This is a genomic window from Parasphingorhabdus sp. NYA22, assembly GCF_976973735.1.
Genome location: NZ_OZ333478.1, coordinates 1 through 57,671, shown reverse-complemented (window position 1 = coordinate 57,671; position 57,671 = coordinate 1). Strand labels below are relative to the sequence as shown.

At 55.5% G+C, this 57,671-nt stretch carries 53 protein-coding genes, 1 pseudogene and 1 other annotated feature (1 of these 55 running past the window's edge); of the genes and pseudogenes, 24 read left to right on the top strand and 30 right to left on the bottom strand.

The genetic code is table 11. The annotated features are described in order from the left end of the window. Positions 1-1,337, top strand: the 3' portion of a protein-coding gene (tnpC, locus tag ACWFTY_RS17260; RefSeq protein ID WP_447524186.1) for an IS66 family transposase. Its footprint begins 205 nt before the window's first position; 1,337 of the gene's 1,542 nt are visible here — the last part of the coding sequence; the start codon falls outside the window, past its left edge; its stop codon occupies positions 1,335-1,337. 189 nt (positions 1,338-1,526) lie between these two features. On the opposite strand, the gene ACWFTY_RS17255 is transcribed toward tnpC, so the two are convergent. Together ACWFTY_RS17255 and ACWFTY_RS17250 are read right to left on the bottom strand one after the other, a co-directional pair. Further along, complete coding sequence (locus ACWFTY_RS17255; RefSeq protein WP_447527003.1) at positions 1,527-2,705, bottom strand: patatin-like phospholipase family protein; 1,179 nt, start codon at positions 2,703-2,705, stop codon at positions 1,527-1,529. A gap of 4 nt (positions 2,706-2,709) precedes the next feature. Continuing rightward, complete coding sequence (locus ACWFTY_RS17250; RefSeq protein ID WP_198046012.1) at positions 2,710-3,318, bottom strand: TetR/AcrR family transcriptional regulator; 609 nt, start codon at positions 3,316-3,318, stop codon at positions 2,710-2,712. A gap of 294 nt (positions 3,319-3,612) precedes the next feature. Between ACWFTY_RS17250 and ACWFTY_RS17245 the strand changes: the two genes are divergently transcribed. The 5 genes and pseudogenes from ACWFTY_RS17245 to ACWFTY_RS17225 form a co-directional block, all read left to right on the top strand. After that, positions 3,613-5,070, top strand: a complete 1,458-nt coding sequence (locus ACWFTY_RS17245) for an efflux transporter outer membrane subunit (RefSeq protein WP_066842334.1) — start codon at positions 3,613-3,615, stop codon at positions 5,068-5,070. Next, entirely contained in the window at positions 5,067-6,173 is a 1,107-nt protein-coding gene (locus ACWFTY_RS17240; RefSeq protein WP_192796942.1) for an efflux RND transporter periplasmic adaptor subunit, read from the top strand. Before ACWFTY_RS17245 ends, ACWFTY_RS17240 begins: the two co-directional genes overlap by 4 nt. Further along, complete coding sequence (locus tag ACWFTY_RS17235; RefSeq protein ID WP_447527002.1) at positions 6,170-9,298, top strand: efflux RND transporter permease subunit; 3,129 nt, start codon at positions 6,170-6,172, stop codon at positions 9,296-9,298. Before ACWFTY_RS17240 ends, ACWFTY_RS17235 begins: the two co-directional genes overlap by 4 nt. Before the next feature lie 31 nt (positions 9,299-9,329). Beyond that, positions 9,330-9,839, top strand: a complete 510-nt coding sequence (locus tag ACWFTY_RS17230; protein ID WP_447527001.1) for a LysR family transcriptional regulator — start codon at positions 9,330-9,332, stop codon at positions 9,837-9,839. Beyond that, positions 9,767-10,219, top strand: a pseudogene (locus ACWFTY_RS17225) (IS66 family transposase); the annotation flags it as partial. The gene ACWFTY_RS17230 and the pseudogene ACWFTY_RS17225, both read left to right, overlap by 73 nt. 21 nt (positions 10,220-10,240) lie before the next feature. Here ACWFTY_RS17225 and ACWFTY_RS17220 read toward each other — a convergent pair. After that, a complete protein-coding gene (locus tag ACWFTY_RS17220) occupies positions 10,241-10,390 on the bottom strand; it encodes a hypothetical protein (RefSeq protein WP_447527000.1) in 150 nt (49 codons plus the stop codon). Between the two features lie 21 nt (positions 10,391-10,411). Here ACWFTY_RS17220 and ACWFTY_RS17215 point away from each other — a divergent pair, with 21 nt between their 5' ends. The 6 genes from ACWFTY_RS17215 to ACWFTY_RS17190 all read left to right on the top strand — a co-directional run bounded on the left by ACWFTY_RS17215 (position 10,412) and on the right by ACWFTY_RS17190 (position 17,929). Further along, the gene (locus tag ACWFTY_RS17215) at positions 10,412-10,657 is read left to right on the top strand and encodes a hypothetical protein (protein ID WP_447526999.1); all 246 of its coding nucleotides are present in this window, start codon (positions 10,412-10,414) and stop codon (positions 10,655-10,657) included. 3 nt (positions 10,658-10,660) lie between these two features. After that, a complete protein-coding gene (locus tag ACWFTY_RS17210; RefSeq protein WP_447526998.1) occupies positions 10,661-11,119 on the top strand; it encodes a DUF7665 family protein in 459 nt (152 codons plus the stop codon). Continuing rightward, the gene (locus ACWFTY_RS17205) at positions 11,103-11,582 is read left to right on the top strand and encodes a hypothetical protein (protein WP_447526997.1); all 480 of its coding nucleotides are present in this window, start codon (positions 11,103-11,105) and stop codon (positions 11,580-11,582) included. Before ACWFTY_RS17210 ends, ACWFTY_RS17205 begins: the two co-directional genes overlap by 17 nt. Positions 11,583-11,594: 12 nt before the next feature. Further along, complete coding sequence (locus tag ACWFTY_RS17200) at positions 11,595-12,956, top strand: hypothetical protein (protein WP_447526996.1); 1,362 nt, start codon at positions 11,595-11,597, stop codon at positions 12,954-12,956. Between the two features lie 184 nt (positions 12,957-13,140). After that, on the top strand, positions 13,141-14,457 hold the full coding sequence (locus ACWFTY_RS17195) for a metallophosphoesterase family protein (RefSeq protein ID WP_447526995.1): 1,317 nt from the start codon (positions 13,141-13,143) through the stop codon (positions 14,455-14,457). Next, positions 14,444-17,929, top strand: a complete 3,486-nt coding sequence (locus ACWFTY_RS17190; RefSeq protein WP_447526994.1) for an AAA family ATPase — start codon at positions 14,444-14,446, stop codon at positions 17,927-17,929. Before ACWFTY_RS17195 ends, ACWFTY_RS17190 begins: the two co-directional genes overlap by 14 nt. Positions 17,930-18,092: 163 nt before the next feature. Here the strand turns inward: ACWFTY_RS17190 and ACWFTY_RS17185 are convergent. Then, positions 18,093-19,321 (bottom strand): IS3 family transposase gene (locus ACWFTY_RS17185; protein ID WP_422343068.1). Its coding sequence is split into 2 segments (ribosomal slippage): positions 18,093-19,033 and positions 19,033-19,321, totalling 1,230 coding nucleotides; the frame shifts between segments, so codons are not numbered across the junction. Next, positions 18,924-19,040, bottom strand: a sequence feature (AL1L pseudoknot). Its footprint overlaps the gene before it by 117 nt. A gap of 231 nt (positions 19,322-19,552) precedes the next feature. Continuing rightward, the gene (locus tag ACWFTY_RS17180) at positions 19,553-19,777 is read right to left on the bottom strand and encodes a hypothetical protein (RefSeq protein WP_447526993.1); all 225 of its coding nucleotides are present in this window, start codon (positions 19,775-19,777) and stop codon (positions 19,553-19,555) included. Positions 19,778-20,218: 441 nt separating this feature from the next. Here ACWFTY_RS17180 and ACWFTY_RS17175 point away from each other — a divergent pair, with 441 nt between their 5' ends. Together ACWFTY_RS17175 and ACWFTY_RS17170 are read left to right on the top strand one after the other, a co-directional pair. Next, positions 20,219-20,497, top strand: coding sequence for a helix-turn-helix transcriptional regulator (locus ACWFTY_RS17175; protein ID WP_447526992.1), 279 nt, complete (start codon positions 20,219-20,221; stop codon positions 20,495-20,497). Positions 20,498-20,503: 6 nt separating this feature from the next. Beyond that, on the top strand, positions 20,504-21,745 hold the full coding sequence (locus tag ACWFTY_RS17170; protein ID WP_447526991.1) for a type II toxin-antitoxin system HipA family toxin: 1,242 nt from the start codon (positions 20,504-20,506) through the stop codon (positions 21,743-21,745). Between the two features lie 649 nt (positions 21,746-22,394). On the opposite strand, the gene ACWFTY_RS17165 is transcribed toward ACWFTY_RS17170, so the two are convergent. The 5 genes from ACWFTY_RS17165 to ACWFTY_RS17145 all read right to left on the bottom strand — a co-directional run bounded on the left by ACWFTY_RS17165 (position 22,395) and on the right by ACWFTY_RS17145 (position 29,296). Next, positions 22,395-22,877 (bottom strand): thermonuclease family protein, encoded by a 483-nt coding sequence (locus ACWFTY_RS17165; protein ID WP_447527014.1) that lies wholly within the window; start codon positions 22,875-22,877, stop codon positions 22,395-22,397. Positions 22,878-22,945: 68 nt separating this feature from the next. Further along, positions 22,946-23,155, bottom strand: a complete 210-nt coding sequence (locus ACWFTY_RS17160) for a hypothetical protein (RefSeq protein WP_335660520.1) — start codon at positions 23,153-23,155, stop codon at positions 22,946-22,948. A 66-nt stretch (positions 23,156-23,221) separates the two neighbouring features. Further along, positions 23,222-26,587, bottom strand: coding sequence for a MobF family relaxase (mobF, locus tag ACWFTY_RS17155; protein ID WP_447526990.1), 3,366 nt, complete (start codon positions 26,585-26,587; stop codon positions 23,222-23,224). Next, positions 26,587-28,455, bottom strand: a complete 1,869-nt coding sequence (locus tag ACWFTY_RS17150) for a type IV secretion system DNA-binding domain-containing protein (RefSeq protein ID WP_442955454.1) — start codon at positions 28,453-28,455, stop codon at positions 26,587-26,589. Before ACWFTY_RS17150 ends, mobF begins: the two co-directional genes overlap by 1 nt. A 538-nt stretch (positions 28,456-28,993) precedes the next feature. Further along, the gene (locus ACWFTY_RS17145) at positions 28,994-29,296 is read right to left on the bottom strand and encodes a CopG family transcriptional regulator (RefSeq protein ID WP_335660517.1); all 303 of its coding nucleotides are present in this window, start codon (positions 29,294-29,296) and stop codon (positions 28,994-28,996) included. 430 nt (positions 29,297-29,726) lie between these two features. Between ACWFTY_RS17145 and ACWFTY_RS17140 the strand changes: the two genes are divergently transcribed. Beyond that, the gene (locus ACWFTY_RS17140) at positions 29,727-30,041 is read left to right on the top strand and encodes a hypothetical protein (RefSeq protein ID WP_447526989.1); all 315 of its coding nucleotides are present in this window, start codon (positions 29,727-29,729) and stop codon (positions 30,039-30,041) included. Here ACWFTY_RS17140 and ACWFTY_RS17135 read toward each other — a convergent pair. Next, positions 30,013-30,993, bottom strand: coding sequence for a DUF2493 domain-containing protein (locus ACWFTY_RS17135; RefSeq protein WP_335660515.1), 981 nt, complete (start codon positions 30,991-30,993; stop codon positions 30,013-30,015). The genes ACWFTY_RS17140 and ACWFTY_RS17135 overlap by 29 nt on opposite strands. Before the next feature lie 70 nt (positions 30,994-31,063). Continuing rightward, positions 31,064-31,606 (bottom strand): DUF736 domain-containing protein, encoded by a 543-nt coding sequence (locus tag ACWFTY_RS17130; RefSeq protein WP_447526988.1) that lies wholly within the window; start codon positions 31,604-31,606, stop codon positions 31,064-31,066. 829 nt (positions 31,607-32,435) lie between these two features. Between ACWFTY_RS17130 and ACWFTY_RS17125 the strand changes: the two genes are divergently transcribed. Beyond that, complete coding sequence (locus ACWFTY_RS17125; RefSeq protein ID WP_447526987.1) at positions 32,436-32,621, top strand: hypothetical protein; 186 nt, start codon at positions 32,436-32,438, stop codon at positions 32,619-32,621. Positions 32,622-32,771: 150 nt separating this feature from the next. Here ACWFTY_RS17125 and ACWFTY_RS17120 read toward each other — a convergent pair whose 3' ends face one another. From ACWFTY_RS17120 to ACWFTY_RS17080, 9 genes are all read right to left on the bottom strand, one after another. Next, a complete protein-coding gene (locus ACWFTY_RS17120; protein WP_335660513.1) occupies positions 32,772-33,320 on the bottom strand; it encodes a manganese efflux pump MntP in 549 nt (182 codons plus the stop codon). Between the two features lie 19 nt (positions 33,321-33,339). Further along, on the bottom strand, positions 33,340-34,305 hold the full coding sequence (gene dmeF, locus ACWFTY_RS17115; RefSeq protein WP_335660512.1) for a CDF family Co(II)/Ni(II) efflux transporter DmeF: 966 nt from the start codon (positions 34,303-34,305) through the stop codon (positions 33,340-33,342). Beyond that, complete coding sequence (locus tag ACWFTY_RS17110) at positions 34,302-34,577, bottom strand: metal/formaldehyde-sensitive transcriptional repressor (protein WP_447526986.1); 276 nt, start codon at positions 34,575-34,577, stop codon at positions 34,302-34,304. Before ACWFTY_RS17110 ends, dmeF begins: the two co-directional genes overlap by 4 nt. 157 nt (positions 34,578-34,734) lie before the next feature. Continuing rightward, entirely contained in the window at positions 34,735-35,367 is a 633-nt protein-coding gene (locus ACWFTY_RS17105) for a hypothetical protein (RefSeq protein ID WP_447526985.1), read from the bottom strand. Further along, complete coding sequence (locus ACWFTY_RS17100) at positions 35,333-35,989, bottom strand: HupE/UreJ family protein (RefSeq protein WP_447527013.1); 657 nt, start codon at positions 35,987-35,989, stop codon at positions 35,333-35,335. The genes ACWFTY_RS17105 and ACWFTY_RS17100 overlap by 35 nt, the downstream gene beginning before the upstream one ends. A gap of 53 nt (positions 35,990-36,042) precedes the next feature. Then, positions 36,043-39,195: an efflux RND transporter permease subunit gene (locus ACWFTY_RS17095; RefSeq protein ID WP_447526984.1), complete on the bottom strand. Its 3,153-nt coding sequence runs from the start codon at positions 39,193-39,195 to the stop codon at positions 36,043-36,045. A gap of 14 nt (positions 39,196-39,209) precedes the next feature. Then, positions 39,210-40,448: an efflux RND transporter periplasmic adaptor subunit gene (locus tag ACWFTY_RS17090; protein ID WP_447526983.1), complete on the bottom strand. Its 1,239-nt coding sequence runs from the start codon at positions 40,446-40,448 to the stop codon at positions 39,210-39,212. Then, a complete protein-coding gene (locus ACWFTY_RS17085; protein ID WP_447526982.1) occupies positions 40,445-41,695 on the bottom strand; it encodes a TolC family protein in 1,251 nt (416 codons plus the stop codon). The genes ACWFTY_RS17090 and ACWFTY_RS17085 overlap by 4 nt, the downstream gene beginning before the upstream one ends. 65 nt (positions 41,696-41,760) lie before the next feature. Continuing rightward, positions 41,761-42,129, bottom strand: coding sequence for a hypothetical protein (locus ACWFTY_RS17080; RefSeq protein WP_447526981.1), 369 nt, complete (start codon positions 42,127-42,129; stop codon positions 41,761-41,763). A gap of 102 nt (positions 42,130-42,231) precedes the next feature. Here ACWFTY_RS17080 and ACWFTY_RS17075 point away from each other — a divergent pair, with 102 nt between their 5' ends. The 7 genes from ACWFTY_RS17075 to ACWFTY_RS17045 all read left to right on the top strand — a co-directional run bounded on the left by ACWFTY_RS17075 (position 42,232) and on the right by ACWFTY_RS17045 (position 48,171). Further along, entirely contained in the window at positions 42,232-43,572 is a 1,341-nt protein-coding gene (locus ACWFTY_RS17075; protein WP_447526980.1) for an MFS transporter, read from the top strand. Positions 43,573-43,834: 262 nt separating this feature from the next. Further along, entirely contained in the window at positions 43,835-44,167 is a 333-nt protein-coding gene (locus tag ACWFTY_RS17070) for an ArsR/SmtB family transcription factor (RefSeq protein WP_447526979.1), read from the top strand. A 9-nt stretch (positions 44,168-44,176) separates the two neighbouring features. Continuing rightward, the gene (arsB, locus tag ACWFTY_RS17065) at positions 44,177-45,244 is read left to right on the top strand and encodes an ACR3 family arsenite efflux transporter (protein ID WP_447526978.1); all 1,068 of its coding nucleotides are present in this window, start codon (positions 44,177-44,179) and stop codon (positions 45,242-45,244) included. Next, positions 45,241-45,663 carry an arsenate reductase family protein gene (locus tag ACWFTY_RS17060; protein ID WP_447526977.1) on the top strand — a complete coding sequence of 141 codons (423 nt, stop codon included), beginning with the start codon at positions 45,241-45,243 and terminating at the stop codon, positions 45,661-45,663. Before arsB ends, ACWFTY_RS17060 begins: the two co-directional genes overlap by 4 nt. A 272-nt stretch (positions 45,664-45,935) precedes the next feature. Beyond that, positions 45,936-46,322: a YkvA family protein gene (locus ACWFTY_RS17055; RefSeq protein ID WP_447526976.1), complete on the top strand. Its 387-nt coding sequence runs from the start codon at positions 45,936-45,938 to the stop codon at positions 46,320-46,322. 197 nt (positions 46,323-46,519) lie between these two features. Continuing rightward, positions 46,520-47,758 carry a hypothetical protein gene (locus tag ACWFTY_RS17050; protein ID WP_447526975.1) on the top strand — a complete coding sequence of 413 codons (1,239 nt, stop codon included), beginning with the start codon at positions 46,520-46,522 and terminating at the stop codon, positions 47,756-47,758. Positions 47,759-47,895: 137 nt separating this feature from the next. Further along, on the top strand, positions 47,896-48,171 hold the full coding sequence (locus ACWFTY_RS17045; protein WP_447526974.1) for an HU family DNA-binding protein: 276 nt from the start codon (positions 47,896-47,898) through the stop codon (positions 48,169-48,171). A 118-nt stretch (positions 48,172-48,289) separates the two neighbouring features. Here the strand turns inward: ACWFTY_RS17045 and ACWFTY_RS17040 are convergent, their stop codons facing one another. The 4 genes from ACWFTY_RS17040 to ACWFTY_RS17025 all read right to left on the bottom strand — a co-directional run bounded on the left by ACWFTY_RS17040 (position 48,290) and on the right by ACWFTY_RS17025 (position 52,511). Then, positions 48,290-49,642 carry an MBL fold metallo-hydrolase gene (locus ACWFTY_RS17040; RefSeq protein WP_447526973.1) on the bottom strand — a complete coding sequence of 451 codons (1,353 nt, stop codon included), beginning with the start codon at positions 49,640-49,642 and terminating at the stop codon, positions 48,290-48,292. A 114-nt stretch (positions 49,643-49,756) separates the two neighbouring features. Continuing rightward, the gene (locus ACWFTY_RS17035) at positions 49,757-50,074 is read right to left on the bottom strand and encodes a single-stranded DNA-binding protein (RefSeq protein WP_447526972.1); all 318 of its coding nucleotides are present in this window, start codon (positions 50,072-50,074) and stop codon (positions 49,757-49,759) included. Positions 50,075-50,664: 590 nt separating this feature from the next. Then, positions 50,665-51,924: a hypothetical protein gene (locus tag ACWFTY_RS17030; protein WP_447526971.1), complete on the bottom strand. Its 1,260-nt coding sequence runs from the start codon at positions 51,922-51,924 to the stop codon at positions 50,665-50,667. 8 nt (positions 51,925-51,932) lie between these two features. Further along, positions 51,933-52,511 (bottom strand): DUF6927 domain-containing protein, encoded by a 579-nt coding sequence (locus ACWFTY_RS17025; RefSeq protein ID WP_447526970.1) that lies wholly within the window; start codon positions 52,509-52,511, stop codon positions 51,933-51,935. 102 nt (positions 52,512-52,613) lie between these two features. Here ACWFTY_RS17025 and ACWFTY_RS17020 point away from each other — a divergent pair, with 102 nt between their 5' ends. Beyond that, a complete protein-coding gene (locus ACWFTY_RS17020; RefSeq protein WP_447526969.1) occupies positions 52,614-53,099 on the top strand; it encodes a hypothetical protein in 486 nt (161 codons plus the stop codon). On the opposite strand, the gene ACWFTY_RS17015 is transcribed toward ACWFTY_RS17020, so the two are convergent. The 5 genes from ACWFTY_RS17015 to ACWFTY_RS16995 all read right to left on the bottom strand — a co-directional run bounded on the left by ACWFTY_RS17015 (position 53,056) and on the right by ACWFTY_RS16995 (position 57,671). Beyond that, positions 53,056-53,559, bottom strand: a complete 504-nt coding sequence (locus ACWFTY_RS17015; RefSeq protein WP_447526968.1) for a hypothetical protein — start codon at positions 53,557-53,559, stop codon at positions 53,056-53,058. The genes ACWFTY_RS17020 and ACWFTY_RS17015 overlap by 44 nt on opposite strands. A gap of 311 nt (positions 53,560-53,870) precedes the next feature. After that, a complete protein-coding gene (locus tag ACWFTY_RS17010) occupies positions 53,871-54,068 on the bottom strand; it encodes a hypothetical protein (protein WP_162493139.1) in 198 nt (65 codons plus the stop codon). Then, positions 54,058-54,540, bottom strand: a complete 483-nt coding sequence (locus ACWFTY_RS17005; protein ID WP_447526967.1) for a hypothetical protein — start codon at positions 54,538-54,540, stop codon at positions 54,058-54,060. The genes ACWFTY_RS17010 and ACWFTY_RS17005 overlap by 11 nt, the downstream gene beginning before the upstream one ends. Positions 54,541-54,589: 49 nt before the next feature. Continuing rightward, a complete protein-coding gene (locus tag ACWFTY_RS17000) occupies positions 54,590-55,531 on the bottom strand; it encodes an ArdC family protein (protein ID WP_066746194.1) in 942 nt (313 codons plus the stop codon). 94 nt (positions 55,532-55,625) lie between these two features. Continuing rightward, complete coding sequence (locus ACWFTY_RS16995; RefSeq protein ID WP_447526966.1) at positions 55,626-57,671, bottom strand: ParB/RepB/Spo0J family partition protein; 2,046 nt, start codon at positions 57,669-57,671, stop codon at positions 55,626-55,628.

Below are 57,671 nucleotides of genomic sequence, written 5' to 3'. Positions count from 1 at the left end.
GTGAAGCTGCGATTTCCGATGCCCGGGCGCCTGAGCCGATCGTAAAAGCCGGACGGCCATCGCCCGTTCGCGCTTTGCCTGATCATCTGCCACGCGATGAACGCCGCATTGAACCGGAGACAGGTGCCTGTAATTGTCCTGATTGCGGCGGCACCCTTCGCCCGCTTAGCGAAGACAGCGACGAGATACTTGATGTACTGCCGGTGCAATGGCGCGTTATCCGTACCATCCGTCCCAAATATAGCTGCCGTTCCTGCGAGAAGATTGTGCAGGCCCATGCGCCTGCCAAAGCCATTGCCCGGGGTAAAGCCAGCTTCGCCACCCTTGCCCATGTCGTCGTGAACAAGTTCGATCATCATCTACCGCTCTACCGTCAGTCCGAGATGATGGCGGCGCAAGGTGTGGACATCGACCGTTCGACGCTGGCCAGTTGGGCTGGCCAAGCCGCCAGTCTGCTCGATCCTATCGTTAGCCGTATCCGCGAAGAAGGCTTAAAGGCCGCAAAGATCCATACCGACGATACGCCGGTCCCGATGCTGGTACCCGGCAAGGGTAAAACGGCACAAGCGAGGCTGTGGACCCATGTTGTCGATGACCGCGCATCCGGCTCTACCGGTCCGGCATTGGTCTGGTACAAGTTTACCCTTGATCGCAGCGGTATCCATCCGCAGACCGAGCTTAAGACATTTACAGGTTTGCTGCAGGCCGATGGCTATGCTGGTTACGATAAGCTCTATCAGGATGGCCGGATACGCGAGGTCGCCTGCTGGGCGCACTTCCGGCGCAAGATATTCGAGAACCATCAAGCAAGTCCGACGCCGCTCACCACCGACCTGCTGGAACGGATTGCAGGACTATACCGGATCGAGGACGATGTTCGCGGTCAGCCACCCGATATCCGCCGTCAGCAGCGCCAAGAACATAGCAAACCGCAAATCGAGACGCTGCACAGCGTGATCGACGATGCCTTGCGCCGTCTGTCGCCCAAATCAAGCATGGCCAAGGCGCTAACCTATGGCCGCAAACGCTGGGATGCGCTCACGCGCTATCTCGGTGAAGGCATAGCCGAGATGGATAATAACATTGCAGAACGCTCCATCCGTTCCATAGCGATAGGCAGAAAAAATTGGCTATTTACCGGATCCAAGGCCGGAGGAACACGCGCTGCCGCTATCTACTCGGTTATCGAAACCTGCAAACTCAATGGCGTAGAACCCCAAGCCTATATTACCGATGTTATTGAAAAAATCGCATCCGATTGGCCCGCTTCCCGTTGGGACGAACTCATGCCATGGAACTGGACAGACAATAACAAACGGAACCGTCAAGCCGCATAATACGCGGCCCCCAGCTCTCGCTTACCATGAAGGTGACCTGTTTCGCGCAGTTCAATGCAACTACCAGCAGGCCCGAGAGAACAAAAATTAGCATTCAGATGCAGCGTCCGCTGGCATTGACAGATGCTTTTTGCTGGCCTTCGCAACCCGACGGCCAACGCCGTAGGAGGCCGGCAGGCCCCTACATCATCACTGACGTCCCTGCTCTTCGCCATGGGCGAACAGGGCCTGCATGAATGCGGAATCGAACTGCTCGTCTGGGAAGGCGTCATCATCGAAATCGTCACCGATCTGGTAGACCGCAAGCGTTACGCCATGATGGACGGCGAATTCGCGATAGGACCGTAGGATGTTCCTATCGGCATGGGCGATCATGGTTTCGATCGAGCGGCGCAGGATCGAAAAAGCCGTTGGCTCGACGCCTTCGACCTGCGGCGCAAGGCGGCCATTATACAGAATGGTGAAGGAGCCGTTAGTCACATCCGCTCGCTCACGGAGCTCGGCCTGTCCCCACAGGATGCTGGGCGGTATCGCGAGGAAGCTTCCTGCGGTGCCGCCGTCAACATGCATTTCGCGGAAGGGCTGCCCGTCCGCCTCGACATCGATCATTACGGGCGGCATCAGCGCAGGGACGCTCGAGGAGGCTAGAAGGAGACTCTCGATAAGATGCTCGCGGTTGGGCATCGGCGAGACGGCGATAGAACCCAGATCCCAGATCGTGCCGCGCTGCGTGTCAAGATTGGTCGTAGTTACCAGAAGGCGGCGACCCTTCCGGTGTTCCTCTGCGATCCGCTCGACAAGTTCGGGCGAAACCTCGCGCTCGATCATTTCGAGCAAGGGACGGCTGGTTGCAAAAGCTGGTCCACCGAGCAGCCCGGAGATCGCACGCTGACGGTAGATGTCGTCCGCGTCGATTGTCGTGTAGAGGCGGCGCAAAGCGTCGTCCTCGCTTGGACCTAGAAAAGCAAAAGGCGCGATAAGCGCGCCGGTGCTGACCCCGATGACGAGATCGAAGTCGGGCCGGTCGCCGCGTTTGCTCCAGCCCGTAAGGAAGCCTGCCGAGAAGGCTCCTTTGTCCGACCCGCTGGAGATGGCCAGCAGGTCGATCGGTTCGTCGTCACCCGAGGCTCGCCTCTCCGCCATCCAGCGATCATGCCATGGCCGGATAATCTCGATTGATGCCTCTGTATCGAACCGCGTGCCGGTGAAATCAACGAGTTGTCCACCCATCCGCGCCGCCGAGGAAACGTCTTCGCGCTCGGGCAGAGTTGCGCAGGCACCGAGCGCGGCAGAAAGGACGATCAAAAGCATCGCTCTCGGCGATGTCCGTCTTGGTATCCGCGAGGCGATACCAGGCCTGCGTCGCATGCTCCTATTTGCCATATCGCGCCATGAAGGTCTGATACGCGGCCGCAGCAATCCGGTGACATTCGTCGATCGACGCCTTCTCGCGCGAGCCGTACAAGCGCGGATCGAAAATCCCGACCTTGCAAAGTTCACCCAATTGCTGGGCGGCAAGTTCATGATCGTCGCACGCTAGCTCGCCCCGCCCGGCCCATAGCGCGATCATGCTCGCTACTTCGCGGTTGCCGCGTTGGGGGCCGTTATACATGAAGGTCGAAGTAGCGAGCGGAAAGCGGTCGAAGCCGCCGATGCAGATGCGGCACAGACGCAGCACGTCGTCGTCACGCCCGAACATGCGTGCGAGGCGCGTGGTGATGACCTTGAGACCTTCGGTCGCGGTCATGTCACGCAATTCCGGTGGTACGATCTCGCTGCGCACCCGGGTCAAGGAATGCTCGACCACCGCAACGTAAAGTGCGTTCTTGTCGCGAAAGTGATTGTAGAGCGTCGGCTTGGCGACTTTCGCCTCGCGCGCCACTGCATCCATGCTGGTACCCTCGAACCCCTCGCGTACGAACACGCGCTGAGCCCCGGCGAGAATAGCCGCCCGCTTCTTCGTCTGCGTGATCTTGTTCATCTGCTCCACTTCGTTCCGATCTGAAAGTGGCCATAGGCGATTCGGTTTCAGAAAGCCAACCCGAAGGTTCATGATGAACTTTTGGGTAGCTTTTCTGCTTGGCGTTCGGAATCGATATACCTATTGATCTCTCGCTAAGTTATTCGACATATTTCGTATCTTCTCAGCGCCTTAACGCGACTTTCGCGCAGGAGCGGCTGCTGAAATCCTTCAGGAACAAGCGACTGACTTAGCAAATTCGTTCTAGATTGTACTAGACGGTTCAGAGCGAATCGCCTAGCAGGCCAGCCCATTATGATCAGACTCACAATGCGACCAGGCCACCATCGCCGATGGATAGCCGCCGTTTTTTCGGCGGGTCTGGCAGGCTGCGCCACGGTCGGTCCTGATTACGAGCGGCCTCCTATCGAGGCGACAGCGACCGACTGGATCGATCGGGAAAGCGTACCGGTCGCCGAAGCGGAATTCATCGCCTGGTGGCGCAATCTGGGCGATCCGGTGCTCACTCGGCTGGTCGAAGCTTCGCTGCAGGACAATCTGACGATCCGACAGGCACTCCTTCGGGTCGAGGAAGCGCGGGCGCGACGCGCGCAAATCAGGGCTTCCGCGCTTCCATCGGTCGGAGCCGATGCCTCCGTCACCGCGCTGCAGCAAAGCCTCAACGCCAATCCGGGTTTTGCACAGATCCCCGGCTTTCAGCGAGAACTTGAAATCTACGATGTCGGGGGGTCGCTCGCCTGGCAGATCGACCTATGGGGCCAAACGCGCCGCGCTCTGGAAGCGGGCGATGCGCGCATCGAAGGCGCGATTGCAGCCGCCAACGGTGCACGGCTCGCCGTGGCCATCGAGACGGCTTCGACCTATCTTGCCCTGATCGGATACCAATCCGAGCGCGGCGCGCTTCTCGCCAGCATCGCGGCGCAGCGCGAACTGCTGGCGCTCTCGAATATTCAGCTTCGCGAGGGCGAAATATCGCGTGCCGACCTGCTGCTCGTTGAAAGCGAGCTCGCCCGCATCGAAGCCGAGCTTCCGCGCCTCGATGTCGAGATAAGGGCTGCTGCCCTGGCTCTCGGGCCGCTGATCGGCGGGTTGCCGGAACGAGAGATCGCGCTCGCGACCGAGGATCGGAACGAGGTCGCGCTGCTCGACGTGCCTGTCGGCCTGCGCGCCGATCTGCTCCGAAGGCGCCCCGATATCGCGCGCGCTGAACGCGAACTGGCGGCCGAGACCGCCGAGATTGGCGTCGCGAGGGCCGAGCTTTTCCCGCAGCTGCGCCTCAACGCGGCAGGGGGCTTCTCATCGATCGCGCTAGATACGCTCTTCGATGGCGACAGCACCAGCTATTCCATCGTGCCGTTTTTGTCGTGGCGCGTCTTCGAAGGCGGTCGAATCCGCGCGGAAATCGATCTCGCTCAGTTGGAAGCGCGCCGGGCTGCGCTTGCTTACGAGCAAAGCATTCTAACCGCGCTCGAGGAAACCGAGACGGCCATCGCCCGCTACGACCTGGGACGTGAGGCACTTGCACTGAGCGAGCGCGCCGCGACCCTTTCGGCAGAAAATTACCGCCTCGCCCGCATCCAGTTCCAGTACGGCGCGATCGACCAGCTTCGCTTGCAAGAGGCTGAGCGGGGTCTGCGGAATGCGGAACGCGGCCGAGCGATTGCCTATCGCCAGGCGAGTCTTGCCATGGCGGGGCTGTACGCCGCACTCGGCGGCGGCTGGCAGGCCGCACCATCGGGAGACCCATCGTGAAACATACCCTCGCCCTTTTTGGGTCAGCCTTCTTGCTGGCTGGCTGTTCCGAAACGGAAAAACCGCCCGAGCCCAGACCTGTCGCCTGGGTCGAAGTCGGCGCTTCGGAAACCACATCCGACGATCAAGTGACCTTCCCGGCGCGCGTACGCGCCGAACAGCGCGCGTCACTCAGCTTCGAAGTCGGTGGGACCCTCACCTCCGTACGCGCCGAGATCGGCGATCGGGTCGGACGCGGCGCGGTGGTCGCGACACTCGATTCCGCGACCTATCGCTTCAATGCCGCGTCTGCCGACGCGCAGGTCGTCGAAACCCGCGCGCGGCTTGCGCGCGCCCGACAGGAAGCGGAGCGACAGCGCGCGCTCTTTGCCGAGGGTGCAACCTCCGAGACGCGGCTGGAGACCGCCGATGCCGAGGTAAACAGTCTCGAGGCCCTTCTAGATGCCGGGCAGGCGCAGGCTGGCTCGGCGCGCGAGACGCTTTCCGATACCCGATTGCGCGCCCCCTTTTCGGGTCGTGTGGCGCGCAGGATCGTCGAGCCGGGCACCCAGGTCTCCCCCGGCCAGCCGGTGCTCGAGCTCGACGGTTTCGGAACCGAAGTGGTCTTCAGCGTCCCCGGAACGCTGCGCGATCGGCTTGCCACCGGTCAATCGGTCGAGGTGCTCCGACCGGGACGCGACGTGCCAGCTCTTGCGGCGACCATCACCGAGATTTCCAGCCGCGGCAGCGGGCCGGGCGCCTTCGAAATCGTCGCACGGGTGATGGCCGGTGAAGGGACGATCGAGCCCGGCGAGGTGGCCGAGGTTCGCCTGTCTCGCGACGCCGGTAACGAAGAACCGCGGCCACAGTCCGCCACTTACGCGATACCGCTGACCGCCATCATGCCCACCGGTCCCGATCGCGGAGAGGTATGGGTCGTCGACACGCAAACCGATAAAGTTTCCGCGCGCACCATCCGGTTCGAAGCGGCGAGCGAGAACCGCGTTACGGTAACGAGCGGGCTGAAGAGCGGCGACGTCGTCGTCAGCAAGGGAGCAGCCTTTCTGCAAACCGGTGAGCGCGTCAGTCTGATCGGCGCCGGCGCGCGGCGGTTCGCATCGTGAGCAATCTTTCGGAACTCGGCTTCCGCTACCGCGCGGCGGTTTTACTCATCGTCGTGCTCGCGATGATCTACGGCGTCGCGAGCTATTTCACGCTTCCCGCGCGCGAGGACCCCACGATCACTATCCGCGAAGCCGTGGTCGTTACCGCGCATCCGGGGATGGACGCGACACGGGTCGAGACCCTCATCACCACCCCGCTCGCCGAAGCTATCAAGACGATGCCCGAGGTCGACGAAGTGCGTGCCACTTCAATGGAGGGACAATCGATTATCCATGCCGAAGTCGCCTTCGCCACCGACGATCTTGATCAGGCGTGGGACGAACTGGACGAAAAGGTCGAGGAGACTGTGGGCCAGTTCCCCGAAGGTACGATGGCGCCAATCATCAACGACGAGTTCGGCGATGTCGCGGTCATTACGCTGGCGTTGCAATCTGCCGATTTCCCGATGGACGAGCTGGGCGATCTTGCGGAGCATGTGCGCGACCAGCTCTACACCATTCCCGGCACCAAGCGCGTCGACATCCTGGGTCGACCGCAGGAGCGGGTCTATATCGAGATGAGCAATGCGGTGCTCGCCCAACTCGGCGTTCCGCTCGATGCGGTCGCTGCGGCGCTCGCACAGCAGAACGTCGTGGCGCCCGGTGGCGCAATCGAGACCGAAAGCCGCCGATTGTCGATCGAACCGTCGGGCGCCTTCGAAACACTTGAAGACGTCAGAAACCTTTATCTCGACCTCGGCCCGGCAGGGACCATCCGGCTCGGCGATTACGCGCAGGTCAGCAAACGATCTATCGATCCTCCGTTGCAGCGCGCCTATTTCAACGGTGATCCTGCCATCGTCTTCGCCATCTCGATGGACGAGGCGCAAAGCGTGATCAACTACGCCGATCGCGCGCAGGAAACGATCGACGACGTGCGCCAGTCGCTGCCCGCGGGCATAACGCTTGAAACCATGACCTGGCAGGCCGAGCAGGTGAAGAACGCTGTCTACGGCGTTAGCTTCAACGTCCTCCAGACGCTCGCCATCGTGCTTGCGACCATGATCCTCTTCCTTGGCCTTCGCACGGGGCTCGTAATCGGCGCAGTGGTTCCTGCGGTCGTGCTGATCACACTCGCAATCATGGGCATGTACGGCATCAAGCTAGAGCGTATGAGCCTTGCAACCATCGTTATCGCGCTCGGCCTGCTGGTCGATAACGGCATTGTGATCGCGGAGGATTTCGAACAGCGCCTCGCCGAAGGCATCGACCGGCGCAAGGCTATCGGTCAGACGGGCGGAGAACTCGCCGGGCCGCTCCTCGCGTCGACACTCACCATTATCCTTGTGTTCCTGCCGCTCATGCTCGCGCAGCAGGAATCGGGTGAATACACGCGCAACATTTCGCTCGTCATCCTGATCGCTCTGTCGAGCTCTTGGCTGATCGCGGTCACGGTGATCCCCACCCTGTGCTATTGGTTCGCCAGGCCACCCGAGGAGCAACAGAAGGGCAAGATCAGGGCCAAGGTTGACGAAACGTTCGACTGGGGATCGGCGCGCTACGAGAAGCTTCTTCGCTGGGCGCTCGCGCATCGCAAGCTCTATCTTGGCGGCATGGCCGCGCTGTTTCCTATCGCAGCGGCATCGCTGCAGCTGGTTCCGCAACAATTCTTCCCCTCGTCCGACCGTGCGCAGATACTCGTCTATGCCGACATGCCCGTAGGAACCTCGAGCGTTGCGATGGACGAAAAGGTTCAGGCGATCTCCGAGTTCATTGACGATGACGAGCGCTATCCAGACTTCGACAGCGTGGCTTCCTATTCAGGGTTTGGGGGACCGCGCTTCGTGCTGTCGCTCGCACCATCGGACCCAGCCCCCAATATGGGTTTCCTCGTCATCAACGCGAAGGACGCGGAGGTGCGCGATGCCGGTGTCGAGCAATTGCGGCAGGACATGGCCGTGGCCTTTCCCGACACTCGGATGCGGATCGCGGGGATGTTCCTCGGGCCGAGCGATCCCAACGTGATCCAGGTGCAGGTTCGCGGCCCGGACCCCGATGTCCTGCTTGAAACGGGCGACAAGCTCGCGGGCATCCTGCGCGAGGTCGAAGGGACGATCGACATCTTCTCCGATTGGGAAGAACCGTCCATGCAATACAGGGTCGAGGTCGACCAAGCGGCCGCGCGTGCGGCGGGCGTGACCTCGGCCGACGTCTCGCGTGCGCTCACGACCTATTTCTCGGGGCAATCCGTAGGCGTCTATCGCGACGGCGATGATCTCGCGCCGATCGTCATTCGTGCTCCCGAAATCGAGCGCACCGATCCGGCCCGACTGGAAGCGGTGACGCTTGTCGGGGCGGAAGGAGCGGTCGTACAGTTGGGTGAAGTAGCGATGGCTTCGCTTGTCCCGCAACGGGGACGCATCCAGAGCGAGAACCTGATCAAGACGCTCACGGTCGAAGCGCGTCCTACCTCGGTCACCCCGCAGGACATGGTTCCGATGGTGCAGGACAAGCTCGACGAGCTCGAGGCGATGCTGCCGCCGGGTCATCATATAGAATGGGACGGCATTATCGCCGAGAGCTCGGAAGGCACCAGCGCGCTGCTCGCCAATCTGCCCCTGATGATGGGGCTGATCGTCATCATGCTGGTGATCCAGTTCGGTGCGTTCCGACAGGCCGGTGTCGTTCTCCTAGTCGTTCCTCTGGGCGTGATCGGTGCGGCAGCCGGGCTTCATATCATGCAGGCCGATTTCGGCTTCATGGTGATCCTCGGCCTGTTCGCTCTGTTTGGCATTATCATCAACAATGCCATCGTTCTCGTCGACCGCTGCGAGATCGAGCGCAGTGAAGCGGAGAAACGTGCACACGATGAAGGCAAAACGCGCGACGATGCTGACGTTGAGCAAGTAGCCGAAGCGGTGGTCCAGGCCGGCATGCGCCGGTTCCGACCAATCCTGATGACGACGATCACCACGATCCTCGGACTCCTACCGCTCATCATCGGACAGGACGTGCTTTTCTACGGCTTGGCCAGCGCTATCGCGTTTGGTTTGGTGTTTGCTCTGGCAATCACATTGGGCGCGGTGCCCGTTCTGTACGCGTGGTTCTTTGGCGCACAGTCCGCCAGCTCGAAATCAGGAAAGTGATGATTGTACCGTCAACATCCGGGGCTCGTAATTGGCATTCGACATTCGTCAACTAAGATATGCAATCGCTGCAGCGGATCACGGCAGCTTTTATCGCGCCGCCCGCGCCCTTGATGTTGAACAATCAACGCTCAGTCGCTCAGTTATGAAGCTCGAACGATCGGTCGGCGCTCAGCTATTCTTGAGGTCACACTCGGGTGTAGCTCCAACGACCGCCGGGTTGCGATTTCTGCGCAGCGCCCGACCTATGGTCGCCAATGCGGACCGGATGATCGCCAACACGCGCGCGGCGGGCAGTGGCCGTGCAGGAGGTTTCGTTGTCGGGTTCAACAACTCCGTCTCTGCTGGAAACCTTCGTGCTACGCTGGTCGCCGCGCAACGCGAGAACCCTGACCTTAAAATCAACGGCGTCGAATCGGACCGCAGTGCACTTTTCGCGGGTCTCGACAGCGGCGAGATCGATATAGCCAGCCGCCCGATGTTCGCCGCCAGAACCGTCAGGAACATAGCAAACCGCAAATCGAGGCGCTGCGCAGCGTGATCGACGATGCTTTGCGCCGCCTGTCGCCCAAATCGAACATGGCCAAGGCTCTAGCCTATGGCCGCAAACGCTGGGATGCGCTCACACGTTATCTCGGTGAAGGCATAGCCGAGATGGACAATAACATTGCAGAACGCTCCATCCGTTCCATAGCGATAGGCCGCAAGAATTGGCTATTTACCGGATCCAAGGCCGGAGGAACACGCGCCGCCGCCATCTACTCGGTTATCGGAACCTGTCAGCTCAATGGCGTGGAGCCCCAAGCCTATATTACCGATGTTATTGAAAAAATCGCATCCGATTGGCCCGCTTCCCGATGGGACGAACTCATGCCATGGAACTGGACAGACGATAATAAACGGACACGTCAAGCCGCATAATACGCGGCCCACAGCTCACGCTTACACCGCAAAGTCAATAAGCTCGACTTCAAGAAACTCAAGCAAGAACTGGACACAGAGTTTGGCCCCGGTGAACTCTTTGTCGAAGACCAGGACGATCCTGTCACTCATGATCATCAGTTCAAACCCGGCAGCATTTTCCTTCACCATAGCTGCTGCAAGCGGATCGACTTGATTGTCCGCTACGCTGGCAAGACTTACGAGCATCGCTTCGCACCGAGCGTGACACTAAAAAAGGTCAAACGGCGCGCCGAAAAAAAACTCAATATCGACCCTGCCGACTCGGTCGAATTGTCACTGCAGATCGCAGACAGTTCTGACCGTCCGGACGAGGCGACACATGTTGGCTCGCTTGCCAATCCACCAACATGCTCAGTTATCTTCGACCTTGTTCCCTCAGACCGCATCAACGGCTAATCGATGACTCCTGACCAAGCTATTTGGGAACGCGATATTGGCGCGGCGTCTTTTCTGGAAGGCGTCGCGCGCAATCGGTGGTCAATCGTCTCACTCGATTGGCCTTTTGCGCTGTTCGGTATAACAGCCCGTGATGGTCGGATCTTCTATCTGAGGCTAAACTTTGCAGGCTATCCAGCCGCCCCGCCAACAGGCGGTCTCTGGGATCCTGAAACTGAAACAGTGCCTGCCCTCAACCAGTGGCCGACCGGTGATGCCGTGTTCGTAAGCGTTTTCAACCGCGGTTGGCAAAACGGACTAGCATTATATATGCCGCTCGATCGGGTATCCCTTAATGGGCATCATGATTGGCCGACTCAATATCCCCACCTTATGTGGCAACCTGACCGGGGTATCGTGCAGTATATTAGTGAAGTTCACAGACTTTTAAACGCGCGATGCTATCATGGCATCACCGGATAATCGTTTACGAATCTCATGGTATAAGTGGTGGCGGCTTATGCGACAACTGCGTCTTCGCGGTGCTGGCATCAGAGAAAGTGGTGCTTTTCTGCTCGGGTCCCGCACAGTCACCGGTGGCTGGGTCACGGATTTTGTCTTTTATGACGACATCGACCCCTACGCCCTTGCCCAAGGACATGTTCATCTAGCGGGCGCCGCTCTTAATCGAGTTTGGGACCGCTGTTCAGCAACTGGCTTGGAGGTTATTGCCGATGTTCACACTCATCCTGGCAGCTCCGGTCAGAGCCTTTCGGATCAGAACCATCCCATGATTGCAATTAGAGGTCACACAGCGCTCATCGTTCCCAATTTCGCTTCTTCTGTTTTGAATCTGCGCGGTATTGGCATCTATCGTCATCTTGGCGCACGCAAATGGATTTCTTTACCGTCTCCTCGCGCCGGTTTGCGAGGGCTAAAATTTTGAAAGGATTTATCTATGCAGCATGCTGACTTCAATCAGTTCGTCGATGGCTTCAACCGCCTAGCCAAACTTGATCTCGACATCGGCGAAGCGGTCGATCCAGATGCTGCAATGGCGCGGTTGATGAGCTATTCCGCACATGTCGCAGTAGGCCCAGAAATTGTCCAGAGTGTGGCTCACCAAATTGCACTGCTCACTTTTGTAAATATTGCTTCGCGCTTCGCATTAGGCGGTGTGACTGTATCCGGGCTCGGCGATGTACCACTACTCGCACCATGGCTTGGAAAAGATTTGAAATCAGCAGTCATCGCACTGGGCGGCAATGTTGGATCAAAAGCATCTGAAGCACCGGTTGTGATCATCGGCAGTATCCTGTCGACGCCCCCAGAGCGAGGTTGTCAGCTCACTTTCGAAGGCTGGCGCGGCGGTGTCGTGCCGCTAGGGCATCAACGTCTTAGCGAATGTGATGTGACAGCACCGGCAGCTGTGCTTTCGGGCGCATTTGCGGCAGCCGAAGTCTTCGCAATATTGCGCGGTGAAGCCGGTGCGGGCTTACGTCCTCAAGGGCTTTCGGTTTGGCGACCTGACGGAGACGCAGACTGGTTCTCCTCTATGAGTGACGGGCCAACGCTTTCGCAGTTGCCAAATCATCTATGGGTGCTCGGTCTGGGACATCTAGGGCAAGCATTTCTATGGGTATTGGCGATGTGTCCTTATCAAGATAGGTCAGCCGTAAAACTGGTACTTCAAGATACCGATATAGTGACGGGTTCAACATCGAGCACATCAATCTTGACGATTGACGGTAGTACTGGACGCAAAACCCGCACAGTAGCAACGCTTTTTGAATCGCTCGGGTTCATGACGAGCTTAGTCGAGCGGCCATTTGATGATGGATTTTGCAGGCGTGCCGACGATCCGTCAATTCTCGTCTGTGGCGTCGATAACGCCTTAGCCCGTAGCCAGGTAGAAGCGCCCGGTTTCCCGCTTGTGATTGAAGCCGGAATCGGCAGAACTGCGGATGACTTTAGATCTGTTCGCCTGCACAGTTTCCCTGCACAACGGAAGGCGTCGGCACTCTGGAAAGCTGGTGCTATTGAGCCGGACATCTCAATAGGAAAGACTCCAGGGTATAATCGCCTCAAAGAGCAGGGCGTTGACGACTGCGGGCTTACGCGTCTTGCAGGCACAGCGGTCGGTGCGCCCTTCGTTGGGGGCATCGCCGGGGTTCTTATGCTCGGACAAATATTGAGACTGTTGCACGGCGACACACTTGATGCAGTTATTGATTTTGATCTGCGCGCATTAGATGCACGACGTGCCGTAGGTAATTCGGTGTTAACTCAGCTCAATCCTGGGTTTCAATCATGTATTTAGGCGAACCACCGTGAGATTCAGACGTTACATATTGTTTCAAAACGGAACCCTAGTTGAGCAGTATGGGCTGATTGATTTCATTAGTAGAAAGAAGTTGTCAGTGTGATAATTCTAGCGTCAGCTAGCAAGGGAATTTTGGGGGTATCGAAAATATGCAAATGTATAATATTCAGATCAAGACATTTTGGCGGCCAACGGAAATGATTTCCTGATTCCGCCTTCCTATCAAAGAAAAGTCAAACACCTCATGAACTTTACATTTCTTCACGCAGCCGATCTTCATCTTGATAGCCCCCTCCTCGGTTTGGCGAGCAAGTCAGCCGACTATGCCGAACGCGTTGACCGCGCCTCACGTGACGCTTTCGAAAAGCTAATAGAACTTGCCATTGAAGAGGGCTGCAGCTTCATCGTATTGGCAGGTGACATTTTTGATGGAGACCTTCGCAATTTTGAGACCGGTCTTTTCTTCGTCAACCAGATGCAGCGTCTTGAAGAGGAAGGGATACAGGCCTTCTTGATCCTCGGTAATCATGATGCAGAAAATCGTTTCGCGGCCAAGCTCTCAATGTCGGCTAATGTTCATCTGTTCGCCAGTAAGGCAGCCGAGGCGATTGCCATCGAAGCGCTAAAAGTCTCTGTCCATGGCCGCAGCTTCCCTCAACGTGACGTGACCGAAAATATCGCACGAGATTATCCACCTGCAGTCGCTGGCCATTTCAATATTGGCGTGCTGCATACAGCATGCCAAGGAAGCGAAAGTTATCACGCGCCTTACGCTCCGTGTAGCGTCGAACAGCTAGTCAATCATGGCTATGACTATTGGGCGTTGGGCCATGTCCATGCACGCTCAGTGCTAAACGAACATCCTCATATCGTTTATCCCGGTAACTTGCAGGGACGTAGTCCGCGGGAAACCGGGGCTAAAGGTGCAACAATCGTCACAGTTAGCGACGGTGAGGTTGCGCATCTCGAACATCACGACCTCGACGTCGTTCGCTGGTTCGTCGTCACGGTAGATGTCGCCGAAACGGAAGGCCGCACCGGACTGATCGACCAAATCCGTAACGAAATTGAGGAGGTCTGCAATGACGCTGGTGATCGTGCTCTAGCAATACGCTTACGGCTCGTTGGCGAAACCAACCAACACCAACAACTTCTAATTGAACAACAGATTTTGCGCGAGGACATCGCCGTGCTTCTGGCGACACTGGCGCAAGACATCTGGCTAGAAAAGATTGTGATAGCGACAAAGGCCCCTCCCCTGCCAAGTTCGCTCGACCCGACGGTTTCGGGCCAGCTGGCAGCCGAGATTATAGCGGAAAGCGCTGATTTCATAAACGAGCTGATCGAGGAACGAATTGCAGAGGTTCGTGCAAAAATGCCTGCTGCTGCGCATGCTGACGCCTTTTTCGAAATGCTACGGGAAGATGCGCCAAAGCGCGCGCGCATATTGGCGCTCTCGCTGGTAAACGAAACGGAGGCCGGCGATGCAGCTAACTGAATTGACGCTTGAGCGTTACGGGGCTTTTGCCGAACGCATCCTCCCAATTCCAACCAATGCGGGTCTCACAATTATTTACGGCCCCAATGAAGCCGGCAAAAGCACATGCCTAGCAGCAATAAGCGACTTCCTGTTTGGCATTCCAGAAAGGACCCCTCATGCGAGCCTATTTGGTTATGATGGAATGAGAGTGAGCGCTGAGTTGGTCGATGCTGATGGAACTGCATTGACATTGCGCAGACGTCGTGGCCGTGTTCGCACCCTATCCGATGCGGCAGGCACACCCCTTGATGACTCAATCCTAAATGGGATGCTCGGCGCTACCACCCGCGAGCGTTTTGCGACATTATTTGGGCTCAACCATGAGACGCTTCGCTCAGGCGGATCGAGCCTGCTCGCGGCAGAAGGTGATATAGGTCGTTTGATAGTAGAAGCAGGCGGAGGTCTACGGTCGCTTATGGCGCGGCTAGATTCCATTGATGAAGAAGCGGACAAACTCTTTGCGCCGCGCAAATCAAGCGAGCGCGCTTTTTACAAATCCCTAGAGACATTCGATGCCGCTGAACGCGAGGTTAAGCTCCACACGGTGACGCGTGATGCCTATGAGAAAAGCCGAAAGGCAGCGGATACCGCGAACAAAAAACTGGATGATGCTCGGGCCGAACGGCAAGATGTGAGTACCGAAATTTCCGTTCTGGAGCGATTAGTGCGGGCCGTCCCACATATGCTCGCGCTCGATCAGTTAACTGCAGCATTGAACGAATATGAGGATATCACCGCGCTAGAGCCGGACTTTGACAAACAGATAGAAGCAGTACTTATGCTGCGTGAAGAAGCTGGATCAGCCCTAACAAAAGGTCGTATAAATAGGGATAAACTCGCACTGCGGTTTGATGCGCTGGAGGTTTCAGAAGCATTTATTGGAGCAGAGGCAGCAGTTCGCGATCTCTCCGAACAAGCTATCCATGTTCGCAAAGCTCGGACTGATCGGCCAAATCGGCTCAAAGAGATCAAAAATGACGAAGCTGGACTTACGACACTCCGGCGCATGTTACACTTGGCTATCGATGCCGATTTAACAACCCGTTTGCCGAGCCAAGAAGCTTTGGATCAAGTCCAGAAACTGGCAACACAGGCAATCGAGCGCGGTGCCGCTGTCGTTGCGGCTCGGGAACGCAAAGCCGACCTCACCGACCGTCTTGAGGTATTAAAGCATCGGCTCGATGTAGCGATTGCCGCCGGCTATCAAAAGCCGGTAGAGTTTAGCCCGGTACAATTTTCTAACCTGGCCACGCAGGTAGGGACAACTGAAACGGCCCGGCGCCAAGCGCTCGAAGCAATGACCGAGGTGACAGAAACAACTACTTTCCTTGGTTTTCCAACTTCCGACGCGCTTGCTTCTTTCGATTGCCCTTCGTCGGAAGCCATCCGCGCTGAACAAGTCGCGTGCTCAAATCTCGAAAAGTCCCGAGCGGACCAGCTTGAACAAAAGGTCGGCGCCGAAAAGAAGGCAAAGACGGCAATGAATGCCATTGCAGAGTTCGAGGCAACCGGCCCAGTGGCTTCAGACAGTGCGCTAGCCGATGCGCGCAGTGCACGCAGTGATACCTGGTCGCCTCTGCGCGCTGCTTATCTTGATGATGCCATCCCCGCAGACACGGTAGTCCGGCGCAAGGAGGTTGAAGTCTATGAAAATCAAATCCGGGATGCCGATGATTTGGCAGATCGGCGGGCGGCAGAGGCGAAGCATGCAGCCAATCTTGCGCTCGCCCGTAAGCAGCTCGAAAGCAGCAATATTGAGATCGAAGGGTGCATTGTGCTGATTGAAGATATTGGCCATCAGCTCGAAAAGCGAACCAGCGTCTTCGCGTCCGCCTTTCCAAGTGCAACCGAACAATACCCCCAGCTTTCAAGCCTGCTCGAATTTGCCGAACGCCGAGAACTGGCTCTGGCCGCGCTCGCCACTGCACGCGCACTCCAAGTTGATGTTGATCGCCAAGAAGCCGACCTAGAGCCAGTACGCGCGCTATTCGAGAGCGCGCAAGTCTTAATGAAGACTACGCCCGCGGAAGGGCAAACGTTTGTTTCCCAAGTACACGCATTATGCGCGGCGCTCGGCAAACATGAAAGTGGGCATGCGGACTATCGGCGCGATTTGCGTGATTATGAGGAGCTAGGGCCAAAAGCGAGCCGTGCGGAACAGGAACTTTCAGGTCTGTTGGCGGCTCAAAAAAGCTGGGACCAACAATGGAGTGCCGCGCTGGTCAAACTAGGGCTCGATTCCAATCTTGCCCCCGAACAAGCAGGTACGCTAGTCAGCGAATGGTCTGGAGCCCGTGCGACGCTAGGGACGATAGCACAAGCCCAAACGCGGCTTACCCGCATGGATGAAGATGAAGCGGCATTGCAGGTGGCAGTTGACGCATTGGGTAAAAACCTCGAGCTCGCATTGCCAACAGATCTTCTTGCGGCTGCCGATCAGATTAAGGCGCGGTGGCAAGAGCATGACGCAATTCGAGGGCAGCGCGACGCACTCGCACCCGATGTTGAGGAAGCCAAGGCTGATTGCGCTTCGTTGGAGGCGGCCGATCGCAAATCGCAAAAAGCGCTGGAAGCAATTGCGGTGCGCGCTGGTGTTCCGGCTGAAAGTGAACTTTTGCGCAACATTGGTAAACGATGTGCTGCTCGGTCTCAACTCTTGGAAGAGAAGACGCAAACGGAGCGATCAATAGCGGATGTGAGCGATGGACTCTCCATTGCAGCCTTACGTGATCAATGGGCAGAACGCGATGTAGATGTGCTTCGAGGCGCCTTGAGCTCTGCTCAGGAGCATTCAAAACAGTTGGAAGCTGAACTCGAAGTTACGATACTTGAACAAAAGACTGCACAAGATGCTCTCGGCCAATTTGCTGCTGAGTCTGGTATAAATCATGCCATCGCTGAACGCGAAAGCGCGGCCGCTGCCATGCAGATCGCTATCGAACGCTATGTCGAACTCACTGTAGCGCGCGCGCTGGTCACTAAGGCAATCGAGAAGGTCCGTAACGAGCAGCAGGATCCATTAGTTAGCCGTGCAGGTGAACTTTTTGCGTTCACGACGCGCGGAGAATTTGCAGGAATAGACACAGATATTGACGACAAAGGCCAGCCCGTTGTTGTTGGTCGGCGAAAAACAGGTTCTGCTGTTTCGGTTGCGAATATGAGCGATGGAACACGTGATCAGTTATTCCTCGCGTTCAGGCTGGCAAGTCTTGAGAACTATGCCGCTTCCACCGAGCCGTTACCATTCATTGCAGATGATATCTTGGTACATTTCGATGATGAGCGCAGCGCAGCTACACTGGATCTCCTCGCAGAGTTTGCAAAAACCAACCAGGTTTTGCTGTTCACCCATCATAGCCGAGTGCGTGACGATGCTAACCGATTAGAAGCTAAGGGGTTAGCAAACATCGTCGAGATTGAACGCGTCTAGATATCTGCGTTTGCTAAAACTAAGAAACCATCCGCAATTGAGCCCACCTCTGCTGAACGTCGCTGTGATGGTTCGACTAAAGCCATCTCGCCAACATTGTCGCATCGGCCACGCATCGCCAGATTGAACCGCCCCGGGATTGCCGGAGGCCATTTGGTTTAAGTTAAGCGGCCATGTTGGTTTCGTCCAGCATGGCGTAGTAGTTTTTCTCAGCTTCCACGGGCGGGATATTGCCGATGGGTTCCAGCAGCCTTTTATTGTTGAACCAGTCTACCCATTCCAGTGTGGCATATTCGACGGCCTCTAACGACCGCCATGGTCCGCGCCGGTGGATTACCTCTGCCTTGTAAAGGCCATTGATTGTTTCAGCCAAAGCGTTGTCATAGCTGTCGCCGACGCTGCCGACCGATGGTTCGATGCCTGCCTCGGCCAAGCGTTCAGTATATTTGATCGATACATATTGACTTCCGCGATCGCTGTGATGGATCAGACCGCCGCGATGCGTGGGCCTGCGATCATGTAAAGCCTGCTCCAAAGCATCGAGAACAAAGCTGGCATGGGCGGTTCGGCTCACCCGCCAGCCAACAATGTAGCGGGCGTAAACATCGATCACGAAGGCGACATAGACAAAGCCCGCCCAGGTTGCGACATAGGTAAAATCTGACACCCACAGCATATTGGGCGCTGGCGAGTGGAACTGCCGGTTCACATGGTCAAGCGGACAAGGCGCTGCTTTATCGCTGACCGTGGTGCGCACTGGCTTGCCTCGTATCACGCCTGCCAAGCCCATGTCGTGCATCAGCCGTTCGACCGTGCAGCGTGCAATATCATAGCCTTCACGCTTCATCTGCCGCCAGACCTTGCGCACGCCATATACCCCGAAGTTCTCGGCAAACACTCGGGCCACCTCCGGCTTCAGCAGTATATCGCGCTGCGCGCGGGCTGACATGCGTGATGGATCTTGCCGCTTGGCCACATGACTATAATAGGTTGACGGGGCGATCGGCAGCAACTTGCAGATCGGCTCGACCCCATAAGATCCACGGTTATCGTCGATAAACGTGATCATCGCTTGAACGGGCGGTCGAGCTCCGCCTGAGCAAAATAAGCCGATGCCTTACGTAAAATCTCGTTGGCCTGGCGCAGTTCGCGGTTCTCGCGTTCCAGTGCTTTTAGCTTGTCAGCAACATCGCTGGGAACCCCGGCGCGCGTGCCGCTATCCACTTCCGCTCGCTTGACCCATTCATGCAGTGTCGGCGGTGAGCAGCCGATCTTCTGAGAAATGGACACCACCGCTGCCCAGCGCGATGGATAATCCTGTCTGTGCTCCAGCACCATGCGGGTCGCCCGTTCGCGAACCTCCGGTGAAAACTTGTTTGTGGTCTTGCTCATAATAGCTCCTTCTACTCAAGAGTTGGAGCCTCCGGCAATCCCGGGGCGGTTCAGATCGACAGCCAATTCTCAGTTTCCGCACACAATTGACTGCTGCAACATTGCACTGATAGGATTGTCCAAACCTTCGTCACTTCGAAAACGATCAAGAAATTACTCAATTAGGGATCTCTAATTATACGGGGAATAGATTTTCATCGCCTTTGATGTCAATCATATGCTGATAAATCACTAGGCTCTAAGACTGGTAAACAGAGCGTTCAACGCCCCGTCGTCGAACTTTTCATCCTCCGCGGAGGACGAAGTTGGAATTGTTGGCGGGCTGGCAACCGGCACAAAATTTTCTTCAATATGCCCGATACGCTCATCAATTGTCATCAACGCTGAGTGGAGACGGTAACCCGATACGTTCGCTCTGGGTGCCAATTTCTTGATCGCTTCAGAATAATCAGACAAAGTAGATTCAGATTCTTTCTGCTCGCACGTGTCGCCTAAAGGGGGGTTCCAATCTTGCGCAGACGGCCTGCCTCGACGGCGTTATAAACAGCCTTCGTGATTTCCGTGTTCGATACAAACACTTCTGGCATATTTGCTATGGATAATTCGGGCATTAACGTGCTCCTTTTGCCAATTATACCGATTTATCGTTAGTTAAGAAGGCATTTTTCCGATTTTTCGCAATTTATGTAGGATTTCGACGAGATTTTGAAAGTGCTTGATGATACTCGCCATCTTGCGACCAAAGGGTTAGCCACTATTGTCAGATCGCCTATCCTAAATACATGACATATCATGTCTATTGACATTATATGCATGATATGTCATGTATTTTTAATGCCGCGCGCCTCAAGAGTTACATCGGGTCTACCACCACAAAGCAAGCGAGCGCTTGTGTCGTTGGGCAAGGACATTGCCGTAGCCCGCAAACGGCGCAAGATTAGTCAACAACTCATGGCCGAACGAATGTTTGTGTCGGTCCAAACAGTCCAGCGGCTCGAATCTGGTGACCCTACTGTAGGCATTGCAGTCCTTGCCAGCGCATTGTTCGTTCTCGGGTTTACCAAGCGACTTGCAGGATTGGCAGCTCCAGAAAGCGACCAAGTTGGTATGCGCGAACATCTGGCTCGGTTGCCAAAGAAAACACATAGTGGATCCTCTAAAGATATGGATTTCTAGGCGCTTATGGCTGTGATCGAGACCTATGTTTTTGTCCATTTGGCAGAGGGACCAGTGCCCGCAGGAATTCTGACAATGACAGATGAGCAGCGGACACAGTTTTCAACTTTCGCTTATGGCCGCCGCTATCTCGAGCGCCCGGACCGGATTCCCGTCGACCCTGTAGCATTGCCATTGACCGGTGGGTCGGCGGATCAGACATTTCGAACCGAAGAAGGATTTGCTGTATTTGGCGGCATTCGCGATGCCGCTCCTGATGGTTGGGGCCAATATTTGATGTACAAGGCAATGGGCGACAGAACGCCAACGGAAGCCGATCTTATACTAGCATCAGGCGATTACCGGGTTGGCGCATTGGCCTTTGGTCCGACGCCAGCACAGCCGAAGCGCATTACGCCTTGGGGTGAAGGCGATGCACCTGGCGAGCATTTCAACTTAGCCGAACTCGCTGAAGCGGCCGAACGCGCCCAAAAGGTTGACCTGCTTGATGAAAACTTACGCAAATTGCTAACCGCCGGATCATCACTTGGCGGTGCTCGCCCAAAAGCCGCAACTGAGATTGATGGCCAGCCCTGGATCGCGAAGTTCCAAGCACAAAAAGACACTTTCCCTGAATGCCGGGTTGAGCTGGCAACAATGCGTTTAGCAAAAGATTGCGGGCTCGACGTGCCAGCTCTTGGATTTGAAAATATACTTGGCCGTGACATATATATGATTGAGCGGTTCGACAGGAGCATGAATAAGCAACATCGCACTCCTTTTGCCTCCGGACTAACGATGCTGGCGGCCCATGAAAGTGAGGTTAGCCAGTATAATTATCGCGATTTGGCCGCTGTCTTGCGACAACACGGGACAATGGTAAAAACCGATCTGAACGAGCTTTTCAAGCGGATGGTATTCAACATTCTGGTGACTAATGATGATGATCATCTACGCAATCACGGGTTTTTATATGATGGCGATGGCTGGAGGTTGTCACCTTTGTATGACGTTGTCCCCAAACCGCAAATTGGATTTGAGCGGCGACTGGTCTTGGGAGTTGGCCCACAAGGCCGGGACGCAACCCTAGTCAACGCCATTGCCGGCGCGCCCGATTTTGATCTTTCGCTTGAAGAAGCAAAGGCTGTTACCGCCGAGCTTGCTGGAACTGTTGCCAATGGATGGGAAAAAGCATTCCGTGAGGCCAGTATCAATGCAGCGGATATAGCACGGTTTGCGACTTGCTTTAGAGAGGCCCAAGCAAGCTAACCGGTGGGTGCCAATGTGCAATTTCTCAAACAGATTTTTTTAAACCGCCTTTATGCCGACCACCAAGTTAGTTGCCGTATCGGCGGATCTCTAAACCTTCACATCGAAAAAAACCGCAACAGACCTAATACAGATACCCAAAGGCCCCACAGCGCGAAGGCTAATAGCAACCCAAATTCCAAGCGAAGGTGCATCAACTGTTGCAGGCGCAGCCCTCGCCTTTGTGGCAGACCTTATCTCGAGCTATGCAACTATCCCCACAAGTCTTGCCTTTGCTGCACATCTTGCAGCAAGCGCTGGTTTGCGCAAAGGCGGCCCCGGACGCGCAAGGATTGATTTCCGTAGGCCCAAGCAAACTAACGACAAGCGCAAAAGATACAACAATAGATGTCATCATAATTGCCCCTCGGAGCGAGGATTGCACATAATAAGAAAACTGCCGAATCTTTGGATTGATAGTTTCGGCCAGAACCTAGTCTATCCCCCCATACATTACTTTGACGATGATATTCTTGCTACGGTAGATGGTAAGACCGGATTCGTTTTGGAGGGATCTCGCCATCTTTGACATTTAGTTAGAAATGTAGCCCCATGCTCAAAATATCAAACAGGGTGAACCATTTCCAAACGGTTGATAACTTTAAGTCTGTTAAGGGCGCTTTTTTCGGCCGCAGACATTTTCCAGGTCATAGGTTTTCCAACGTAATACGGTACCACTGGTAATCATCTCGCAAGAAACGTTGCGGCCATCAGCGAGCAGACACCATGCGGCTGTTCGATCTCCCTTTCCTGATCCGACAGAGAGACATTGCATAGCCGGAGCACTAACAATCACATGGCCCTGCTTGTGGCTACCCTTTGCTCCGCCGAACAGACTAACAAGCCGGTCACGCGCCTTGATGCCGCTTGCCACTGGACATGGGTGGTCCGGTCTGCACGAGCCATCAATTTCACGCGCGGCGATGCCTGCAAGCCGAATTTTCATGCCCTCCCTGCACCAAACTGGCCCATCACCGTCCCAGACGGCGATGGGTGTGCATTGAAACTGCTCGCCCGCAGCTACAATAGGTGCCTCAGCCTCTGCCGAACAGGAATTCAGCAGAAAAGCGGCTACAGCTATGGGGCCAATCATTCTTTTAAACACGGTCATTTTCGACCTTTCAGCCGCATCTCCAAATTCTGAGCGGCACAGATAAATAATCACCGGAAGCCGCTGCCCCGATCAAAACCACCAAAGATGTGATTATTTGATTCGTCATAGGCGCTTTCGCGTACCTCGGCCTCTACGGTTCCATCACGACCCCTTCGGGTTTTAAGATCGCTTAAGCTGACACGGTTTTGGCGCGCCCACAGGTCGACCTCTGCTTCGCTGTTGAATGAACCAATTTTCCTGAAATGCCAGTTACTCATCTTAATTCTCCTTGTTTGGATAGAGGTTGTAGTCAGTTGTAAACCTTCGAACGAAATCGCACTTGCTCATAGTTCCATTCCCTTGCTTTTTTCAGGCAATGAGAGGGGCTGGTTCGCCTTTTCATCATTTCCTTGCGTGGCTGACGTCTGCTGCCTCGGCGGCTCCGCTTTGGTTTCAGAAATGGGACCGGCGCGCAGCTTGTCGTCGGCTAGGCCAAGTCCCTCAAGACTGCCGGGATCAAAGGGTTTGTCTGGATCGCGAGCGGCAATTTTATGCTTATCGACATCAAGCCTGCCAGCTTCTTCAAGGGCAGAATATTTATCGCCTGTGGTACGATTAAGCTGACGGCCGAGTTTTTCCTTATCGTCGGTAATGACCTTCACATCGTCGCGGACACGGGTCACAGCAACATTGAACAGTCGCTGGTTGGACAGATAGCGCTCTTCCGATCCCATCACCACCAAACCCTTGTCGGTGGTAATACCCTGCGCCATGTGCATATTGAGCGCATATGCCAGATCGATGCGTTTCAGCATCGGATCGTCCATACCAAGCCGCACAACACTCTTGTCGCTCCGCTCGACCATCACGCCGCTTCCATCGATCCCCACGACGCGGCCAATAGAGCTGTTCAGCAAATCGCGTGTTTTATCATTTGCGGTCCAACGTATCTTGTCGCCTTCATGGATTTGAATATCCTTGGTGGCCGTCAAGTTAAGCTTGTCGAGTTTTACGCCAGACGCCAGCTTTTGAGGGTCAAACGTCTTGCGCTTGCCATTGCGCTCCACTTCGACCTTGCCGTTCTGAAAGACACGCGACACCCGGTACTCCCCGCGCTCAAGTCCGACAGATTTAAGGCGGGTCCAGACTTCGAGCCGATGCCCCGGCTGATAGCTATGCGCATAGCGTAGCTCCTCGCGGGTTCGGTCAACCCGGTCTGCCACTGTCAGTTTGAGACCGTCGCCTTTCAGTTTGCCCTCGTCTTTAAGGCCGGTCTGAATGTGTTCATTGAGATTGGCCCGGGTGTCGCGCCCACTGGTAAACAACATGGTTTTGTCGCGTTCATTCTCTGGTAGATTAAGCCAGTATTCGGTCGCCGTTTCCACGCGGCCGTTCGTCTCGATTACCCGGTCGCCCAGCAATTTGAGCGCGTTACCCGCGCGCCCAACATTGGTAAGCGCTGCAACGGCGCGCAGTTCCGGCGTTCGCTGGCGCAAATTCTCGTTCATTTCCGCTGTGGAAACGCCGCCTGCCTGTGCAACCGCGAAGGATTTACCGGCATCAATGGATAATAATTGCTTGCGGTCGCCAACCAGCACAAGCTTCTCCACACCGGCTATATTGGCGATTTGGGTGAGACCGTGCATCTGGTCATTGGAGAGCATCGATGTTTCATCAACGATCAGATACGAGCCGTTCAGCAAATCGCGAGATTCTTTGGCCCGCTGCGGATTATCACCGGTCAGCAGCGCATCATGCTGCATAAGGAAGCTCGCCACCGTCTTTGCTTCCAGACCGGTTCCCTCTTTGAGATCGGCAACCATCTTGTTCTGGAAAGCAAGGCCCAGGCTCGGCACTTTTTCAAAGTCGAGAATATTGGCAACCGCGCCGAGCATGGTCGATTTGCCAGCTCCTGCAAGTCCCTGGACGGCGACAATGCGGTCACTTGAAGCAATGATCGTGCTTGCAGCTGCCATCTGCCCATCATTTAGCGGGGGTTGTTTTGAGGCTCCCGAAAGAACCTCTACCGCCCGTTCCGGCCTGACCAGCGGCAGTACGCTGTTCTTGCCGCGCTCAATTTCACCGAGAATCCCCGCTTCTGTTTCAAGCGCATCTCTCGTCGTCACCATCTCGACCACATTGTCTGACCGCGTTTTATCTCCCGGCACCAGTTCGCCCCGGTTGGTGAGTTCGATCAGGCGTTTGTCAATCAGCTCCGGCGTTACGCCATTTAACCCAAGATCAACCGCTGTCTTCGTAACCTGATGCACCTCGAACGCGGCTTCGCGCTGTGAAAGAATGCGGATCGCGCTCGCCGTTGCCAATTGGGTCCTCGCGACCGGCCCTGTCATCATCACGCGTTTCAGCGCGGTATCAACGAGCGGGTCACTTGGTTTTTGCAGTGAATCAAGAACGAATTGGCGCGCGCCCTTTAATCCGCCTTCGATTGCTCCAACCCCGCGCTCCAATAGCCCATCCTCTTTATTGGCTGACACCTTTGCCTGCTCGATCAGCTTCTCCGGCACAAAACCGAGGTCAGCTGCGCGCGCTTTCCACTCCTGTGTCAGCGCGCCTCTATCTTCGACAGCAATCTTGTCGTCACGTGTGCGTTTGGTGATTTCACGCAATCCTTGCTTTGTCGCGGTGCCAAGCTCGGTCGCTTTGGCCAGTATATCCGCGCGGCGTTGGCTGAAGGCTTCGCGCACATTTTTAGGCACACCGGCAATCTCGAACGTGCCATGCTTGCCCTGCAGCTGGACTGTATAGCCTAGCTTTTCGAGCGAATCCCTAAACGCAGCATGATAGATTGAGCTGATCACCGTATTATTGCGCCAGATCTCACCATTATGAAGCGCGCGCCAGTTCCCGTCAGGCATCCGCGTCATATTCGCTATCACGGCATGGACATGGCCCTGCGGGTCGAGCGCCCGGCTCGTGTCATGCTGAAACAGGGCATAGACCAGATTTCCCGTCCGCACCGGTACTGCACGGCCATCGATCTTCTGCCGACCTTCGGCAAGATTGGCCTCTACCCAGCGCATTGCCGTTTTAACCGCACCCACATGGGCTTGGGTTATACGTGTATCGCCGCCGACGAGTGAGAGCAGTGAGGCTGATTTGGGCATCGAGAATGTGAGGTCCATCCCCAGCGCGCGTTTACCGGGTTCACCAACCTGTGATCGGTCCGGCAGCTTGCCATTGAGAATATTTTCGAAAGTTCCTGCGTCAACCTTGCCAGTGGGATTTGATAGCGGCATCTTTGCCGTTTTTTCAGCCCCGGCAAAAGTGTCAGCGCCGTTTTCTGTCCCGCCGCCCGGCAGCTCGGGATTAAATGAGGCCCCGTCCGCTTCGGCGCTCTCTGGGCTCGCCAAAGCGCCATTCTCAGCAGCTCTTCCGGGGCTTTCCTTGCTCTCCTTGCCCGCGCCCTTTTCACCATGGTCTTTCTCTCCGGCACCGTCCTCCCCGCCTGGCGCTTCCGCCTCACCTGGAGCATCTTCTTCCGGTTCAGCATCGCCAGGAACATTTTGATCCTTCCCCTCCCCTGCCCCCGATTCATCTTCATGGTCTTCACCGGGTGCCAGACCGAGTAACTCCGCGCCTTCACCGTACCAGATCGATTCCTCGGCCGATTCCTCAAGCGTATAATAATTATCGGCAGCAAAATATTTCGCTGCACCGCCTGCACTGCCAACAGGAGCCATGGAAATCATTATTCGATCTCCATCCCGTCGTCTTCAATATGATCGCCATCAACGCCGTAAGCGGTCGCAAGATCCTTGGCGGTGGCCTCGAAACGGGGATCGCGCTGGCTCTGCGCACCGTGCGCCGCAAGCCCGGGCTTCGCTCCGGGCGTTTTACCCGCTTCAGGCTGTTGGTCTGCATCAACCCCTTGCCTGGATACTTCGCGCGTGGCTTCGTTCTGGGAGGCTATCAATACCGCTTCGACTCCCTCATCACCTGCCGGCTTCATGTCCGGCCCCGGCTCATCCGGCTTGACATCATTGACAAGTTCAAGCGCTGCAGCAACTGCGCTGGTCCGGCGTGCCGCCGCTTGCCTAGCGTCCTCTCCCGCTGCATTGCTGCTGTCCTCAAGTTGATCGCCGGGCAGCTTTCCAGCTTTGTAACTAGCCTTGTCCTGCGCTTCGCGGCCGCCAGCTTCCCCCTCCCCTTCGCCCTCGTCGTCATCCTCCCCACCGAGCAGCACCTTAGCCAATTTGGATGCGGCGCGAGCGGGTTTGCCAGATAATGTTGCGTCTGTTCGCGGTTCGAAGCCGAGCGCTACCTGGGGGTAATCCTTGAACTGGAGCACCACTCGCGCCGCCGGAAAGCCATCGGGAAACTTCACAAACCCGTGGAGCGCGGGAAGATTGGTAATGTCATCAGGAATGACCAGCGGCGCAATTTCCTTTTTGGGCGTAAGCGTCGAGGCATCACGCAAATTATTATAGCCATAGCTATAGGCTTCATCCATCTGCCGAACCTCGCGGTTGCCGATAAATTCAGCGCAAGTTTCGGCGGTCTTGCGGTCGGCGGTCGCCAGAATCAGTTTCGTTCGCGCAAGGCTGGTCAGGTTTTCGGCGCCCTCGCGGCCATAAACAGCCTGCAAACGCGCAATCGAATGCAGCCCCAGTACGATCGCCCCGCCAAACCCGCGTGCAGTCTGCAGCCCATTCTCGATAGCAGGAAGCCGGTGCAATGCGCCAAGCTCGTCAAATAGATACCATGTGCGCAAGGACCGCGTGCGCGGCAGTGTCATCAGTGTATTGACAGAAAGGTCGAGCCATAAAGTCAGCAACGCCTTGTAGAGTGGGAGATCGACGTGGCGCGCGGAAACGAATAGCAGGCTCCCCTCCTTTTTCTCGCGGCGCACCCATTCGCGTATCGAGAAAATTTCACCATCTTCAGGGAGGCACATCAAAGCCTCGGCATTGGTGTTAAACACTGCCCGGATGGATTCGGCCATGCGGGCGGCTTCAGGTGCAGTAATCGGGTCGGCGGTTGTGTCCTGAAGGATCCGGTGAACACGCTTCAGATCGGCTGTCATCAGATTCTCAGCGAGCGCGCGGTTGGTAGTTTGACCATGCTGCGTGAGCTTCAAGCACATCTGCACGAACAGCATCCTTGCGGCGAGCACCCAGAACGGATCGGAGCCGCCGCCATCATGGGGAACGAGCGCCTGCGCGGCAGCCGTAAACTCTGCTTGCGTAGAGCATTCATCGAACAGCGACCAGCTGGGACAACGCGCATCACCGGGATTGAGAATGATATCAGTGCGCTCGTCGTAAAAGGCCTCGATAAATGCCCCCGTCAGATCGAAGATAACCGCGCTGCCGCCGCGCGCGCGAACCTCGGCAACGACATTCCTGAGCTGTGTCGTCTTGCCCGCACCGGTTGTACCAACCAGGATTGTGTGGCTCGCTTCCAGTCCGTAAGGATAGGGAATTCCGGCCAGACTATAGGGATGATGCAGCCCGGCCTTGATCCGTTCGGTTAGCGGCAAAGCGATGACCTGCGGGGCGGTCTTGCCGGGAAACAGCTGCGCTGCTGATGTGACAAATTCGCGTTCATTATGGGCCATGACATCGGCGAGCAGGATGTCGCGCGACACCAGCATTGCGCCGCGCTCATGCCGCTCCTCGAGGATGGATGATCCGCGCCCCTGTGCCAGGGTTATAAACCACCAGATGACCGGCAACGCAAACAGTGTCGCGGCGCATAGCGCGCCAAACAGAGCGCGTACTGCCTTGGCCCATGCAACCTGCACATCGGGGACCAATGGAATATAGCCTATCGGCACCTGCCGCAGCGCGTCATCGGACAGCACGATGTTCATTGGCTTCATGGCATCGAACTCCATCCAGCCCGATATGGCCGACCAGATCCGCCACGCGCAAAGCTGGATCTCATGTTCGCCCATGACTGAGTAAAGCATGATCCAGTACACCGCGATGAAGCAGGCCAGCCAGATCAGAAGAGGCACTCGTGCCCCCGCCATGAACATGAAAAACTGATGCCCGATCAGCTGCGATCCGCGGGTAAATTCACTAGCGTTTCTGAGCACCCGCCCCCTTGCCGAATGATGCTCCAGCGTAACGGGCGAGCGATCAAATCTGAGGTCACTTCTGGCCATGAAATTGCTCCATTCGCTGCTCCACGGTGCGGATGACCTCATCACGTTTATTGGCGGGAAGCTGGCGCAGCAAAACATCCACCCCTGCCTGCGAAAATTCTGTAATGAGAGCGAGACGCTGGAGGTTGATGCCGCCGCTCTCGCGGTCGGTTTCAACGCGCTGAAGATATTCCTCGATCGCGCTGCGAACGACATCGACGCCGGAGATACCGCGCGCACGCGCAAGGGCTTCTATTTGCTGCTGAATGGATGACGGTAATCGAACCGTCGTGCGAATAGTGTCTGTCAATTTACCAACTTCCGTTTGGACAACGGCGCTGGTGAGACCTACGCAAAGCAGATAGCGATATGCGCCCTGCCCTGCCGGGTGTCAACTCACCTTGGCGGTGCCTGTCAAAACGGCGGCAGTCTGACTCAAAACAGATCGCGGGCCCGTCCTGCTAAGCCATTGATATTTCAAAATTAAATGAAAAACCGCCGGTTCCGCTCCCAAACGCGTCACTCTGACGCACATGACCTTTCTTATAACTATCTATATTTACACCATAAAATCCGCACGGCAGTGCATACGGTGTGCCACTTTTTTCCCCATGTTAGCGATATTGATTGAGGGTGATTGTTCATTCCCGGTTTCAGAATTTTGGGTTTTCCGGTGGGGCAGCGCGAAACGCAATTATGTACTCCAGGCATTATCACGAGATTGATTAAGCGATTTCCGCTTGATCGATCAACCAGCTCGCGAAACGAATTGGAGCTTTGGGAATCGCAAAAACAATCAAGCATTGGAAATGAAAAACGGATCAGCAATGCGCGATCATTTGGACAAAGAAACGATCTTGACAGATCGCGATTCCAGCTACTGGCTCAAGATGATTATCGAGACGGGTTACCGCCTCACGCTCGGACACGCTGCGAGAAGATTTACCCTCCCCTCTGGTGCTGGAATATTTCAGGTTTACCAGCGCGCCTCGGCTTCAAGGCGCGCTGCATTTCCTCGGCGCTGGTTCAAGCTGCGCGGCTTTCTTCTGTCTTGATTTCCACCTGATGAAAAACGGTTACGGGCACGCCAGCCTCGCGCATTATCTGCGCCAGATTTGCTTGCACGCCTGAACCTTCGCAAACGATTGCTTCAACGGGGTCCAGCTTGGCAAGTAGCTTATTGCGTTTGAACGGCGCGGCATTGCCATAGCCGCGATTAAGGCGAAAGGCGATTAGTGGCACGTCCTGCGCTGCCGCCCATGCTGCCGCGATAGCGTCAACGCCTTTGCCCTGCGCTGTGGTCGCAAGTGTCATTGTCGGGACACGGGTTTTTAGCAAGTCGAGCCTGTCCCAAATCCGCTGGTAATCTTCCCAATCCTGACCGCCGGAAATAATGACAATCGGGCCTGATGGTGCTAGCTGTTCGCGTCTGATTTTGGTTCGTGCTGCCAGAAATTCCCGCGCGTCAATCTGGCTGGCGGTCAATACGGATGAAACGCGCGAGCCTCTTAAAGCGCTGAACGGATGCCCGCTATTTGCGCGGTAAACTTCGCCGGCATGGTCGCGCATACATTCCAAAGCCTCGCGGGCTTCTGCAAGGCTCTGGCAACGCATTTGTGCTTCTTCAACCTCGCTTGCAAAAACCTCGCTCGGGTCGGAGATGCGGGCAAGTTCGCCAAGTTTCACGGCGGCGCTGTCTTCCTCGCCTTCGATCTGACGGGCAACAACATGGAAGCTGTTTACAATTCCCCATGCGATACGCTGGGCGATTGGCTCCATGCGGGTATCGCTCATAAGGGCAAAAATTTCGCTCATCATGGATTTGACGCATTGTTCTGCTTCAAAGGGGCCAGGCATATCGGCGCTGCTCGGTTCCTCGGCAATGTTCAGCTGTGCCTGGGCAAGGTCGCTGGTGAATGCTCTGTGATAGGCCGGTGAGGCTGTCTCTTCTTCATATACTTGGCCAAGGTCGGCAAAGCTGCTAACGGTTTTCGGGTTCTTGGGCATTTCAGTTCCTTTGGACAAAAAGAGGGCAGGAAGCGGCTAAGCCCCGCTCCCTGCCCTTGTTCATTTCAGACTAGCTAGCTGCATCGCTGGTGGTTTCGCCAAGGTCAGCCTTTTTGGATTTGGCTTTTCCTTGGGTCTTTCCCTGCTTTGCGGGGCTGCCGTCAAAGTCCTGTTCGCCGTTTTCGCTGTCGCCTTCGCCCTGATTAGCGGGTGCTGGCACATCGTTGCGAGTGCGGCGCGGTCTGCTCCATGCGATTGCATAGCTTTCATCTTCGCGCCGGAAACAAGCGATATAGAGAGGCTTGACCATAGACGGGTCGTCAATCGAGCCCTGCAAGAATGCCTCGCCGGTTCCGTTAGACGTTTGCTCCCAAAGCGCGCCAACTTTTACCCATGAACCTGCTGCACTTCGTGCGTGGATTTCATAGACTGGCGCGTTTTCGTTGGTGCTGTGAACCTCGCGCAGGGCAAGGGTCATAGCTACGGCCAGCGTATCGATTTTACCGATATAAAAGCCGTTCGTGTTTTTGGTCAGTTCTCCGATATTAGACATTTTCAGTTCCTTAGTTTTTGGCTTGGGATGTTTAGCTGTCCCTCGCCGGTTGATTGTCAAAGCGGCCTTTCCGCCTGACAAATACCCTTATAATAGATACTCTGATATTAGCCTATCTCATTGTTTTCTTGACACTTTTCCGATCATAACTGGTGAACCTGAGCCAGCACGTCGCGTCAGCGACAATAAGAAACACAGGGGGACGCGAAGCGCCCCCTTCCCTCCTGGTCGGCCGCGCACACAAATATCCTCGGTGTTCGATCACACCCGGAGCCACCTTCGCCAGTGGCCGCAAGACGCCCTTCGGGCTCTTGAAGGTCAACAGGCACGGGAGGGCTAGTGAAGTTTGGCAGATGGGGGTCGGCGCTTCTCGCCAGAGAAGCAAACGCCGGCGACCCCCATCTGCCTAACGCAGCTTGCCCGACGCAACTCGTTGACCTTTGAAACCGCAAGGGCAACGCAGGGACATCTGGTGAATGTGGCATAGGGGGTTATCGAACATCGGTGCGCGTCCGGCGCAATGCCCGCGCCCTCGCGGGCATTGCTCTTCCCCTTCCCGTCCTCTTTCGTTTCCTTTGCCCTTGCGTCAGGGATGGAAGCCCGCAGGGACGAGACCTCGGGGCTCGTTCGGAGCGCAGCGCAGACGACAGCCCGCCCCGGCCTCGCGCCGGGGGACGCCCATAATCTTGAGCATTGAAACCATTCATGCCCGCCTCATCCAGTCGCTGGCGCAGCCATGGCGCGGAGATAACCACTATGATGACGATTGATGGCGCGCTGCCGGCTCAGCCAGAAATGCCGAGGATATATACCCCCGGCGGAACCGGCGCTGGCAAAAGCGATATTTGGGCGCAATAGCATTGATATTGGCGATGATTGTCCATTATTGATGCGGTATAGCCTGAAACGTGACAGCGGCGGTTTTCAGATGGGCATGGAAGTGGCAACCCTTTCAGAAGCGATCGAAATGGCGTGTCTGGCTTTGAATGAGGGCGATGATGTCACGCTGGAGGATACCGGCACCGGAAAACTCTGGACAGAAGCCGAGATACTGAAACTGGCGCAAGGCGCATAGCGCCGCGCTGCCAGCAGGTGAGTTCGGCGCGCCAACAAAGACTGTACCCTGCAAACGCGCCGGATAGAGCGCCGTAGCCCGGCGCGCTTTCAGAGTGCCAGCGGGTCAGCATAACTCAAACACTGAGGGAAAATAGGCATCTTTCCTGAGCTAGTGTTCGACGAAAATCTTAATTCCCAGAGCGACGAGAAGGACACCTCCTGCGACCTCGGCGTATTTTCCGATGCGCGAGCTTGCCATTGCGCCGATTAACACGCCCAAACCGGAAAGCAGCGCGGTGAGTATCCCGATAGCAATACAAGTTAGCAGAACCGGAAGCCCAAGTGCCGGTAAGGTGATGCCGGCAGCAAAGGCGTCTATGCTCGTTGCTATCGCAGCTGCTCCCAATGCCCATCCTGAGAGACTGGGAGCAGGATCGTTTCCATTCCTGCCCAGCGCTTCCCAAAGCATTTTTATCCCTAAACCGCTGAGCAGAATGAGAGCAATCCAGTGATCATAAGCGCTGATCTGCGAAACAAAGGCTATTCCAAGCGCCCATCCCAGAAATGGCATGACGCCCTGCGCAACGCCAAAAGCCGCTCCCGTCCGAGTGGCGTGAAACAGTGAATTATGCCCTGCGGCACCTTGAGCTACCGCTACCGCAAAGGCGTCCATCGCCAAGCCCGCCGCCAGAGCCACAATGAGAAACAGGCTTTCCACCCTCGCGTTCCCTCAATCCCTAAGCAGCATTCACTTCTACGGTGATATGAGAAAGCCCGGCGGTTTGGGCCAGCCTCTCACGGTAAGCCACGGGGTTCATCTCACTTGCCGTGCTAACGGCAATAATGGCGGCATGATGACCCGGACCCAGCTGCCAGACATGCAAATCTGTGATTTTGTCTCCAGCTTCCTCGACGACGGAGCGGATTTTCGCAGCAATGGGATCGCCCGCCTCCCGGTAATCCAGCATCATCGCGCCGGTATCGCGCATCAGGCCCCATGACCAACGCGCGATGACAAGCGCGCCAACTATACCCATGAGCGGGTCAAGCCATATCCATCCGTAGACGCTGCCCGCTATCAGGGCGATAATCGCCAAAACCGATGTTAGGGCATCGGCCAGCACATGGAGATAGGCGGCGCGCAGATTTTGATCCCGTCCATGATGACCATGATGATGGTGGTCGTCCTCATCATGACTGTGATCGTGATGGTGGCTATGCCCATGATGATGGTCATGATCTTCGCGGAGCAGCCAAGCGCTGACTAAATTCACAATCAGGCCAATAACGGCGACGACAATGGCCTGCGGGAAACTAATCGGGACAGGGTTTGCCAATCTAACGACACTTTCCCATCCTATCAGTAGCGCAACCAGCGCCAGAACAATTGCACTGGCGAAAGCTGCAAGGTCCCCCACCTTGCCGGTGCCAAACGTGAAGCGGGGGTTTTTGGCATTGCGGCGCGCATAAAGATAGGCAAGCGCAGCTATCAGCATCGCAGCGGCATGCGTGGACATATGCCAGCCATCGGCGACCAGCGCCATCGAACCGTAGATGGTCCCTGCTGCAATCTCGACAACCATCATCACGCTGGTCAGGGCAATAACGAACCAGGTTCGGCGCTCGTTGCGCTCGTGATTTTGGCCTAGAAATACGTGATCATGTTCGTGACCGGTTTGCGTTGCACTTTCGGAGGCGATCATTTCAAATATGTCCGGATCACCTGGATCAGATCTGTCGCGCCTTGAGCGCGCCCTTCATCAGTGTCCGTTTCAGGGTTCGAGACATGTTCGCGGACATGATCCTCGATCAGTTCCACGGTAAGCCCATTTACGGCTCCTCGAACTGAGGCGACAAGATTGAGGATCTCACCGCAAGGAGCCTTGTTTTCCAAAGCTCGCTCAATGGCTTCTAGTTGCCCTTTAAGGCGGCTGACGCGCGCCAGAAGCTTTTTATCATCTGATGTATGTGACATAGCATAGGGGGCTACCCTATATTATGAATTTTGTAAAGAGCTGGTGTTCGTAGTTTTTTGGCCGATCAACTTCGTTTATGGGGATGAGCCAGAGCAGGACTGGCAACAGTGGCCAAGGCGGTAAGTGCAACTAGTATATTACGCATTCTTTTTGGTCCTATTCTTTAAGTTCAAATTTCGAGAATTGACCAGTAGCGGAGACGGTAATGGTGACGGGGCCTTCGGTCCGATTGCGCCAATACCAACCATGCGTGCCATCAAATGGAGCGCGAAACCTGCCGGTCGAGGAAGCTTTGGTCCCTTTATCATAGCTGGTATATTCGTCCGAGGCGGCTCCAAAAACCTCGCCGTGCTGGTCATAATTGACGGCATTTTTGTCTGTTGCCCAGGTGAACTCAAACTCTTCGCCTGCTTTCATTGTCGCTTTCACCTCGCGTCCTTCGCCCGGCTGCAAGGTGAGCGTAACCTCGCTGTTCTGAATGCCCGCTGACGCTTCTCCTTCAACGGACGCGAGATTGTCAGCGGCCGGAGCTTCTTTCTCTGCTTCCTGTTCAGCCTGCTTGCCATCGCCCATGGCTTTGAGCCCCAATGCGCTGCCAATACCGGTTGGATCAATGCCATATTCGGCAGGAAGTATAGTGGTCACCAGCAGGATTGCAGCGGTAGCGGCTGCAAAAGCAGTGGCCTTGTTCAATTGGCGGACGGAGGGAAGCTCCGAACGAGTGGGTGTTCCAAATTCAGTCATGTTAGTCCTTTCAAGCGACATAATAGCCGGTGAGCTGATATCCAAAGAGCATGAAGCCCGCGATCATCAAAGCGACATTGGCCGAGAATGCATGGCGGCTAAAGCTGGCGGTGCGGCGCCAATATCCCATCGCAATCAATATTGCGCCGAGCGCCAGAAACTGTCCGATTTCTACACCAACGTTGAACGATATCAGATTGATCAACAGGCCGTCTGGCGACAGCGAAAATTCCTGCAATTTCGTCGCAAGACCGAAGCCGTGGAAGAAACCGAATATCAGGACCGCAGCCTTGGTATTGGGCTGGAAGCCGAACCAGCGTTGATATGCGCCCAGATTGTCGAGCGCCTTGTAAACCACCGACAGCCCGATAATTGCGTCGACCGCATAAGAGCTGATGTTCGTGCCGAGCAAAACGCCCGCAAGCAACGTTGTGCTGTGCCCGATTGCAAAAAGGGTCACATAAGCGGCGACATGTTTGAGCCGGTAGACGAAGAAGATAACGCCGAATAGGAACAGCAAATGGTCATAACCTGTGACCATATGCTTGGCACCCAGATAGAGGAATGCGATAATCTGCGGTCCGCTGGTTTGTTCGATATAGCCCTGATCGCCCTCTGCGACCCCGTGGGCATAGGCAGTGGTCGCGAAGGCGATGCATAATATCATGCCCAGAAAAGCTTGGACCGAAAATTTATACCCGGATATTTTCATGAACTGCCTCATATTGTTGCTACTGCTTGCATATTTTTCTCTCTTCTTTCGGCGCGTCCGTGGATCAGCCTGTATAATGCAGGCAGCACAATCAGCGTCAGGATGGTCGAGGATATAATTCCTCCGATTACGACAGTGGCAAGCGGGCGTTGCACTTCCGATCCGGCCCCGACGTTCAGAGCCATCGGCACAAAGCCGAGCGATGCGACCAGCGCGGTCATCAGCACAGGGCGCAGCCGGGTGAGGGCTCCTTCCCGAATGGCTTCTTCAAGCGCCATGCCGCGCTCCCGCAAATCGCGGATGAAAGACAGCATCACGACACCATTGAGCACCGCCACGCCCGACAAGGCGATGAAACCAACTCCTGCTGAAATTGACATCGGAATATCTCGTAGGGCTAGCGCCGCGACACCGCCGGTCAGCGCCAAGGGCACTCCGGAAAACACGATGGCAGCGTCACGGGTCGAACGAAACAACATGAACAACAAGCCAAAGATAAGCAGGAGCGCCATAGGCACGACAATCTGCAATCTTGTGGCTGCTGACTGAAGCTGTTCAAATGTCCCGCCATATTGAACATAATAGGTTTCCGGCAGTGGGACATCGCTATCGATCTTTGACCTCAGTTCGGTGATGAACGATCCCAAATCGCGTCCGCGAACATTGGCGGTAACAACCGCGCGGCGCTTGCCGTTTTCCCGGCTGATCTGGTTAGGGCCAACGGACAGTTCAATATTGGCAATTTCTGACAATGGCACGAACTCACCGCTGCCCCCACTTGTAATCGGGATTGGCAAGCGGCCAAGCCGCTCAATATCGGTGCGGATTTCTTCTGGCAATCGAACGACGACGTCAAAGCGCCGGTCACCTTCAAAAACCTGACCCGCATTGCGCCCGCCGGTAGCGGTCGCCACTGCATCCTGCACATCGCTAATATTTATGCCATAACGGGCCAGAAGTTCGCGGCGCGGCGTGACCGACAGAACGGGAAGTCCCGTTACCTGTTCCAGCTTGGTATCTTGCGCTCCGGGTATCGATTCTACGATCGTTTCAATTTCAGCGCCCGTTTCGAGCAGTTGATCGAGATCCTCTCCGAACAGTTTCACCGCAACATCGGCGCGGACACCGGCAATCAGTTCGTTGAGTCTCATCTGCACAGGCTGCGTAAATTCATAATTATTGCCCGGAATCTGCTGCACTGCTGCGTTCAGTTCCTCGACCAGCTTTTCGCGCGGCTTGCGCGGGTCAGGCCAATCCTTGCGGTCTTTGAGCATGATGAAATTATCGGCAACCGACGGCGGCACCGGATCGGTTGCCACATCGGCTGTCCCGATTTTAGCAAATACCCGCTCGACTTCTGGAAATTCGCTAATCCGTTTTTCCAGCGACTGTTGCATCTGGATCGCCTGACTCAGGCTGGTGCCCGGGATGCGCAGTGCGTGCATGGCAATGTCGCCTTCATCGAGGTTTGGAATAAATTCCGAGCCCAGACGCGTTGCGCCCCATCCGCTGACCGCAACCAGCAAGGCTGCCCCGGCAATCAGGATTTTGCCCTTGGGCATCGACCAGTCGAGCAAAGGCGCATAGCCTTTCCGCAGCCAAGCCATGACACGGTTCTCTTTCTCCTCAACCTTGCCGGTGACGAACATCGCAATCGCCGCAGGAACAAAGGTCAGCGAAAGTAGCAGCGCTGCCGTAAGTGCAAGCATGACGGTAATCGCCATGGGGTGAAAGGTTTTGCCTTCAATCCCAGTCAACGCGAAGATCGGCAAATAGACAACGGTAATGATGATAACACCAAATATCGACGGACGGATCACTTCGCTGCTGGCGCGGGCAACAAGGCTAAAACGTTCCTCACGGTCGAGCAGGCGACCAGCTTTTTGCTGTGCTTCCCCCAACCGTCTGAGACAATTTTCGACGATGATAACAGCGCCATCGACGATCAAACCAAAATCGAGCGCGCCGAGGCTCATCAGGTTCGCGGAGACACGCCCTGCCGCCATGCCGGATAGCGTCATCAGCATGGAAATCGGTATGACCGCTGCGGTAATCAGCGCAGCACGAACATTGCCGAGCAGCAGAAACAGGATAACTATGACAAGCAACGCGCCTTCGAGGAGGTTTGTCTCCACCGTTGCAATCGTCCGCTCGACCAATTCTGTGCGATCATAGAGCGGCACCGCCTGCACTCCATCGGGAAGCGAACGATTTACCTCCTCCAGCTTTTCTGCTGCTGCCTGAGCGACAATGCGCGGATTGCTGCCGGTGAGCATATAGATCGTGCCAAGCACGATCTCCCTGCCATTTTCCGTTGCTGCGCCGTTGCGCAATTCGGATCCGATTACCACTTCGGCAATGTTGCCAATGCGAATAGGTATTCCGCCGCGTTTTGCGACGATAATCTGCGACAGATCATTTTGATCTTCTACCCGCCCCGGTATCCGGATCAGAACTTGCTCGCCCGCACGCTCTACATAGCCTGCGCCCGCATTTGCATTATTTGCTTCCAGCGCATCCACCACATCGGTCAGCGATATGCCCAGGGATGCCAGTTGCTCGGCATTGGGGGTCACATGATATTGCTTGGTATAGCCGCCAACTGTGTTGACCTCCGCCACTCCGCGAACATTGCGCATTTGCGGGCGCACTACCCAGTCATGCAAGGTGCGTAAGTCGGTTGGTGTCCACTCTGAACCGTCGGACTTGCGCGCGCCCTTTTTGGGCGTGACCGAATACATGAAAATCTCGCCAAGCCCGGTCGCGGTCGGTCCCATTTGCGGTTCGATGTTTGGTGGCAATTGCGATTTGGCCGCCTGCAGACGCTCGTTCACCAGCTGCCGCGCAAAATAGACATCGGTGCCGTCTTCAAAAACGACTGTTACCTGGCTCAGGCCGTAGCGCGAAACCGAACGAGTATAGTCCAGCTTCGGAACGCCTGCGAGCGCCGTTTCAATCGGATAGGTAACGCGTTGTTCAGCCTCCAGAGGAGAGAACCCCTCGGCCTCGGTGTTTATCTGCACCTGAACATTGGTGATATCGGGCACAGCATCAATGGGCAGTCGCGTTGCGCTCCACACGCCAATTGCCATCAGCACGACAACTATGGCGAGCACAAGCCAGCGCTGCGCGATCGAGAAGCCTATTATTCTAGCGAGCATAGTTTGGTTTTCCATTAGTGATCGTGAGATGCGCCGGACTTTTCAATGTCCTGACGAATGAGAAATGATCCTTTGGCTGCATATTTGGTGCCGGGCTTGATGCCTCCCAAAACCTCGGTCCATTCAGAGGATTTTCGGCCAAGTTCGAGCATGCGCACTTCGTAAACTTCACCAAAATTGGCATAGACCACGGTGAAATCCCGAAACGGCTGCAACGCCTCTGTCCGAACCGCCAGCGGCACTGTCACTGCGTTCACCACCACACGTCCGTGCAGAGCGATACCGGGACGCCAGCGTCCATCGCGATTTGGCAGACTAGCGCGCACCTGCGCTGTGCCTGCTGCCACATTGCCTTCGGCCAAATAGCCTCCGAGAACCGAATCAGCGACCGGTTTGCCATCAAGCGTCTCAATGATAATTTTCTGGCCAGGCCGGATTGTGCCCAAATCTCGCGGGAAAATATTGAAAACGACGCTCGTGCTGCTTGGATCAGTGATGACATAAATAGGCTGGTCATAGGCGACATTTCCGACATTGGCGTTGCGCTCTGCAACCACGCCACTGACAGGCGAGTAGACCGGATAGATTTGCAGCGATTCACTCGATTCAATCCGCGCCAGCAACTGGCCCTTTTTGACATAGTCGCCGACCGCTTTTGTCACTTGCATCACTTTGCCCGGGAATTGCGCTCTGATTTCCGAGGTTGCTGCCGGGTCCAATTGGACGACGCCCTCTACTTCACGAATATCGCTGATCGATTGTGGACCAACCACTTCAAATTCGATCCCGCCATCTTTTGCGGCAGACGCGCTTATCTTCGTCTGACCTTCGGGACTGGAATATTTCCAGACATGGCGTTTCCCGCCGGAAGCGGCGACAACCTCCACATCAAAGCTATGGGGTTCAATCACCGTGCCCTGACCGACCAGATAATCTTTCTCCGGCTTGAACGCGAATTTTTCAATCTGGCCGTCCAACCGTTTCAATGTGACGGTAAGCTTGACAGACTTCGGGTCGACGGGCTTGCCATCGCGTGTCGGATAGACGCGAAATTCCGGTGGCACACCGTCTTCAAAAACGGTCATTTCGACGGCAAAATCGCCGTCCCGAAGGATCTTTCCTCCGTGAGGGCCTTTTTCTTCTTCGGCCGCTTCGCCTTCGCCCACTTCACTCGGTGCATCTGTGCTACATGCGGCCATCGGCACAAGAAACAATACCGCCATCGCTGCACCAATTTTCCAGTTCGTCTTCATGGCTGTGTATATCCTTCATTGATTGCCGCAATAGACGCATCAAAGCGTCCGGTGAGCCGGTCTAATTCGGTTTGGAGATCGCGATATTCGATCATGGCGGTCAACCATTTGTCTTGCGCTATGATGATAGCGTCGGCTGCATCTTGCATATCCCGGAAGCTGAAACCGCCGCGATTATAACCCTCGCGCACCTGCGCCAACGTCTTGGCCACGCGCGGATAAACTTCGGATTTGATAGCTTCCGCGCGGCTAAGCGCACGGTCTGCTTCTGCGCCGAGACTTGCCCGTCGGCGTAGTCGCTCTAACCGATTGGCCTCCGCCGTCAGTTCAAGACGCCAGCGTTCGGCGCGCGCGCGTTCGATATTGCCTTGATTGCGATCAAAACGCCCCAGCGGTATGGTAATCCCGGCAACCAGCGCAATATCATTGGTTCCCTTGATAAAACGCGTGCCGCCATTGACGGTATAATCCTGAGTCTTGCGGGTTTGTTCTACAATAACCACTGCGCTTGCCCGCGCCACCCTGGCTTCTTCGAGTGCTTGATCAGCCTCTGCCAGTTCGATCTTTTGATTGCCGCCAAGCACCAATTCTCCGACCACATCAAGGTCATCGCCATTGCCGCCCCAGAAGGAGGCCAGAGCGTCGCGCGCATTGCGCAGCTGTGCCTGAGATTGTTCCACTGCGATCTGAGCCTGCGCCACTCGTGCCGCAGCCCGTGTTTCTACGAAGAGCGGGTCCTTGTATCCGCGCACCCGCCGTAAGGCTTCGCTCTGCAAGCCCTCTTCAATGGATAACTGCTGCTTTGCGATGGCCTCGATTTGCCGGGCAATCAAAATATCCAGAAACGATCGCTGCACAGCGGCGGCCAATTCCAAGCGGGTGACCTCGGCTGAGGCACTGGCCACACCGATTTCCCGTTCAGCCAGTGCAACGCGCGCCGCCCGTTTTCCGCCGCGTTCAATAGGTTGATTATAGGTGGCAGTCACCTCCGCACGGCGGAGCACGCTATAAGGGCCGGTGCCGACAAAATTCTCGGCTTCTACGGTAACCGATGGATTGGGACGAACGTCAGCTTGCACCTTTCCAGCGCGCGCCGCTGCAATCGCAGCTTCCTCGGCGCGCAATAACGGCGCTGCATCGAGCGCTTTTGCAACAGCCTGATTGAGCGAAACGGTCTCCGCAAGGCTTGGTGCACCGGTCACAAGCAACGCACCCGCCAGAAGGGCGGCACGTGAATATCTTAACATTTGTTGTAAACTCCTGATCCATAACAATTACAGCGCGCAGAAAACTGCACGCTGCGGCTAATAGATCAGGCTAATGGTGGCTCAATTGGGGGTTTTTGTGTCACAGACCGCATAAATGCAGGAGCGGACGCAAAGACCAAGTTGCGACCATCATGGTTAGTTGATTCAACTTTGGTGCCGCTCAAATGGTCTGCGGTCGGCGAAAAATGCTGATGCGTATCACCTTCCACATCGAGGGTGTTATCCTCGTCAGCAGGCTGGCTGTTCAGCGCGACTTCCTGCTTTGCCAAGGACATATTGGCATCAAGTTCCTGATGAAAGGCCTGACTGGCGCTATCATGATCTTGGTGATGTTCCACTAGTCCCGGCCCAGCATGAATGCTCCCGAAAACAAGGGCGATAGCTATCAGCATCAGGGAAAATCGAGCGAACATGGACGCGTCCCTAAACGTGGACATATTGAATCACAAGAAAAATTTTTGAGCGGGACGCGTTTTCACTTGCAGTCGTATGAAAACGCAACCTACTCGTAACAAATGCTCGAAATCCTCCGCAACAAGATATACCGCAACCTTCTTTCGGCCCAGATTATTGCGCTAATCGGAACGGGACTGGCGACAATTGCGCTCGGTTTACTCGCCTTTGATCTGGCTGGCGGTAATGCCGGCGCTGTGCTCGGCACAGCGCTTGCCATCAAGATGGTCGCTTATATTTTTGTTGCTCCCGTCGTCGGTGCCTATGCAGATCGGCTACCGCGAAGAGCGTTTCTGGTTGCAATGGACGCAGTGCGTGCAGGCGTTGCATTCATGCTGCCTTTTGTCGATCAGATCTGGCAAATCTATCTGTTGATCTTCATTCTGCAATCGGCATCGGCGGCGTTCACGCCCACTTTCCAGGCGACTATTCCTGACGTGTTGCCTAACGAGGATGACTATACAAAAGCACTTTCCTTCTCACGTCTCGCTTACGATCTGGAAAACCTGCTGAGCCCGATGCTGGCAGCAGCCTTGCTGTCCGTTATCAGCTTTCACTGGCTTTTCGCAGGCACCGGCATCGGCTTTATTGCTTCTGCACTGTTTGTCTTGTCGGTCACTTTACCGGCGACCAAGGCGATCACGCGCACTGGCGGTATCTTCGCCAAGACCACAAGAGGTCTGCGGATTTATCTAAAAACACCAAGGCTGAAAGGGCTTCTTGCACTAACTCTGGCTTCGGCAGCAGCAAGTGCAATGGTCATCGTCAACACCATCGTCATCGTTCGCGATCAGCTCGGTTTTGGAGACAAGGCGGTCGCTTTGACACTCGCAAGCTATGGTGCAGGCTCAATGCTCTCCGCGCTGCTGCTTCCGCGCATTCTTGGTCGGTTCAGTGACCGTAAGGTGATGATGACCGCCGCCACTGCGCTGTTTGGCGGTCTAGCCGCAATGGCGCTACTGACATCGATATTGCAGCAATCGGCCTATTATTGGCAAATAGTTCTCATCGGCTGGTTTGTGCTGGGGATAGGCTATTCCGCTAGTGTCACACCCTCGGGGCGACTGTTGCGACGGTCAGCCCATGCCGAGGATCGGCCCGCAATCTTCGCGGCGCAATTTGCACTCAGTCACGGCTGCTGGCTGATTGCCTATCCGCTCGCCGGTCAAGTGGGCGCGGTGTTCGGACAAACAGCGGCATTCGCCATATTGGCGTTTCTGGCGCTATCCGGAATCATCGCCGCATTGATTTTTTGGCCCGCAGGCGATCCCCAAATCGTCGCGCATAATCACGATGATCTGCCGCCAAACCATCCGCATCTTCGCGAAGAGCATGCAGGACAAGCGTTCAGCGGTCACACCTATGTGATTGACGATTTGCACCCGCAGTGGCCGCGAGGATAAGGATCGCAACTCTTCCTTCGACAAACAGACATTCCACTACCCAACGAGTTGTTGTCATTCACAATCACTCGATCGGTCGGGATATCCTAAAAGCTGCCTAACCGCTTTCCGGCTGGTGAGCAGCAGGTGGGCAATCGCCCCGAAACCCGACATTCAGTTGGATCAGTTTTAAAGCAATAGCAGAAATTGGCTGAGTTATCGTTTGATGAATGGTCACAATCGAATCTTGACCAAAGCCAAATATATCGATAATTCGGGATATATGGATAAGAATGATGCGCTGAGCGCCTTTGGTGCGCTGAGCCAATCTACACGACTTGATGTCTTTCGCCTGCTGGTCAAAGCGGGCGAAAAAGGCATGTTGGCAGGCGAAGTGAGTGGCTCGCTGGGCGTGCGGCAGAATACAATGTCTTCCAATCTATCCATCCTTTCGCAATCCGGCCTGACCCGAAACGAACGTGAAGGACGTAATATCCGCTACTTTGTCGACACAAATGGATTGAACGGGTTGCTCGTTTTTCTGCTTGAGGATTGTTGCGGTGGTCAGCCTGAGCTTTGCGGGACTTTAATAAATGAAATCGCCTGCGCCGGTTAGGAGAATGTTGTGACGGAACTTTCGCTTCCGGCTGCGGCCGGGCTTGGAACCTTTGAACGGTGGTTGTCCGTATGGGTGGCGCTCGCAATTTCCGCAGGGCTTCTGCTCGGTAATCTTTTTCCCGGTCTTTTTGCAGCCCTCGCATCGCTAGAGATTGCCTCGGTTAATCTGCCGGTGGCTGTTCTAATCTGGGCGATGGTCTATCCGATGATGGTGGGTGTCGAGTTCGGCGCTATGAGACAGGTCGGGGATAAGCCAAAAGGTCTTGTTGTAACGCTGGTCGTAAACTGGCTGATAAAGCCATTCACGATGGCTGTACTTGGTGTACTGTTTTTTGAATATATTTTCGCCGGCCTGATCCCGCCGGATGATGCGCAAGCCTATCTCGCCGGCGTCATTCTCCTTGGTGCCGCACCTTGTACGGCAATGGTCTTTGTCTGGTCGAATCTGACCCGCGGAGACGCCACCTACACATTGGTGCAGGTCAGCGTGAACGATGTCATCATGGTGTTTGCATTTGCGCCCATTGTCGCTTTTCTTTTGGGTGTGACCGATATCGTGGTACCTTGGGACACGCTTCTATTGTCGGTTGGGCTCTATGTCATGCTCCCGTTGTTGGCGGGGTATCTCACTCGCCGTAAACTGGTTGCGCATCGCGGCGAAGCGGCAGTTGATGCCTTCAAAAGCCGTGTACAACCATTTTCCATTGCCGGGTTACTGATCACGGTGGTGTTGCTGTTCGGATTTCAGGGAGAGGTCATTCTCGACCGACCACTCGTAATTGCGCTGATTGCGATTCCTTTACTTATCCAATCCTATGGGATCTTCTTTGTTGCCTATGGAGCGGCGCGGGCGTGGCGAATACCATTTAATGTCGCGGCCCCTTGCGCACTTATCGGGACATCCAATTTCTTCGAACTGGCGGTAGCCGTGGCGATCAGCCTTTTCGGCCTTGGTTCGGGAGCAGCCCTTGCAACGGTGGTCGGTGTGTTAGTCGAGGTGCCGGTGATGCTGTCGCTCGTCGCCTTCGCCAACAAGACGAAACACTGGTTTCCAACCGAAGGAGATGCTGCATGAGCATAGTTATCCACCACAATCCTGATTGCGGCACATCGCGTAACGTATTGGCCACTATCGAGGCATCGGGCGAAACACCTGTTGTTATCTATTATCTGGAAACGGGTTGGACCCGTCCGCAACTGTTGGCGTTGTTCGCCGCTGCTGACTTGACGCCACACACCGCGCTGAGAACAACAAAATCTCCGGCGGAGGAGCTTGGGCTGCTTGATCCGGCGATGGATGAAGAAACCTTGCTCTCCGCGATGCTGAAACATCCCGTTCTGGTCAATCGACCTATTGTGTGTTCGCCGAAAGGTGTGCGGCTCTGCCGTCCCAGTGAATTGGTGTTCAACTTATTGGGCAACCTGCCGCCGGGACGAATATCAAAAGAAGACGGTACGTTGCTAATTGATGCAGCAGGAAAGCGGGTTAATTGACGCTCCAATCAGTATGCACGGGTTGGTTTGATTTGCAAAGCAACAAAAAACCCGTCAGTCTGCAAACCACCCGATTGTGTTGAAAAACTCCACAACCGATTTTCGTCAGCAACCTTTGGCCTTAAATGAAGTGTTGAGCGCAACAATGATTCACACGATTAAGCGATGTTGAATCAATATTGCTGAAATTTATCGCCAGTCCTGCCAACCCCGAGTTTTTCAACACAACCCAACCAATTGCGTATATCAACCGTTAAAGGCTAGATAGCCAGATGGCAGGGCGAATCGAGAAACTGCAACTGTGGGCGCGGGCATTGAAGCGCGATGTCGTTGCTATGTGGATTGCGGCACGTAGCACTCGCACGCCTTGGCTTGCAAAGTTGGTAGCCGGGGGCGTGGCTGCTTACGCATTTAGCCCCATCGACCTAATACCAGACTTTATTCCCGTAATTGGCTATCTTGATGATCTGGTCATTTTGCCACTAGGGATTGCACTTGGAATACGCCTCATCCCTGCTCCGTTAATGGCAAATTTCAGGGCAGAAGCACTCCTCAGATCCGATCGTCCCGTGAACTATGTCGCCGCCGCTTTGATAGCCGCTGTATGGGCGGCGGCCGTACTGGCTTTGGCAAGTTGGATAATCGCAAACGTCCTCTAGCGGTCCAGAATATGTCATGCCTTCAACATTGCGATAATCGGCCACTCATAAACCGTTTGTAGCATCCCTCGGGCGCACCAGAAATCAATTCTTGTCGAACGTGTGAAGAACCGCCAGTATTGCTCCTCGGAGGGCGATGCCGCGCCATCACCCGAACCAACCTGCACGTAGCCGCGCGACCGGGAGAGATAAAGGGCATGCCAGAGATGGGAGAGCTTTTGCGCGATGGCGTTGTGCACGACCCGTTTTTCGAAACCGTCAACGACGGCGAATGGAATGCATGCATCGGTAAACAAGGCGATGAGATCAATTATGTCGAAGGTTATATTGAGGCGGCGCAGCTGCTCGCTGACACGCTGATCGCGAAGAAACTCTATGAAAGCCGAGACACACTCGCGATGCCGATCCTTTATAACGCACGGCATGGCCTGGAGCTAGCGCTCAAATATATTCTGCGCGAACTGGTGGCGATCGGCATGGCGCGCGAGCGCGAAGGACCAATCAACCATGATATCGAGGGTTATTGGGAGCATCTGAGCGCTCAGGTGATCGGCGACCTCGCCTGCAGAACCCATATAGCCGAACTCAAACCCTTCGTCGAAAGCTTCACTCGTCACGATATCGACGGACAAGAACTGCGTTATTTCGAAAATCAGGAAGGCAAACAGAGCCTCGAACAGCTTGCTGTCGTCAATCTGCATTTTGTGCAGGCGAGCATCGTCGAACTCCGCGATATTCTGGGGCGGCTCATGGACCGCGTATTCCGCCTCTCTCAGGAGGTTGTTGCAGGCAACAGTACGAAAGACTGCTCCCGCTCCGATCTCATCGAGATTGCAGGGATAGTCGGCGCGAAATCGACCTGGACCGAGGAGGCCTTTATTGCGCGCAGGGCAGCCACGATGGAACGGTTTGACCTTAGCAGCAACGGGTTTTCCAATGCGCTCACGGCGATAAAGGCATCGCGCGAAATTAAAGTGCTGATCGGCCTCGATACCAAATTGAGCTATCTCACATCCGAAAAGATTATGGAGATTGCCGAGATTTGGCTCAAGGTGCATCCACCGGTGCACTCGGACGAAAAGCCGCGAGTGGTCAATGCTGCTAGCGCAAGTTTCGACGAGATCATGCGATATGGCGACGATATGCGTGAGCTCAACGGCGCGGTTCTAAAAATGCTCTCGATCGAAGAGTTCGCCGAGCTACAAACCATCTTCTATATAGGCCGTGATGGACTTTTCGGTGATCAATATGCTCGTCTTCTTGATCAGACGCTAACTAGTCATCATCGCACGGAAAACCGCATCGCCCTTGTCCATCACATCTTGTCAAAGAGCAACTTCATTGCCGGACTTGTTGCAGGCTTGCGCAAGGTCGGGCAACCAAAACTCGCGGTGGCGCTTGCCGAGCTGCGCGACGCCGCCCGGCCAGAGGCTTAGGACATTGTTTACCGGCCTGCGGAGAAAATCGTCAAAATATGACGAGTTTCTTTTGACTTACAGCAACATCGAGGTGTTAATGCCCTCCGATGATCGCGCGATTCATGACGAATTGCCGTTACCAAGGGGTTATACACATGAATAAGATGGATCTTGTCAGTAGCGTCGCGGACCACAGCGGCCTTAGCAAAAACAATGCCGCCAAAGCGGTAGACGCAGTTATCGGTTCGATTACCGGTGCATTGAAGGGTGGCGACGACGTTCGCCTTGTCGGTTTCGGTACCTTCTCGACATCCAAGCGTAAAGCTTCAACGGGGCGTAATCCGCGTACCGGCGAACCAATGCAGATTCCGGCATCTACTCAAGCGAAATTTAAAGCAGGCAAGGGCTTGAAAGACGCTGTCAACGCGTAATTCCTCCGCGAGAGGACGACCGCAGCTTTGAAGCTGTCGGTCAGCTACCGCTCCAGTTTCGCGCATTAACAAGCGATGGCGCTGCTTGGTTTGGTGGCACCGATAATCGCGTATGCCTCTAAGCCAGAGACGCCTGCCAGGCTCCCATCGAACCGAGATAAATGTCGATTTTTTCAAACCCCTGTCTGGAAAGCCATCCTGCAGCAACGGTCGCCCGCATGCCGCTCGCGCACATCATGGTATAGTGACGTGATCTATCGAGTTCTTTCCAGCGTTCATTCAATTCACCAACATAGATATGCTCTGAACCATCAATTGATGCCTCTGCACGCTCATCTGCATCACGGACATCGAGTAAGGTCCACTCGTCGCGATCCTCGTTCAGCCGTTTTTCAATTTCCTCCGTTTCGATCATTGGAATTTGCTCCATGATTCTCCCTGCCGCAGCAGCCGGGACGATGCCGGTATAGCCGCCGATAATATCGTCAAGGGCAATGCGAACAAGATGCTCCGTTGCTGCGGCAAGCTGGCTTTGGTCTGAACCGATCAGAAGAACGGTGTCTTCTTCACCTATGAACCATCCTGCAAATGCCGGTATCATGCCGACCGGCAAACTCAGCGAACCGGGGAAGTGACCTGAGGCGTATGCCATTGGGTCGCGGACATCCACCAGATGGGTGGGAGAATGACTTTCCATTTCTGGCAGGTTTAAAATTTTTGGCTCTGCTACGCGCGGAGCGGGATCTCCACCGTCCAGATTAAGGCGCTCCATCAACCGGAAATAGGGCGGTTGATAATGGTTCTCGTTGATTTTGATCTCGATAAATTCATCCCGGCTCTCGATTTGCAACCGGGGATTATTTCTCCGTTCATGCCCGAGTGTAGAAAACTCCCGCTCCGCCATTCCCGATCCACAAACCGATCCTGCCCCATGTGCGGGATATATTATCGCCTGGTCGCCCAGTGACAGAATTTTTTGCAGGGAATCGAAAAGAAGCCCGGCAACTTCCTGTTGGCGGTCCGGGTAGAAATCGGTTCTCCCGACGTCGCCTACAAAGAGCGCATCTCCGGTAAATACACCGACAGCGCCGTCCGAATATTCTGTGTCATAGAGAGCAAAAGCTATATGATCGTCGGTATGGCCCGGGGTTTTGATGACCTCAAGTATGAGTTGCCCGATTTTAAAGCGGTCGCCGTGACCGGCGATTTCTGCATAAACAACGTCTCCCGCAGCATTGGGTCCATGGAAGACCGGTGCATCCGTCATGCCGGAAAGAATGGGCGCACCGGATACCAGATCTTCATTGCGATGAGTCTCGAAGATATGGGTGATTTCCAAGCCTTCGGCGCGCGCTATCTCAAGATAAATATCGCAGTCTCTTCTGGGGTCAATGACGGCAGCCTTGCCTCCTGAACCGACAAGATAGGAAAGATGGGAGAGACCCGGCGTCTTGATTTTTTTTAACAACATGATTGTTCCTTGCCTAAAAGAGACTACGTGCAAACTTGGTTGAAGTTCCCAATATCGCTCAGTTTCTGGCTATCGAGAACCAGGGCCGGTCTCAATGCCCGGCCCTGCATCGGTTTAACCGAACTCGATTTGCTCGGCGATGATTTCGGTGCCGCTGTGCTTCACGCCGTCTTTCTCATATTGGCTATAGTGAATACGTCCAATAATGATGAGCTTCTTGCCCTTCGCGACATGTTTGGCGATGGTTTCAGCCAGACCGTTGAAGCAGGTGATGCGGTGCCATTCAGTATATTGTTCGGGATGGCCATTTTCGTCGATAACTGCCTTGCCTTCTGCGCGTTTATTGATGCTTGTGGCAAGACTGAAACTTGTGACGGCGGCGCGCTGCGATGGGGTTTCCCCTACCCGGCCTGATAAAATAACGTGGTTCATATCATTTCTCCTTAAGGCTTGGGACAATTCCTTCTGCCTGCCCATGAATGAGAACCGGGCGGGGGCGTCTGCACTGAGGCTTGCCGAGGGACACCGCAAAAATGGTCTGGCGCGGGCAGCGAAGCAACACGGGGCCAATTTTGTGGTTGCACGGCGTTCCCCGCTTGGGGCTATGGGCAGGTGAGGAAGAAGGGGTTGTTTCGAACCATTTGGACGACATTGAAGCCCGGCCATAATGCAGCGGACGGGATGATGCGCCCTGCGCGCCGCCATCTTTCATGCGTTGCAGGAATACTGGCTCGCCCGAGGACATCTGGGAAATTTTCGCGCAAGGACCGGACAATTGCAAGCCAAGCACCATGTGCCGCTTTTTCGAGCTGCTGTTCAAATGCGCACAGATGAGGGTGAGGACAAGCCATTGTCACTGGTCAGGCAGAGTCCAGGAGCAGCAAATTACGGTGTGCGTGCCAAACGGCAGGCCATATGATTTTTTGGTATCACCATTCTCTGTCCGCCACTCCTTCGTTCACCGACGCGCCGACGTACTCTTCCAGCGCAAAAATTGGAGCCCGGCCAAACCCCCTTCACCGTCAGGCTGAAGGGATGCTCCGTACAATCTCAGCGAGATCGGACGAGAGGTTGGGTAGCGTAGAGCGGTCTATTTCAAGGACAGCGCCGATGAACCCCAAGGCCCGCGCCCGGCGCGGTTCTTCATAGTCTGCGCGACTGGTTTCAATAACCACGGGAATGTTATTATTTCCCCGCTGCAAGGAGATGAGCCAGGGCGGACGAACCGGGCCGTCAGGGGTGATGTAGTCGAACATGGGTTTTGTGGCGGTAAGGCCAATGTCTTGCCGCGCGAGCATGTGACGCGCGGTGATCAAAGCTTCGACGATGACCCGGTCGAAATCATGATCTACCGGAATGAAGCGGTGGCCGTTGTGGACAGGCTGTCCCCATGCGCGAAGCGCGCCGTAACCGCGCGCATCGGGATCCTCACCGATAGCAACCAAAGTCAGGTCGGGCCCGCTGATCGGTTTTCCCCGCGTGCCTGGGTGGCGAAGGCGGGTTGCGAGATCGATGGTGCCATCTGTGGTTTCGATGCTGTGTTCGTGAACCTTGCGGGCAAAGACGAGCAGATAAGCCTGCGGTTCATGGCCTTTAGGCCAGCTTTTAGCCAGTTCGCGTAGCACTGCGAATATGCGCCGCGATTCCCAATCGCGCGGATGGGTAAAGAGGATGCGGCTCAGCGGTATGCCGGGTGCAACCTCCAATCGTTCTGCGAGCTGGCGTACAGCGGCAAATTCGCTCGAAATGTCGCGTTTGTCCTGTTCATTTGCTTCAATGACCGTGCGCCCGCTCAGTTCGAGCAGGCGCCACAGCAGCTTTGCAAGACGCGGAGCGCCGTGGCTTGCTGCATCGCGCGGCTCCGGCTTCTCTTCGGGATGCTGCGCCAGTGAAAGCGCGGGTGGACGCAGCACGGAAAAATAGCCTTCAGGCTGGTTGCGCGCGGGACGTTTCTGGCTGGTAATAGTGGTGAAAGCCTGTTCCCGGAAAAATGGACATTTGATTCCATGTTCAGGCCTGCTTCGCGCTGTCAGCCGCCTGAGATAATAGGTGTCGGCCCCGGTGAGCAAGGCGGGCGAGAGCATCGGTGTGGCAAGCTCGCCCTGACAGTCGCAGGCGATCCATTGCCCGTTTTTGCGGGCATGGCGCACAAGCATCAGCGCTGCTTCTTCATCGCGGTGATCGCCGCGCCCGGTGTACCAGATGCGCAATGTGTCACTAAGCGCCGGTGCGATCGGCTCTTTGCCTTTTGCGTTTTTCGCGCCTCTGGGGACCAACCACATGGCCTTGCTTAAGCTGCTGGCAGCTTGACATCAATCTTTGTTATGGTGGTCCAGTTCAGCTCCTTCCAGCGGGAAATCCGGTAGCGTGTTCCCGCCGCTGGATTGAGGAAGATCGTCCTGCGTCCCTGCCGGGAAACAAGGAAACGCCGCCCTTCGCTTCCATCGGTAAATTTGATCGTTTGGGCAAAGACGATCATGTCGCCGTCCTTGGGTGGGGGCCGATGCTTTCGGGTTGCGACCGCCCTGCAGCGGGCGCGCCACTGCAGGGCATATTCGCTGGTCGTGGGGCCGAGCATGTCAAGTATCCTAGCGGGGCATTCGGATTCGTTCGGTCCCATGGTTTCGCTCATATCCTTGTAACCGAAAATCATCCCGTCGCTGGCGCGCTTATTATATTTGACCAAGCATACCAGCGCGAACACAGTGGTCTGGCCGGTGTCATTATTATATTGGCGGCACGCGGCATACCAGGTGCGCATCTTGATCATTGCAGAGGCCAGTATTTCGCTCTTGCCCGCATCGTTCTCGAATGTGAATTGATCTTCAAGATAGGCTTTTGGCGTTTTGTGGTATCCCAGTGAAGTCATGAATAGCCATCCCATTGTTGTTCTCCTTGTTATGTGGTCGTCACGGTAAAATTGACAGGGGGCCGATGTTCACGCTATGTCCACAATCATAAGGAATTTGATATGAACAAGGCACCGAACTGGTTGCAAAATATTGATGTGGATCTTGGTCTGATCGAAATGCGTGATTGCTGCGACGAACATTGGACATTTCGCGCGCTTGCCGGTGCTTCGGTTGGGGTTGACCCGGAGGATGCATTGTCGGCTGCATCCGAGCTTTCGCGCACAGTTAATGGTCTGATGGCAGGACAAACTGACGCCAAGACCGCACTAGCGGCCATTCTTGGCGGCCGCGGCAATGATTATCAGCGGTGCCTGTGGTATATTCTGGCAGGCCGGGACCCGCTTGGCACATCTGTTGATCTGGGCCGTCTGGTCGAACTACTTGCAGCACGCGCACAACTGGCCCGTGAAGGAGCGGTTTTTGGCAGCGGCTTGGTGCTTGCCGATGATCCTTATGTGACCGCCGATGTTGATGGTCCTCTAGGCGTGTTTTCGGGCGACTTTACGCTCGGGGCGCAATGGGCTCCCTTTGCTCAGGCCCGCTAGCGACAATAACCAGCGGCGGCACGGCGAACGCGGCACGGACAAAATGATCGGCAATCGCACGAAATGAACCAAGCCTATGGGCCAGCTGTTCGCCGATCAGGATCTGATCGTCCTCGCTGACGTCATATTCATCAACGGCGTCTTCCCCCTCTCTGGTTTCGGCTGCTCCGCGATAAACGGTACGGAAGCACCCCCATACACCGGCGCACATGCCGGTCCACCGGGTGTAGGCGAGTTGGTGGGTGCGGCAGAAGGCTTCCAGTTCAGTGAACGTGCCCCAGCTAACTTCATGCGCGCTAAGCAATAATGGTTCGCCGCTCACAAGTTCCGTTAGCTCAAATGTTGGGCCGTCAAATTCGGTAGAGAGGCCTTCATCACTGATGGCGGTGAGAAGTTGGGGAAGATCGGCGGCGGGTAGCTTTCCTCCGATGGTAATTGAAGCTGAACAGCGGTCTGCCATGATAATGTCCTTTCGTTGATTGAGCGCGCGACGAGTCCGTCACGGCCAGCGGCTATGATGAATTTGAAATCGCGCTTATGCGCTGGGTTTGTTGGCTTTTACGTCCGCCATTATCTGCAAATCATGCTGACTGATGTCGATGAGGTAATCAACGGCTGCCACAGTAACCAAAACTGAATATGCACCAGTATTGCTGCAATTGGGAACTTCGCAAAAGCGAAGATCGCGAACGGGAATTGGCACTCCAATGGCCTCGCAGCTTCGCTTTTGTAGGCTATAATTCTCATATATCTAACTCCTTGAGCTTTGTATCAGTCTCGATCAGCAAGGATCCTTGCGATGACGCGCTGGGTTCCGGTGTTGGCGGGTTCCGCGATAAAGGGTTGTTCCGGTTTGCCGGTTGCGGAAACCTGCATGTCCTGGTTGGTCGCTTCGGCAACGCGGGTGGCGACGCGGTATGCATTCTCGAGCGTGGCAACGTGACCCGCAGTGCGCTGGTCAGCTGACACCAGAGGTCTCCGCGAGCGCGGTGAGATCATTATCGAGCATCTGGGCAAGCGTCTGTTGGGATATGGTGTCACCCGTGATGACGAAATATCCTCCGCCGAAACCACCGGCGCGGGCCTTATCGCAGGTATCGGCATAAACGAACCCGAGCGGCAGCTTTTCTGGGTATAGGCGTTGGAGGCATTGTCCGAGCGCCGAGAGATTGGGCGCGCCATCGCTGTCAAAGATGGTGAGAGTACTGCTGGTTTCATTGTAAATGCACTCAATGCCGAAAATCAAGTCGTCCATAATCTCCCAGAAGTTTTGATCTGGACTCTGACTGTCGGTGCGGAATGCCTTCTCGATTTCCGGTGCCAGCATGGGTCCGTTTCCATCTTCGATGGATGCCGCGCTTGCAATGACTGAAACAAGCTGTTCCGCTTCCTCGCGTGTCACAGCGAGCTTGAACGAAATATGGGTGAAATAATTGGCCATGTTGGTCTTCCTCACATGTCATAATGGTGGATTTTGGTCGGATCGGGCTTCAGGCCGCAACAAGCTGGGGCTCGCGACCAACGATCCGGCACGGGCCTTGCTGGGCAAAACCCAAGATGAAGTTGACCGCTTCGTCAGCTTTGGATGCGGCGGTCAAGATGGCAGTTTTGTCGGACTTGAGGACCTTGAGCCAGTGCGCGAGGTAGGATGCATGATTGTCGAGTTGCGCTTCGGGTAGCCCGAGTGTTGCGCCAAGAATAGCGGCAGCAATATCCGCAACAAGTTCTTCCATGGCATAGGCTGCATCGCCGAAGCGTTTGCCAAAAGTGCGGTCAAGCCGCCGTTTTGCGCCTGTCCAATGGGCTGTCTCATGTGCCCGTACCGCAAAATAAGCTTCAAAGTTGGGAAACTGGTCGATAACTGGCAAAACGATCTCATCGCGGGTGCGATTATAATAGGCCTGATTGCCATTGTGACGGACCGCCGCAGGGATTTTGGCGAATATCGCCTCTAGCCGGGGCCGGTGGATGGATTCGGGTATCTTTTGAGCCGGTTTTGGTATCGGGTAAAAATGAGCAGGAAGCCCGTCAATCTGCTCAGCATTGAAGACCGCATATTGACGAAGCAAGCGCCGCGTTTGTCCTTCATCGCCGCTACCGACTGCATTGTCATCGATGCTGTCCTGATCTGCCCTACCGTCCTTGGTGACCAGTGTCTTGTAGAAGACCCCCTGCGATGATTTCTCGCCCTTGCGAACCTGTCCCTTAAGGATGATCGCCTGCCGGTAGGTCATCCAGTAAGGAGAAATATAACCGCGTTCTTCCGCCGCCATCCAGAGGATCAATGTGTTAATCCCGCGATAGGCTGAGCCGCAATGGCGTAGCGGACGCGAGATCGGTTGCCCGGTCCAGGGTTTGACCCAGGGTTTTGTTCCCGCTTCAAGTTTTGCGATAATAGTTGCGGTAATCGTGGCTGAGATGTCGGTTTTCATGGGTATTATCCTTTGAGCGCGCGCAATTGCCCCGCTGCCGAATGACAACGGGGCAATGCATGCAAGTTTGTGGTTTTGTATTCAGGCAGCCTTTTCAGGCGTTCTCGCTGGTGGTCGAGGCCTTGCTATTGCCGTCCGCTTCACCCTCGCACCCGCTTTCTGGCTCTTCGCCGGCGGGGTGGCTATTATCCTCACCCGCTGCTCCTCCTTTGGATTCCTCGCCCTCGGCCCCGGTTTCCTCGGCCTGGTTGGGATCGAAGCGCATCGCTGCCGGTAGCCATGCAATCCCCGCTTCGCGAATTTCCGGCTCTGTGATCGCGCTGCCATCACAGAGCTTTTCGCAGGCGTCGGCCATTTCAGCGACTTTGGAGCTGGCATATTTTGCAGCCAGTACCGGTCCTCCGATGGCATCGAGCGCACGCTGCATCCCGGCTTTTCGGACACGGGCGAAGTAACCGCCTGCGCTTGGCCGCCACCATGCCGCAACATCGATGTCGAGCAGTTGACCCAGATGATCGTGGAAGGGGTTGCTGTGCTGCAGACCCTTGCCACCAAGCGAGGCTTCCATGCTGCTAGCCATGCAGACGGCAAGCCAGGTTGCGCGGGTCTCTTCGTCGAGCTCGCGAAAGGCTTCAAAACGCTCGGCTGCCGTGGAATGCGCTGCCCATGCGGTATCGAGCTGTTTGCGAATTTCACCAAGCGCTGCGCCTGCAAGACTGTCAGGCAGATTGCCGCGTACGCTGGGATCGTTGCGCCGTGCCACCTCGAGGGAACATCCATGCTCGGAATATTTTCCGACCGCCCGGTCGGCGAGCGTGAAAATTGCGAGGTCAAGCGCGATGGCCGGATTGCTGGCGACGTGGAGTGCCAGAATATCGCGACGGGCGATCGAAAGTTCATCGGCAAGGACGCCGGAGAGACCCTGAAGTTTGGCCGCAACCTTTTTGGGATCCTTGTGGCCATCGCCATCGCCCTTTTGGCGGGCTTGCGGGACTTCCCAGTAATTGGCCTCGACACGCGGCTTACCGTCTTCGCCGATCACCATAAACTGGGTCAGAGAAGCCTTGCGTTCCTCATCAATGAGCACTTTGGTATCGCGCAGTTCTTCTTCTTCCCGCTCGAGTTTGGCGACCCGCTCGTTAATTGCATCGATTTCCTCGCCATCCATTTCGGTAGATTCGAAAAGCTGCTCTATCTGGCCATGTTCGGCTTCGATTTTGGCGATACGCGCCTCGGCTGCTTCACTCAGTGGTTCGCGGTCAAGCCGTGCCTGCGTGAGTTCCTCGCGGTCCGTCCAGGTCGAGCCTTTGGCGAGCAATGGAACAACCGTGCCGATGCCGCTTTTTTCGGCATGGATAGCTGCAGCCTCCTGCAACAACGTGCTGGCAAGGTCGATGGCAAGATCACCATCGAGCCATTCAGCAGCTTCGGCTTCGGTGAACAGGTCCCTTGCGACGCGCCCACCTGCCTTTGTATAGGCGGCTTCGCCGACGAGGAGAGCAACAGGATGTGATGCTGGAATTGATGCGCCGAGAATACGCTTGCGAATCTCGTGAGCATTGTTTTCAAGCCAGCTGCCCTTCACTTCTTCAAACACTGCAAGCTGCTTTGCCTGATCAGCGGTTGCGGCGTAGGCCTTAGCTACTTCCATCGTCATTTCGCCAACGGCGAGAATGTCGAAAATGGGTTCGGCAAGTGTAGCAAGCCGAAGTCTGCCTTCGACAAAGCGGCGCGTTTGGCCGAAGCGTTTGGCAACCGCATCAATGTCACCATCTGTACCCAGAAAGTGCAGAAAAGCCTGACATTCGTCGGTCGGTGTCATTTTCTCCCTGAGAAAATTCTCGGCGAGACTGGTTTCAGCTATGCCTTCAGCGCTCTCGTCACTGACCATCACTGGAATACCGTGATTTTTGGCAATCTTGCCAGATGCTGCGAGTATGTTGAGCGCGCGCAGGCGTCGGCCGCCAGCAAAAATGTCGTAAAAGCCCTTTTTCTTGGCTGTGCCGCCGATCAGGTTCTGCAGCACGCCTTTGGCTTCGATATTGGCAACGAGCCAATCCAGATTGGTTTCGGCACCGCTTTTGCGCACATTATGCAGCGAGAGCCTGAGCTTGTTGAGTGGAATGATTTGAATGGTCAT

Bases quoted from the DNA above. Each gene is read 5' to 3' on its own strand.
- ACWFTY_RS17255 (WP_447527003.1), bottom strand. From the start codon at position 2,705: ATGCGACGCAGGCCTGGTATCGCCTCGCGGATACCAAGACGGACATCG.
- ACWFTY_RS17250 (WP_198046012.1), bottom strand. From the start codon at position 3,318: ATGAACAAGATCACGCAGACGAAGAAGCGGGCGGCTATTCTCGCCGGG.
- ACWFTY_RS17245 (WP_066842334.1), top strand. From the start codon at position 3,613: ATGATCAGACTCACAATGCGACCAGGCCACCATCGCCGATGGATAGCC.
- ACWFTY_RS17220 (WP_447527000.1), bottom strand. From the start codon at position 10,390: ATGGTGAAGGAAAATGCTGCCGGGTTTGAACTGATGATCATGAGTGAC.
- ACWFTY_RS17210 (WP_447526998.1), top strand. From the start codon at position 10,661: ATGACTCCTGACCAAGCTATTTGGGAACGCGATATTGGCGCGGCGTCT.
- ACWFTY_RS17205 (WP_447526997.1), top strand. From the start codon at position 11,103: ATGGCATCACCGGATAATCGTTTACGAATCTCATGGTATAAGTGGTGG.
- ACWFTY_RS17200 (WP_447526996.1), top strand. From the start codon at position 11,595: ATGCAGCATGCTGACTTCAATCAGTTCGTCGATGGCTTCAACCGCCTA.
- ACWFTY_RS17190 (WP_447526994.1), top strand. From the start codon at position 14,444: ATGCAGCTAACTGAATTGACGCTTGAGCGTTACGGGGCTTTTGCCGAA.
- ACWFTY_RS17170 (WP_447526991.1), top strand. From the start codon at position 20,504: ATGGCTGTGATCGAGACCTATGTTTTTGTCCATTTGGCAGAGGGACCA.
- ACWFTY_RS17165 (WP_447527014.1), bottom strand. From the start codon at position 22,877: ATGATTGGCCCCATAGCTGTAGCCGCTTTTCTGCTGAATTCCTGTTCG.
- ACWFTY_RS17160 (WP_335660520.1), bottom strand. From the start codon at position 23,155: ATGAGTAACTGGCATTTCAGGAAAATTGGTTCATTCAACAGCGAAGCA.
- mobF (WP_447526990.1), bottom strand. From the start codon at position 26,587: ATGATTTCCATGGCTCCTGTTGGCAGTGCAGGCGGTGCAGCGAAATAT.
- ACWFTY_RS17150 (WP_442955454.1), bottom strand. From the start codon at position 28,455: ATGGCCCATAATGAACGCGAATTTGTCACATCAGCAGCGCAGCTGTTT.
- ACWFTY_RS17135 (WP_335660515.1), bottom strand. From the start codon at position 30,993: ATGCCCAAGAACCCGAAAACCGTTAGCAGCTTTGCCGACCTTGGCCAA.
- ACWFTY_RS17125 (WP_447526987.1), top strand. From the start codon at position 32,436: ATGCGGTATAGCCTGAAACGTGACAGCGGCGGTTTTCAGATGGGCATG.
- dmeF (WP_335660512.1), bottom strand. From the start codon at position 34,305: ATGATCGCCTCCGAAAGTGCAACGCAAACCGGTCACGAACATGATCAC.
- ACWFTY_RS17110 (WP_447526986.1), bottom strand. From the start codon at position 34,577: ATGTCACATACATCAGATGATAAAAAGCTTCTGGCGCGCGTCAGCCGC.
- ACWFTY_RS17100 (WP_447527013.1), bottom strand. From the start codon at position 35,989: ATGATATTATGCATCGCCTTCGCGACCACTGCCTATGCCCACGGGGTC.
- ACWFTY_RS17095 (WP_447526984.1), bottom strand. From the start codon at position 39,195: ATGCTCGCTAGAATAATAGGCTTCTCGATCGCGCAGCGCTGGCTTGTG.
- ACWFTY_RS17090 (WP_447526983.1), bottom strand. From the start codon at position 40,448: ATGAAGACGAACTGGAAAATTGGTGCAGCGATGGCGGTATTGTTTCTT.
- ACWFTY_RS17085 (WP_447526982.1), bottom strand. From the start codon at position 41,695: ATGTTAAGATATTCACGTGCCGCCCTTCTGGCGGGTGCGTTGCTTGTG.
- ACWFTY_RS17080 (WP_447526981.1), bottom strand. From the start codon at position 42,129: ATGTTCGCTCGATTTTCCCTGATGCTGATAGCTATCGCCCTTGTTTTC.
- ACWFTY_RS17075 (WP_447526980.1), top strand. From the start codon at position 42,232: ATGCTCGAAATCCTCCGCAACAAGATATACCGCAACCTTCTTTCGGCC.
- ACWFTY_RS17070 (WP_447526979.1), top strand. From the start codon at position 43,835: ATGGATAAGAATGATGCGCTGAGCGCCTTTGGTGCGCTGAGCCAATCT.
- ACWFTY_RS17060 (WP_447526977.1), top strand. From the start codon at position 45,241: ATGAGCATAGTTATCCACCACAATCCTGATTGCGGCACATCGCGTAAC.
- ACWFTY_RS17055 (WP_447526976.1), top strand. From the start codon at position 45,936: ATGGCAGGGCGAATCGAGAAACTGCAACTGTGGGCGCGGGCATTGAAG.
- ACWFTY_RS17050 (WP_447526975.1), top strand. From the start codon at position 46,520: ATGCCAGAGATGGGAGAGCTTTTGCGCGATGGCGTTGTGCACGACCCG.
- ACWFTY_RS17045 (WP_447526974.1), top strand. From the start codon at position 47,896: ATGAATAAGATGGATCTTGTCAGTAGCGTCGCGGACCACAGCGGCCTT.
- ACWFTY_RS17040 (WP_447526973.1), bottom strand. From the start codon at position 49,642: ATGTTGTTAAAAAAAATCAAGACGCCGGGTCTCTCCCATCTTTCCTAT.
- ACWFTY_RS17035 (WP_447526972.1), bottom strand. From the start codon at position 50,074: ATGAACCACGTTATTTTATCAGGCCGGGTAGGGGAAACCCCATCGCAG.
- ACWFTY_RS17030 (WP_447526971.1), bottom strand. From the start codon at position 51,924: ATGTGGTTGGTCCCCAGAGGCGCGAAAAACGCAAAAGGCAAAGAGCCG.
- ACWFTY_RS17025 (WP_447526970.1), bottom strand. From the start codon at position 52,511: ATGACTTCACTGGGATACCACAAAACGCCAAAAGCCTATCTTGAAGAT.
- ACWFTY_RS17020 (WP_447526969.1), top strand. From the start codon at position 52,614: ATGAACAAGGCACCGAACTGGTTGCAAAATATTGATGTGGATCTTGGT.
- ACWFTY_RS17015 (WP_447526968.1), bottom strand. From the start codon at position 53,559: ATGGCAGACCGCTGTTCAGCTTCAATTACCATCGGAGGAAAGCTACCC.
- ACWFTY_RS17005 (WP_447526967.1), bottom strand. From the start codon at position 54,540: ATGGCCAATTATTTCACCCATATTTCGTTCAAGCTCGCTGTGACACGC.
- ACWFTY_RS17000 (WP_066746194.1), bottom strand. From the start codon at position 55,531: ATGAAAACCGACATCTCAGCCACGATTACCGCAACTATTATCGCAAAA.
- ACWFTY_RS16995 (WP_447526966.1), bottom strand. From the start codon at position 57,671: ATGACCATTCAAATCATTCCACTCAACAAGCTCAGGCTCTCGCTGCAT.